Genomic DNA, 56,647 nt, shown 5'->3' on the forward strand with positions numbered 1-56,647 from the left:
GCAGCAGCGCACGCTGGGTGCCATCGGAACGACGGATCGTGAGCATGCCGGACAGGGCCTCGCCCACCGAGTCGGTGAAATGATCCCAGCCCTGGCTGAACTTGGCCTGGAATTCATCCATGGACATGCCCGAGTCTGCTTCGCTGTCTTGGCCGGAGTCCGCTTCGGAAGACGATGATCCGTCGCCGGACTTGAACTCGCCCGGCACATTGGACGCCAGCGGCAGTTGCGGCACCTGCTCGATCATCGCGACAAGCGCCAGCGACATGCCTTCGACATCGGGGTCGGGCAATGCTTCGAGCGCTGCAATCTCGTTGGCAATCTCGCCGCGCAGGTCAAACAGGCGTGGATCATTCTTGCGACGAATCGCATCACTGGCCAGTTCGAGCGCCTTGCGCGCGCCCTGCGGATCGTCATGCAACTGCAGACGCTGATTGGCAGCGCGCAGCAGCGACTCGATCTGATTGAGATCCCAGCGGTTGTTGCTGCCCTGGACCTTGTCGGCCACGTCGGCCATCTGGGTCTGGGTCTGCTGTACCGATTCCTGCAGCGAGGACACGCTTTCGGCCTGCTGCTGGGCGTCGTTGCTGACCGATTCCAGCTGTGACTCGAAACGCTTCAGGCGCGGCATGACCACGTCCTGGACGTTGGACTCCATGCCATTCTCGACCGTGTTCAGGCGCGAATCCAGCGAAGCGAGCCGATCCTGCCCGCGGGAGTAAAGCCAGCCCGAGATGATCAGCGCGATTATCGCGATCACGACCGCGACGATGGCAATGATCTTGCTCGCACCGCCGCCATTGCCGCCGTTGCCCGAAGCGGCCGGCGTGGCGCGATGCGGCGTGCCGGTACTGCCACCAGAAGCGGCGTGCGATGCGCTGCCGGCGGTCGTGGCCGTGGCGCCACTGCTCGCGCCCGGTTTCGATGCGGCACTGGAGGCGGTCGATTTGCCGGCGTTCGTCGCTGCCGGTTTATCGGCGGGCTTGGATGCCGGCTTGGCATCGCCTTTCGACTGGGCCTTGCCTGACGGCTTCGAAGCCGAGCTGCCGCCCGTCTTGTCCTGCCCCGTCTTCGGCTTGCCACCGCCGGAAGCGGCGCTGCTCTTGGCCGCGTTGTCCGTCTTGGACGTATCGGTTGCCGGTGCAGAGGCTGTGCCCGAAGCCGAAGACGCCGGCGTACTGGACGTACCCGTGGTCTTGTTCGGTTTCGAGGCGGATGCCGCGCTCTTGTCCTTGTCGGCGCCCGTGCTGGACGGGGCGTCGTTACGCTTTTCTTCACTCATGTGGTGGCGGATTCCCCCGGTACCGATAGCCGCTATTGTCGGTCGCCCTTCCAGACCCGTGCAAGCGCGGCGACGATGGCGTCGCCCCCGATACGCTCGACGATCACTGGTTCGTGGATCCAGTTCAGGCGCTGATCGGTCTGTTTTACCACACGCGCGCTCGGCGCCACCAACCGACATTCGGCCAATCGCGCCGCCAGCCCTGCTTCATGCGCCTTCGAGACCTGGTCGACGAGATGTGCGACCGCTTCGCCACTGGTCACGATTACCGCGTCCGAAGCGTCGATGAGCCGCGCAAGGCGACGTGTGTCGATAGTGAGCCAGCGGCGGCGGTAGAGCGCGGCTTTGTCCACCTCGGCGCCGCGGGCGCGCAGCGCATCGATCAGCGTGGTGCGGCCGCCCTCCCCAGCCAGGATTGCCACCCGTTTGCTCTGCAGCTGCGACAGCGATTCCAGCGCCAGCAGTCCCTCGCTGGAAAACCCACCGTCTGGCTTCTCGACCGCGCGGCCCGTCGCCAACTCGAGTGCTGCGGCCGTGGCTGCGCCCACCGCATATAGCCGACCGTCCGGGGTGAAATCCGGCTGCAGCTGCCACGCCGAGTGCACGGCATTGGTGCTTGTGGCTATCACCACGTCGGCCTCCGCGGCCGAAGCGAGCGCCGCCCTTGCGGCCGCGTCGTCTGCGGGCGTGTCGATCGCCATCAGCGGCTCGCGCAGCACCTCGGCGCCGGCGGCCTCCAATGCCTGTGCCCAAGGCTCGGCCTGGTGCGCGGCCCGGGTGAGCCAGACACGCCGACCTGCCAACGGCGCAGTCATCCTGCTAACTCAAGTCCGCGAGAATCTTGTCGGCACCGGCTGCCAGCAGCTGGTCGGCCAATCGATGGCCCAGTTCGGCGGCTTCACCCGTCGGCCCGGAAATCTCGTCGCGCACCATGACGCTACCGTCCGGCTTGCCGACACAGGCGCGCAGGCGCAGCGTCTGACCATCGTGGACGGCATGCGCCGCGATCGGCAGATGACAGCTGCCTTCCAGGCGCGCGTTCACGGCCCGCTCGGCATCGATCCGGATATGCGTGTATTCGTCGTCGAGCGCAGCGATATGGGCAGCAGTCTCGCTGTCGTCGGCCCGAATCTCGATACCGAGCACGCCCTGCCCGATCGCCGGCAGGCTCTGTTCGATGGTGAGTTCGCTGGCGATCCGTGAGGCCAGTTCGAGGCGCTCGAGACCCGCGCAGGCCAGAACGATGGCATCGAAATCGCCGCGGTCGAGCTTGGCCAGCCGAGTCTGCACATTGCCGCGCAGGCTGAGGATTTCCAGATCCGGGCGCAGATGCTTGATCATCGCCGCACGACGCAGGCTCGATGTGCCCACGCGGGCGCCATCCGGCAACGACTCGAGCGTGTCGTAATGATTGGATACGAAAGCATCCAGCGGGCTGCCCGGCGCAAGCACCGTCGGCAGCGCAAAACCCGGCGGCAGTTCGGCGGGCACGTCCTTCATCGAATGCACAGCAAGATCGGCCTCCCCGGCTTCGATCGCGGCTTCCAGTTCCTTCAGAAACAGCCCCTTCCCGCCTATTTCGGCCAGCGGGCGGTCGAGCACCCGGTCGCCCTCGGTGCGGATGGGCAGCAGCACGACATCGATTTCCGGCAACGCGGTTTGCAAGCGTACTTGGACATGCTCGGCCTGCCACATGGCGAGCTGGGATTGGCGGGTAGCGATACGCAGGGTCTGGGGCATTTCGGGGATCAGCCTTGTTTCGTGACGACGCACACGCGTCGTGGTGAAAACCATGAAAAACGGGATTCTACCGTTCCAGCAGCGCGCGCACTTCGGACAAACGGCGGCGGCTGACCGGCACGCCCTCGCGAACATGGCGCACGCTCAGCATCGCGCCTTCGGGTCCATCCAGCCGTAGGCCGACGATATGGCGGCGCGCCACCAGCGCCTTGCGGTGGACACGCATGAAGGTGTCGCCCAGCGACTGTTCGAGCGCCAGCAGCGACTGTTCGATCAGCAGCTCGCCCTGCATATGATAGACGGTGGTGTATTTCTGGTCGGCCCAGAAATAGAGAATATCGCGGGCGGCCACGCGCTCGATGCCATCGCGGGTGCGGGCGCTGATATAAGCGCGTCGATCGCCCGGTACGCCGGCCTCCAGCGTGGCCATCTGTGCGCGACTGGGTTGGCTGGCGCGGGTCAGCGCGGCGCCGAGATCCTCCCGGCGTACCGGCTTGAGCAGATAACCCGCCGCGTGGCTGTTGTGCGCCGACAACGCGTGCTCGCTATGGGCGGTGACGAAGATCACGGCCGGTGGCACGTCCGCTGCGGCGAGCTGGCGCGCCACCTGAAGGCCATCCATGCCCGGCATGTGCACGTCGAGCAGTACGGTGTCGGCTGCGGTTTCCTGCACACAGCGCAGCGCGCTTGCGCCATCGCCGGCCTCGCCCACGACCTCGTAGCCGCGGAAAGCTTCGATCATCCGCCGCAGGCGTTCACGCGCCAGCGGCTCGTCGTCGACAATCACGATCCTCATGGCCGTGTCGCCATCGCCTTCAAAACATTCACGAAACGGACTCTGCCGGTTGCGGCACGATCATGTCGACGGTGAATCGGGATTCTTCGGCCGTGACCCGCAGTTCGGCCACGTCGCCGTAGCGCAGCGCGAGACGATGGCGGATATTCACGAGCGCCTGTCGATTACCGGGTACGGGCGGCGCATCGCCGGCGAGCGGATTGACGACTTGCAGCACCAGAGTGTCGCGCTCACGGCTGGCCTGCAATACGACCGTGCCGCCGTCCGGCAGCCGGGCGACCCCATGGCCGATGGCATTCTCCACCAGCGGCTGCAGCGACAGGGCCGGCAACTGGCAGGCGCGCGCGTCCTCGTCGATTCGCACATCGAAAGTCAGGCGTTCGCCCATGCGTAATGACTCGATACGGACATAGGCATCGACCATGGCCATTTCCTCATCAAGGCTCACGTTCGCCGGCGTGTTCGTGGCCAAGCGCGCGCGCAGCAGTACGGCGAGATCCTCGAGCGCGTTTTCGGCTTCGTCAGGACGCACGGCAATCAGGGCAGCCACACTGTTGAGACTGTTGAACAGGAAGTGCGGTTCGATACGCGCCTGCAGCGCTTCCAGACGCGCGCGCATCTCGGCCTCGGCCTGGCTCTGCCAGGCCGAACGCAGCCAAAAGTAGCGCAGCGCCAGTGCGGCCACGACGGCCGATATACCCACGCTGCGGGCGACGAACCCGTCGTGCGAGGCGTCTTCCAGCAGCAGCGCGAAACCCGAATAACGTCCCGCAACATATGTGATCTCGGTGATCGCGAACGTCACCGCGAGTAACGTCAGATAGGCCAGCAAGGCCACGCCGCGAGCCGACAGACGGCTGGCATAGCGCTTTATCAAGCACAGCGCCGCGGCGCTGCAGATGCCGATCCATTGCAGGTAGATCGACAGCAGCAGAAAGCGCTCGGGCAATACCGCTGTCAGCGAGCCGCCCAGGGCCAGCACCACGGCCACCGCCTCGCACACCACCAGCACGCGCAACACGCGGGCGCCGGTACAGAAATCCGGAAGAAATTCGACCGGTTCGCGCTCAGGATTCATCGACGGAGTGTTCGAGCACTGCCCCGCCACGTCAAGCGCACGGCCCTGCATTGCTATACTCGCGCGCCCAGGCGGCAACGGCCGCAGACGTTTCGAGGCAAGGACGAGCGACCATCATGAGCAGCGACGCCAGCAATAATTCCGGCCACCAGACCTGGGGCGGACGATTCTCGGAAGGCCCGGACGCACGCGTGGCGGCCTTCACCGAATCGGTGTCGTTCGACGCCCGTCTGTACGCCCACGATATCCGCGGCTCGATTGCGCATGCCCGCATGCTGGCGAAAGTCGACGTGCTCAGCGACGACGAGTTCGCCCGCATCGAGGCCGGCCTGACCGCGATTGGCGAACGCATTGCCGCCGGCAAATTCGACTGGGACCCGGCCCTCGAAGACGTGCACATGAACATCGAGGCGCGCCTGACCGACGACATCGGCTCGCTCGGCAAGAAGCTGCATACGGGCCGCAGCCGCAACGACCAGATCGCCACCGATATCCGCCTGTGGCTGCGCAACGCGATCGACGCGCTGATCGGCGAACTCGAACGCCTGCGCGGCGCGCTGGTCGACGTGGCCGAGCGCGAGGCCGATACGATCATGCCCGGCTTCACCCATATGCAGGTCGCCCAGCCGGTGACCTTCGGCCACCACATGCTGGCCTGGGAAGCGATGCTGGCGCGCGATACCGAACGCCTGCGCGATATCCGCAAGCGTGTGAATCGCCTGCCGCTGGGCTCGGCCGCGCTGGCCGGCACCACTTTCCCGATCGATCGCGAGATGGTCGCCGCCGAACTCGGCTTCGACAGCGTGATCGACAACTCGCTGGATGCAGTCTCGGATCGCGATTTCGCGATCGAGTTCGTCTCCGCAGCGGCGCTGACCATGACCCATCTGTCGCGCCATTCCGAGGAACTGGTGCTGTGGATGAGCCCGGCCTTCGGCTTTGTCGACCTGCCGGATCGCTACTGCACCGGCAGTTCGATCATGCCGCAGAAGAAGAATCCCGATGTCGCCGAACTGGTACGCGGCAAGACCGCGCGCGTGAACGGGCATCTCGTATCGCTGCTTACGCTCATGAAGGGCCAGCCGCTGGCCTACAACCGCGACAATCAGGAAGACAAGGAACCGATCTTCGACGTGGTCGATACGGTGATGAACAGCGTCGCGCTCTATGCCGACATGATGCCGCACGTGACCGTGCACGCAGAAACCTGCCGCGAAGCCGCGCGCAAGGGCTTTTCCACTGCAACCGATCTGGCCGATTATCTCGTACGTCAGGGCGTGGCTTTTCGCGACGCACACGAGATCGTGGGCAAGAGCGTGCAGCACGCGATCGGCGCCGGCTGTGACTTGGCCGAGCTCGATCTCGACACCCTGCGCGGCTTTTCCGACGCGATCGGTGACGATGTCTACGAGGTGCTCACGCTCGAAGGCTCGGTCGCTGCGCGCGACCATATCGGCGGCACGGCACCCGCACAGGTGCGGGCCGCCGCGGCACGCGCTCGCACGGCACTCGGCTAGGCCGCGCCGCAACGGCACAGCCGAGCTGGGCGCTGGAACATCGACGTTGCGTGAGGGTCACAGGAATAACCTGTAACTAACAGCAAAGGTCATCATGCAACGCCTCTATTTTCTGCTCCAGGATATCGACACGGCCCACCAGGTCGTCGAAAAACTCAAACAGAACAGCGTCTCTGAGGACGACATGTCGGTCGTCGCCCGCGACGAAACACAGACCCGCGATCTGCCCGAGCCCAGTGTCGCCGAGAGCTCCGACCTGATCGGCTCGGCCGGACGCGGTGCGGCCGCGGGTGGCGTGACCGGCGTGGTCGCCGGCCTCGCGGCCATGGCCTTCCCACCGGCCGGGCTCGCGATCGGCGGCGGCCTGGTCGCCGCGACCGGCGTGGCCGGTGCCGGCTTCGGCGCCTGGGCATCGAGCATGATCGGCATCCGCCACGACAACTCCCAGATCGAGGCTTACGAGAACGCGATCCAGAAAGGTCAGGTGTTGATGATGGTCGACGCCGAATCCGGACGGGTCGAGGAAGTCGAGCGCGCGATCCACGAAGCCGCGCCGAACGCCAGGATCGAAGGCACCGACGCCCACAGTTCGAACGCCGGCTGATATGACTTTCCAGCGACAGGCAAAAAAAAGGCCGGCATTTGTGCCGGCCTTTTTTAGTGGACGCTATTGCCGACCGCTAGCGATCGAACAGATCGCGACGCGCGCGATAGAGCGCTGAAATATCCTCGTCGCCATGGCCTTCGGCGATGAGCTTTTCGTACTCCTCGCGCGTCTGCGCCGACAACGGCAACTTGCCGCCGTTGAGTTCGGCCATATGCAGACAGATACCCAGATCCTTGTGGTGATGCTTCATCTTGAAGCCGGGATCGAAGATGTCCTTCACCATGGTCTTGCCGCGGTGATTGACGAACCAGTTGCCGGCCGCGCCGGAACCGACGACGTCGACCACCTTGTCCAGCGGCAGATCGAGCGCCGCGGCAAAGCGCATGCCCTCACAGACCGCCTGGTTGATGCCGGCGCACAGGATCTGGTTGACCGCCTTGGTCGCCTGGCCGGTGCCGACCTCGCCCATGTGGGTGATGCTCTTGCCCATCGCATCGAGCACCGGCTTCGCCCGCTCGAATACGGCTTCATCACCGCCGGCCATGATCGACAGCGTGCCATTCTTGGCGCCTTCCGTGCCGCCGGACACCGGCGCGTCCACGAAACCCGCGCCTTTCTCGCCGACGCGCCTGGCGGCCTCACGCGCGGTGTCGCTGGCAACCGTCGAGCAATCGATCACGATATGACGATCGGTAAGCTCCGGCGTAATCGCATCGACCATCGCCAGCACGTCCTCGTCGGCGCTTACGCAGATGATGATCGCCTCGGCCTCGGCCACCGTGGCGACCGGCGAATCAACCGCCTTGACACCATGTTCACTGGCAAAGGCCTCGGCCTTTTCGGCCGTTCGGTTATAGACCGCAGTGAGCAGACCCGCGGCCTGAAGATTGGCGGCCATGCCATGGCCCATACCGCCGATGCCGATGAATGCTGTTTTCATGTCAGACGCTTGTCGGGAAACGAAGGCTCGATGATAAGGTCTGGAGCCTGTTTTCAAAAATGTGTGTCGCGCGCCGTGCGAATCGGCCTCCGGTACGCCAGAATGAGCGTTTACGCGCGCCCGCCCATGCGAGCCCGCGCACCACAACACGCAGTTTCTGAAAGCAGGCCTGTTGGGGTGGCCGGTCGTATGTCGCAATGAATGTTTCCCGACGCGTGAAACGCGTACTCGTCGTGCTGTGCGTGCTGGCCGCGCTCATCGCGGCGGCGTTGCTGTGGCTGCCTTCCGTGGCCGCGCGCCAGCTGACGCTGCACTATCTGAACGACGCTGGCGTCAGCGCCACAATCGGCGATGTCGATGTCGATCTGTTCAGCGGCACCGTCGACCTGCGGAACGCCAAGGGCCGGGGCCCTGAAGGAGATGGCTTTTCTATCGATCAGCTGACGTTTTCCGTTGACTATGCCCCGCTGCTGTCCAAACGACTGAGCCTGTCGACGCTCGCGGTCGAGAACGCGGCGCTCGATATCCGCCGCGGTACCGACAATAGCCTGCGTATTGGCGGCATACCGATCACATCCGCCGAATCCGGCGACAGCCAGCCTATCGAGTGGGGGCTCGCCCTGCGCGAGGTCGCCGTGCGCGGGCTGCGTATCCATTACATGCAGCCCGCCAACGGCGAGCAGCCGGCAATCGATCACGAAGTGGTTCTCAATGACTCCAGCGCACGCGACGTTGTCACCTGGCAGGCCGATAACGATGTCCCGCTGGACGCCAACCTGCGCGTCGGCGACAGCCGAATCCAACTCAAGGGGCGCATCACGCCGTTCGGCGAGTCGGTATCTGGCCACTTCGAACTGCAGACCGAAGACTTCGCCCTCGATCTGCTCTCGCCGCTCACCCAGGCGCGCGGCCTGCAACGCCTGACCGGAACCGTAGACAGCGAACAGCAGATCGATATCGACTACGCCCCGTCCGCGTCGCTCACGATCGGTATCGACGGCTCGGCCGACTGGCAGGCCTCGGCACTCGCCATGGCCAACGGTCTGGCGCTGTCGGGAGACCGGCTGTCCTGGCGGGGCCAGATACAACTCGACCTGCTGCGCCCGGCGGGGCAACCAGCCACGGTTGAAAGCGAGGGTCGGCTGCAGGTCGCCGGGCTGGCACTGGAGCAACCCGAAGCATTCAGTCTCAAGCAGGCAACCGGCGACTGGCAGGGCCGCACAACCACGACGCTGGCGGCAGATGCGACTCGGATCACCACCGACGGCAAGCTCGACGCCGGCGACGTGGAGATCACCGCGGGCGCGACGAACCGGTTCAGCGCGCCTGCTCTGAGCTGGCAGGGCAGCACCCAGGCCGATATCGCCCCCGACGCCAGCGCACATGTCCAGAGCAAGGGGCGGTTTTCAAGCGAGCGTCTCGACATGGCTCTCGCCGGCGACACCCGGATCGAAACCCGCGGGCTGGGCTGGCAGGGCAACATCGAAACCACGACAGGCAAGACGGTGCAGGTCGACAGCGACGGCACGCTCGACGCGCAACGACTCGATATCAGCCTCGCGGGCAGCAGCACAGTTTCCGGCCGCGGGCTGAACTGGCGGGGCCGTGTCCAGGCCGACGCCGACAAAGACGTTGAGATCGATAGCGACGGCAAACTCAAGGCCGAGCGTCTCGACACGACGCTGGCCGGCGACACGCGTATCAACGGCCGCCAGCTGGACTGGAACGGCACGCTCAAGACCGTTGCCGGTGCCGATATACGAGTCGACAGCGACGGCGCCCTCAAGGCGAGTCAAATGAACCTGCAGGTGCCGGGCAGTGTCGAGCTCGGCATTACGACAATGGACTGGCAGGGCGCTTTCGACGTCGCTGCCGGCAGCAGCACGCGCATCAGCAGCGACGGCCGGCTGGATACGCGCGCTCTACGCTTTGCGGTGCCCGAGACCGCAACATTCCAGGCCAGCGCCGCGCTCTGGAACGGCGCGATGGATTTCGATATCGCAAACCAGGTCTCGCGCCGTACCCGCGGGCGCCTGATCGCCAACACGGCACGACTGGCTCTGCCCGGCCAGCCAATCGCACTGGCCGCCGACCGGCTGGTCTTCAACGGCGACTACAGCGAACAGCCGGTTACCAGCGGCGAGCTCAAGCTGAACATGGCCGGCGATATCACCGCGCAGGCGTTCAAGCTCGACAACACCGCCATCGGTGCCCCTTGGGTGGCGCTGCGCGACGCCGAACTCGACAACCTGGCGATCGACGGCGTCGACGACATCGGCTTCGACACGTTGAATGCCACGGGCGTGCGCGTGCTCGGCGATACCGACACCAGTGCCGCGGTGCTCGACGCAACCACGGCATCGGCACGCGGATTCCAGCTGCGTGCGCTACGTGACTACCGGCTGTCGACACTCGCGATCGACGGCGCCGACATCCATATACGCCACGACGCCGACGGCATGGGCGTGATGGCGCTGTACTTCGGCGGCGATGGCGATACGCCGGCGGACAGCTCGCGCGACGCCTCGAACAGCGCGGCGTCGACCTACGCGCTCGATCACCTGACTCTTTCCGGGCCGTCGATCGCCTTCACCGACGTGGCCGTGAACCCGCCCGTGTCGCTAACCGGCTCGACGCTCGAACTGACCGCCGACGGTCTCGACACCGGCAATCCCGACCGGGACGCCAATTTCCGCCTCGCTCTGGATGTGGGCCAGTATGGCCATCTGGACAGCCGCGGCACGATTGCGCCGCTGGCGACCGGCGGCATGAACATGGATCTGGACGCCTGGCTGCGTTCGCTGGCGCTCGCGCCGATGTCGGGCTATCTCAACGCGGCCATGGGCCGGCGCATCGCCCGCGGCGTAGCGGACGGCACGCTGAACCTCGAAGCCACCGACGGCCAGCTCGACGGCAATCTCGATACCACGCTGTCGAACTTCCGGCTGGTGGAGACACCCAACAGCGAGACCGAGATCGTGTTCGGCATTTCCATGGATACTGCGCTCGGGCTGGTGCGCGGCCAGGACGACACGATTCAGTTCGAGACGGCCATCCTCGGTGACGTCACCAACCCCTACTTCTCGGTACGCAATCTCGTTCGCGAGGCCGTGCTGGCCGGCCTGCGCACCACGATCATGAGCGACTACTCGCCGCTGGGGCTGCTCAACAAGGCGAAGAACGCGCTGCTCAACCTGGGCCGCTCGCTGGTCTCGAAGCCGGTCGTGTTCGTGGCTGGCAAGCACTACATCCGCCCCGAGGATCGCGGCTACCTGGGCAACATCGCGCAGTCCATGCGCGAAAAACCGGGCCTGCGTCTCACCGTTCAGGGCCATGCGACACCGCAGGATGCGGATGCCATGTCGCTGTTCGGCGGTGACACGATCGATAGCGGCAACGAACCCAAGTTACGCAAACTCGCCGGCCAGCGCGCCTCCGCGGTACGCGACTATCTGGCGGCGCGCGACGTGAATCCCGAGCACATCACGCTGGGCGAACCGGTCATCGATCGCGAGACGGACGCGTCGCCGGAGGCCACCTTTTCGCTGACCGGCAAGTAGCCGGCGAGAGAGCCTGTCGCCGCTCCACCCGGGATCGGGTGAAGCGGCGGCCCCCTAGGATTCGAGCAGGTAGGTATAGCCGGAAAGACCGGCTTCGAGCAGGGTTTCGGTTTCGCGCTTCATGCGTGCATCCAGATTCGATGCCGCGAGCTTGCGACGATAGGCCGCGCGCAGATCGTCCGGCTCGAAATGGACATAGCGCAGCAGCTCGTCGGCGCGGTCGCCCTGCTCCGCGTCGGCCAGACGCCAGCCTGTACCGTCACTGTCGATCTCGACATTGACCACGTCGGTATCGCCGAACAGGTTGTGCATGTCGCCCAGATTCTCCTGGTAGGCGCCCACCATGAAGATACCCAGCCGATAGGCCTCGCCGTCGCGCAGCGCGTGCAGCGGCAGCGTGCTGTCGACGCCGTTCTCGTCGACATAGCGATCCATGCGCCCGTCGGAGTCGCAGGTCAGGTCGCACAGGCGGGCGCGCTCCTCGGGCCGTTCGTCGAGACGGGCCAGCGGCATGACCGGAAAGATCTGATCGAGCGCCCAGACGTCGGGCACCGACTGGAAGACCGAGAAATTCACGAAATATTTCGAGGCGAGCTTTTCCTGGGCGGTAACAATCGCCGCGCGTTCGTCGTCGTTGTCGGGCGCGTGGGCAGCCAGTGCGCGATAGATGGCCGCCACCTCGGCCTCGGCCGCGGCGCGTTCCTCGAGACCGATATCGCCGGCCAGAAACCGCGCCTGCACGTCGGCCATATGCCGCTCGGCGCGATCCAGCGTCGCACTCGGCGATACGGCGCCGTCCAGCGTCGCCATGCTCTGATCGCGGGCCGTCTCGCTGTCGATCACCTGGGTCAGCAACACCGCGTGATGCGCGGTCAGCGCGCGCCCGGATTCGCTGATCACGTCGGGCATCGGCAGCTCGAAGCTACGGCAGACCCGCGCCAGCGCGCCGATCACTACATCCGCATAGTCGGGCACGCCATAGTTCATGGAACAGAACGAACGCGCGCCGCGGCCTTCGTAGTCCACGGCGAGCCCGCCACCGACATCGACCACGTTCACCGGCGCGCCGAGCGCGCGCAGGCCACGATAGAGATGGGCGGTCTCGTCCATGGCACGGGCAAGTGCGGCATGGTCCGCGACCTGCGAACCGACGTGCACATGCAGCATCTGCACGCAGTCGGCATAGCCGAGACGCTCCAGGCGGGCCAGCGCATCGACCACCTGCGACGCGGTGAGGCCGAACTTGGATTTCTCGCCGCCGGTATTCTGCCAGTGGCCGGCCGCGACACTCGCCAGCCGAATACGCAGACCGATGCTGGGACGCAGGCCCAGATCGTCGGCGATCTCGGCGATTGGCTCCAGCTCGGAGGGCTTTTCGACCACGATATGCACGCGATGGCCCAGCTGCTGCCCGATCATCGCCAGCCGCAGGAAAGCCCGGTCCTTGTAGCCGTTGCACACGATCACGCTACCCGGCGCGGCCAGTGCGAGCACGGCCATCAGCTCCGGCTTGCTGCCGGCTTCCAGTCCGGCACGCTCGCCACCGGCGGCGACGAGTTGCTCGACCACGGCCCGCTGCTGATTCACCTTGACCGGATAGACGACGGTATAGCGGCCTGAATAATCGTGGCGCTCGCGCGCGGCCTCGAAGGCGTCGCACAGCCGGTTGATACGATCACCGAGGATATCCGTGAAGCGCGCCAGTACCGGCAGACGCAGGCCGGCGCGCTGGATCTCGTCGGTAAGCGCGTCGAGATCGATCGCCGGGCCATTCGCCCTCGGCGTCACCGTCACCGCGCCGCGCTCGTTGATATCGAAATAGCCTTCGCCCCAGGTGGCCACGCGATAGAGCGCGCGGGCATCGTCGATCTGCCAGGTCGGCGCGGTGGCGGTCTGTTCGTTGTGTTGCGACATGGATATTTATACTGCGTGGCTGGGCTATATACTGCGTGGCCGGTTTGGCTCGACGGCTGCGCTCAAGCGCGCACAAGGGAAACGCATGGTACTCGACGGCAATTGGTATACCGAAGCAAGCGACACGCTGGGGCTCGGTTTCTCGCTGCGGATCAAGGACAAGCTGCATGAGGAAACCTCGCCGTACCAGACGATCGCGGTCTACGAGACCGAGACCTTCGGCCGGCTGCTGACCATCGACGGGCTGGTGATGCTCACCGACCGCGACAACTTCGTCTACCACGAGATGATGACCCACCCGGCGCTGTTCGCACACGGCTCGGCCAAGAATGTGGTGATCATCGGCGGCGGCGACTGCGGTACCTTGCGCGAAGTGCTCAAGCACGACAGCGTCGAGCAGGCCACGCAGATCGAGATCGACGAACGCGTGACCCGTCTGGCCGAGGAGTACTTCCCGGCGCTGTGCGATTCGAACGACGACCCGCGCGCGACCCTGGCCTTCGAGGACGGTGTCGCGTGGATGAAGAACGCGCCGGACGGCAGCGTGGACCTGATCATCATCGACAGCACCGATCCGATCGGCCCGGCCGAAGGCCTGTTCAACGAGGCGTTCTATAAACAGTGCCATCGCGTGCTCGGCAACGGCGGCATGCTGGTACAGCAGAGCGAGTCCCCGCTGGTGCACAGCGAGCTGATCGGCGAGATGCACGACGGGCTGCGCAATAGCGGCTTTGCCGACACCCAGCTGTTGAGTTTCCCGCAGCCCAGCTATCCGACCGGCTGGTGGTCGGCCACGCTGGCGGCGCGCGATACGCGCACGCTGTATGCGCCGCAGGGCGAGCTCGGTTTCGAAACCTTCTACTACACCCCGGCCATGCACAACGCGGCGTTCGCCCAGCCGGCATTCATGGCCCGAATTCTCGGCGGCTGAAGCCGGCAAGAAAATAGCGCGGCGCCGGCAGCACGCGCCGCGCGAGGCCGTCTGAAACGGCCAACAGGCTTTAGAGGTCGACCTACTTGGAGGATTCGCCCAGCGCCGTCTCGAACGCCTTGGACGAGTAGAAAGCCCCCAAGCGCCGCCGTACGAGGTCTTCAAGCAGACCGCTTTCCGACAGTCCCTCGATGACGACCGGTGCGAGCGTTTCGGCTTCCTGGTGCAACAGGTCGAGATCCACGCCGACATCACCCAGCACGTCGGTGAGCGAACGCGAACCGTTGCGCTCGAAGTAGGACACCACGGCGGCATCGACCAGATCGCCGATGTACTGGGTCTCGCGCAGCTCCTGCCAGATGCGCAGGCCGTAATCGACCAGTTTCTGGAGCTCGTCGGCATCGACCACATCGTCGATCGAGAGCTTCTTGTCGTGTACCTCCGCCCAGATCTCGGCGGCGATCGCACGAATGCGCTCCTCGTCGAGCGATTCGATCAACATCTCCTGACTGCGCGCGAGTGTCTTCGCCGTGTTGTTCTCGATATAGGCACGCACGCGCTTCTCGACCTGGGCCTCGAGGCCCGGCATGCGCTTACCGATCGCGCTGCTCGAGCCCTTGATCAGCGACGACACGCCCGGAATCGACTTGATCGCGCCGGTATCGGAGAAGATGTAGTCCTTGATGCCCTGGTAGAGCACGTCCGAGGCGAGCGCGGTATAGACCGGGCTGTCCAGCAGCCGCTCGATCAGGCGCGCACGCAGTTCCTCGAGCTCCACGAACAGGCTCACACCCTCCTCGAACAGGCTTTCGTCGATCACGTCCTGCACGCGGGTCTTCTTGTTCAGGTCAAGCCGAATGAGATCGTCGGCGATACCACCGATCACGCCGGCCAGATCGTCGGGCAGACGCATGTCCAGCGCCAGGCGCTCGGCAGCACCGCGCACCGTATCCACCGAGACCAGCGATTCGAGTGTCGTATCGCCCGCCCATTGCCAGATCGCATCGACTTCGGCCTTCAGCCGTTTGGCGGCGCCCTTGCCGCGCCACTGGTCGAGCTCGAACGCGACATGGGCCTCGAAAAGCGCCTGCGCGGACTTATTCATCGTCTTGGACTGTGTCATGCACGAGTGTGAAGGTTGAGCCAAACCGCGAGCTTACGCGTTAAAACCAGCCCCCGCGAGAGAGTGCTTAGGTATTAGCCCGTATTGAGCACAACGCACCTCGTGCTTAAGTTCTCGACTCAGCACAATCATTGATTACACAGGATCAAGCCATGAATGAAGATCAGTTCGAAGGCAAATGGGATCGCATGAAAGGCAAGGTGCGAGAGCACTGGGGCCGGCTGACGGACGACGATGTTGAAGAGGTCCAAGGCAAACGCCAGAACATGCTGGCGAAGATCCAGGAAAAGTACGGCGATACTAAGGAAGCCGCCGAAGACAAACTCAAGGATTTCGAACGCAAGTTCTGAAGCGTGGTCTGCCCGGCGCCCGGTGGGGTGCCGGGTCGACCTGAACTGGAAGAGAAAAGTAGATCGAGGAAATCTTATGCGACACGACGATTATGTGACGCGTACGAGCCAGCCCGCCGAACGCAGCATGCGCCGGGATCCGGTGGTCCATGCCGCGCCGGAGAGCCGCTGGAATGGACCGCTGGGCGAAGTTGCCCTGTCCAACTTCGAGCGTGATGGTTATCTCTCGTTCGAGGGTTTCTTTTCGCAGGAACGCATGGCGCCGTTCTTCGAAGAGCTCGAAGACATGAGCCATGACGAGGAACTGCTCAAGCAGGACGGCGTGATCCGCGATCCGAAATCGGGCGCGATCCGCTCGGTGTTCGACATGCATCGCATCTCGACCCGCTTTGCCGAGCTCACGCGCGACCCGCGTATTCTCGGCATGGTGCGCCAGCTGCTGGGTGGCGACGTGTATATCCACCAGTCGCGCATCAACGACAAGTACGGCTTCCAGGGTGCCGGCTTCGACTGGCATTCGGATTTCGAGACCTGGCACGCCGAGGACGGCATGCCGCGGATGCGGGCGATCAGCGCGTCGATCATGCTCACCGACAACAACGAGTTCAACGGCCCGTTGATGTTGATTCCTGGCTCGCATCACCAGTTCGTGCCCTGCCAAGGCGCCACGCCGGACGATAACTGGAAGAGCTCGCTGAAGGCTCAGGAAGCGGGCGTGCCGAGCCAGAAAAATCTCCAGGAACTCGTGAATCGCGGCGGCATCGCTGCGCCCAAGGGTCCGGCCGGTTCGCTGCTGCTGTTCGAATGCAACACGTTGCACGCATCGAACTCGAACATGTCCCCGTGGCCGCGCTCGAACCTGTTCTTCGTCTACAACAGCGTGGATAACGCGCTTGGACAGCCCTACGCAGCCGACAAGCCGCGGCCGTCGTTCCTGGCCAACCGGGACACGCCGCAAGCGCTGGAAATGCACGACCCGTACAGCGATTTCCGCTACGCCAAGTCGGCGTAAATCGCGTTCAACAGCCCGCGGCCCTTTCGGGCCGCGACGGCTGTCATCCATAGTGATCGGGTCATCCCGAAAGGAAGAATGTCATGAGTAATCAATGGATCGTAGTGAGCGACGCCGCGCGGGCGCGGCTGTTTTTCCGTGACGCCGAGCACAAGCTCACGCTCATCGATACGCTCAAGCACAGCGAAAGCGAAGCCCACGAAGGCGACCTGCGCACCGGTGGCAAGGGCGCTGTCCATGACAGCGGCGGCTCGGGCCAGCACCAGGCGGACCCGCAGACCACGACGAGTGAGAAACACGCGGATATCTTCGCCAAGCAGGTCACCGAACGGCTCAAGAGCGAGCTCAACAACGATGCGTTCACGGAACTCGTCGTCGTTGCCGACCCGTCCTTTCTCGGCCGCCTGCGCGATCACATGGACAACCCGCTGCAGGACACGGTGCGCAAGACCATCGACAAGAACTGGGCGCAGCACGACGAGCGTCAGATCGAGAAGCAGCTCGACAACCAGCTCTGATCGCTAGGCCTATTAGCCGCGCTCGAGTCATGATCATCGGGCAGACTGCAGGCGTGCCGGCTGAGGGTTCCTACGGATAGGCAGCGCGAAGCACCTGCCCTAGCCTCAGAGGATCACGGTCGCGCACCGAAGCAAACCGAAAATCAGGAGTGAGTCATGCTGGGTTGGGCTATTACGTTCTTCATCGTCGCGATTGTCGCGGCGCTTTTCGGCTTTGGTGGCATCGCATCCGGTGCCGCAGGCATCGCGAAGATCCTGTTCTTCATCTTCCTGGTGCTGTTCGTGATCGCGCTGGTCTCGAATGCAGTACGCGGAAGAGGCCCGAAGCTTTAGCACGAGTTGTCTACAACTCAATGCGTGTCTGTGGCGTCGTCGGTTTCCCCCTTTTCCGGCGGCGCCCTTTTTCAATCGGTCTTTAGAACTCCGGCACTTCGATGAGATTTCCGGCCGAAAGCCATATTCTCACAAGATGAGGCAGCGATTCGGCATTGAGTTTCTGCATGAGATGCACCCGGTGAGTCTCGACCGTACGCGCACTTATCCCCAACTGACCGGCGACCTGCTTGTTCGCCAGACCGTCGACGATCATGCTTAGAACCTGCTTTTCGCGGGGGGTGAGCAACTCGATCAGGGCTGCATGTTGTCGAGCCTCGCGCTTGGCCGTGTCATCGTTGTCGCTCGCCTTGGACAGGCGGTCGATCTTTTCGAGCATGCCTTCAGGAGAGAACGGCTTTTCTACAAAATCGACAGCCCCCAACCGCATGGCGGTTACGGCATGTTCGATATCGCCGTAGGCGCTCATCATGATCACGCTCACCGCCGCGTTATTGGCGATCAATTCCTTCTGCAGCGTGATACCGTCAGTACCTTTCAAGCGCAGATCAATCAACGCCAGACCCCGGCGCGGCGCTCGTACCTGAAGAAATGCCTCGGCACTGGAATAGCAGTCGACCTGATAGCCGGCATCGGACAGCAGGCCTTTCAGCGATTCGCGGATCGCCGGATCATCATCAACTACGTGAACAACAAAAGGCACCTGACTCAAATTCCTCTCGACAGGACACAAACAGGGATCAGCGCCCATCTTTTTAGTTTATTCAAGTCTGTTTGACAAGGCGTAGTCGCCGATAATGATCGACAGTTTGGGTAATCAAGCCAACTCAGGACACCGCAGATGATCGATCCAGAATCCGACAATCCCGACAATACGCGGCCTGACACTCTCGAAGCCGCGCAAGCGCGCATCGACAAACTTGAGCAACGCCTTGCGGCAGAAAGCGAACTGCGCGAACGCGCCCAGAACAACGAGCGCTGTTTCCGCGAACTGGCCGAACATATCCGCGAAGTGTTCTGGATGACCAACCCCTTGGGCGACCAGTTGGTCTATATCAGCCCTGCCTATGAGCAGATCTGGGGCCAGACCTGCCAGAGCCTTTACGAGGATCCGGGCAAGCGCCTGGCATGGGTCCACGACGCCGACCGCGAAGAAGTCCTCACGGCCTTCAAGCGCGACGCCGCCGACGGCAATTACGACAAGACATTCCGTATCGACCGGCCGGACGGGGAAACCCGCTGGATCCGCGATCGCGCTTTCCCTGTGTACGACGACGACGGCGAACTCTATCGACTGGCCGGCTTCGCGCTCGACATAACGGACCGAATCAACTTCAACGACCGGATCTCGCAGTTGCATACGAGTATCGACACGCGCGACCGGATCAGCGTGTTCGCCGCTCTGGGCACCGGCCTCGCTCACGATCTAAGCCAGCCTCTGACGGCGGCCCGCAACTTCATTGCTCGCGCGCGGATGGGTTTTACCGCCGAGGGTAGCGAGATTCGGGGCACGCTCGAACGCGCCGACCACGAAATTTCTCGCGCCGTGTCCGTCATTCACCATCTGCGCGACTTTGCCCGCCAGGGCAAACCGACCCGGAACAAACAGGCCGTGCAGCCGATCATCGACGATGTACATCAGCTGCTCGATCCGGCGCTGCGTGCGAACAATGTTCGTTACCACGGCCCGGCGCTCGACTCCATCGAGAGCCTGGAACTGCCAATCGACGAGATATTCGTCCAGCAGATTCTGCGCAACCTCGTCACCAACGCCGTCGACGCCTTCAGTGACGGCGAACAGAACAACGAACTGCGCGAAGTGCATGTGCGCGTGAACAGCGCCAACGACGACTATGTCGATATCGAAGTCGTCGACAACGGCCCGGGCGTGGCTGACGATATCCAGGTCTTCGAGCCGTTCCTGACGACCAAGGACGACGGTGTCGGCCTTGGTCTAGCCGTTTGCCGCACACTGGCTCGCAGCCATGGCGGCGATCTCATCCTTTCTGACCGTGGTCGCGCCGCAAACAGCGGCGATTGCGACGCACGCACGATCTTTTCGCTGCGTCTGCCCCGCAACTGAGGTTGCGGGGCAGACGGGCCGCGCTCGGCGCCCGCTGAGCCGGTCCTAGCGCGGAGGGTGCATGACCCGCATCAGGATCGCGACGCCCACACCCCAGAAGCCGTTGAGCGCCAAGCCTATGCCCACGCGCGGCAGTGTCAGGCCATCGAGAATTTCCGGGAACGGCTGTCCCTTGAGCCATTGCACCAGGAACAGATACACGATGGTGGGGCCGATGGCGCCGAGGATGAACGCCCCCACGTAGTAGCCCGCAGCAAGCGCGCGCCTAATGAGCAGCCAGAGCAGCATGCCCCAGAGCGCGCCCCAGAAAGCCAGGGACACCACCGCCGGTACACCGAACGGCGGAACGGGCGCCATATTCCAAACGCTCGCATCGAGCAGGTCAGCCCTGTCGAGGCCCCAGAGCAGCCCTTGATGGAATACCAGCGTGGAAACGAAACCGGCAATGAATGCCTTGATGTAAGCGAACATGAACAGCCTTGATATAGATGAAGTCGGTGTAGTGGCCGGCTAGCCGCCGCGCGCCGTATCGGCCGTCTGATTGAACAGACGCTGACGCGCCGCTTCGGTCTTGGGCTGGCCGCCACGCCATTCCCTGCCCAGATCGACGCCTTTCTGCACGGCCGGGCGTTCCTTGACCCGTTGCCGCCAGGCGGCGACGTTCGGAAACTCATCCAGCGGCTGGCCCATCGCTTTCGCAATCAGCACCCAGGGCCAATTGACAATATCGGCGATCGTATAGGTCTCGCCGACCAGATAGTCACGACCTTCCAATCGGCGCTCGAGCACGCCCAGGCAGCGGTGATATTCGCCGGTGTAGCGCTTGTACGAGTACGGATGATCGCCCGGTGCGTAATTGACGAAATGACTCATCTGGCCGCCCATGGGCCCGAGATTACCCACCTGCCAGAACAGCCATTCGTCCACCTCCTTACGTAGGCGTAGATCCTCCGGCATGAACCGGCCGGCCTTCTCGGCAAGATAGCGTGCGATCGCACCGGATTCGAAGATGGCCAGCGGCTCCTCGCCATAGCCGGGCGCCGGCTCATGATCGACGATCGCCGGCATGCGGTTATTGGGTGAGATGGCCAGAAAAGCCGGCTCGAATTGATCGCCGGCGTTGATATCCACCGGGATCAGCTTGTATTCGAGATCCAGTTCCTCAAGAAGAATGGAAATCTTCCAGCCGTTGGGCGTGGGCCAGTAATAGAAGTCGATCATCGCGATATCAACCTTTTGCGTCGGTGCTGGCGGCCGCAGCGCCGGCTTCGATCAAAGCCTTGATGGCGTCGGCGTCGTAGCCGTTTTCCTCGAGCACGGCCACGGTATCGCCGCCCAGCGGCGGCGCGCCGCGATAATCCGGCTGCGGCATATTGGAGAAACGGGCGGCCGGGCGCGCCTGACGTAGACGACCGGCCTGCTCGTGGTCGGTCTCCACCAGTATCGCGTTCGCGGCGATCTGTTCGTGCGATAGCAGATCGGTGCGTGTCAGCACCGGCGCACAGGGCACGCCATGCTCCGTCAGCCGCTCCAGCCAGTGCTCGGCGCTGTTGGTGGCCAACTTCTCCTGGGTCATCTCGAGCCGCACATTGATATTGTCCTGGCGCGCGGCCGGCGTGGCGAAGCGCGGATCCTCGCCCCATTCCGGCGTGTCGAGCGCGGCCAGCAAGGCCCGCCACTCCTTGTCGCTCTGGACCGCCACGCTGATATGGCCGGTGGTGGTCTCATAGATCAGATCGATGAAGCTGGCGGCCTTGGCCTGGTCGAATTCGTCGCCGACGAAGGTCTGGCTGTTCATGTCGGAATGCCAGAGGAAATCGATTACCGCATCGAGCATGGAAACATGCACATGTTGTCCCGGCGCGCCGTTGGCCCGCGCGAGCAGCGCGGCCGTAATCGCCTGGGCGGCGACATAGCCGGTGAGCTTGTCCGGCACGATGGTGCGCACCAGCCGCGGGCGGGCCTCGTCGGAGCCGCCCTGGATACTGGCCAGGCTCGACAGCGCCTGTACGAGCGGATCGTAGACGGGATAAGTCGCATACGGCCCGGCGTCGCCAAAACCGCTGATCGAGCAGTAGACGATATGCGGCGCGACTTCGCGAATCGCGGCCTCCCCGATGCCCATGCGCTCGGCGACACCGGGGCGGAAGTTCTGTACGAACACGTCGGCGTTCTCGCACAGGCGCCGCAAGGCGTCGCGGCCTTCCGGCGCCTTGAGATCGAGCGCGACGGAGCGCTTGTTGCGATTGTTGTTGAGATAGCTCGCCGAGAATCCGTGACGCTGATTCGAGGCCAGCCGCGTGTAGTCGCCGACATCGGGACGCTCGATCTTGAGCACTTCGGCGCCCTGGTCGGCGAGCTGCATGGTCGCGAGCGGACCCGAAACCATGGCAGTGAGGTCGATGACGCGATAACCGGAGAGAGGCTGTTTCATGCGCGAGAGTTTAATGGGAGACAGAACACGCGGGAAGGCGACGCGCTTTTCTCGCGCGCGCTGCGCGGCGACAATAGCGGCCCAATCCGCCCTGCCCGCTGCAAAGGATCACCATGACCACTCTCGGCACCCCCGGCTCCGATTCCGCCACCCGCGTGATGCTGCTGGGCAGCGGCGAACTCGGCAAGGAAGTCGCCATCGAGCTCACACGGCTGGGCTGCGAGATCATCGCCGTCGATCGTTACGAGCGCGCCCCGGCGATGCAGGTCGCCCATCGCTTTCACGTCATCGACATGACCGACGGCGCGGCGATGCGCGAAATCGTTGAACAGGAACAGCCCGCGCTGATCGTGCCCGAGATCGAGGCCATCGCCACGGCCACGCTCGTGGAACTGGAATCCGAGGGTTTCAACGTGGTGCCCACCGCGCGCGCCGCACAGCTGACCATGGACCGCGAAGGCATCCGCCGCCTGGCGGCTGACGAACTCGGCCTGCCGACCTCGCCGTTCCGCTTTGCCGAAACCGAGGCCGATTATCGCGCCGCGGTCGAAGCCATCGGCCTGCCCTGCGTGGTCAAGCCGGTGATGTCCTCCTCCGGCAAGGGCCAGAGCACGGTTCGCAGCGACGCCGATATCGAAGCGGCCTGGGCCTATTCGCAATCGGGCGGGCGCGGGCGCAAGGGCGAAAATTCACGCGTGATTATCGAGGGCTTCGTCGAATTCGACTATGAAATCACCCTGCTGACCGTGCGCCACGTGGGCGGCACGAGTTTCTGCGCGCCGATCGGCCATCGCCAGGTCGACGGCGACTATCACGAGTCCTGGCAGCCGCAGGCGATGACCGAGGCCGCGCTGGCCGAGGCCCAGCGCCAGGCCCGGGCGATCACGGATGCGCTTGGCGGGCATGGCCTGTTCGGCGTCGAATTCTTCGTCGCCGGCGACACGGTCTGGTTTTCCGAGGTCTCGCCGCGCCCGCACGACACCGGCCTGGTCACGCTCGTCAGCCAGAACCTGTCCGAGTTCGCCCTGCACGCCCGGGCGATCCTCGGCCTGCCGGTGCCGCTGATCGATCCGCGCGGGCCTTCGGCGTCGGCGGTCATCCTCGGCAACGGCCAGAGCGAATCGATGCGCTACAGCGGCCTCGAAACGGCCTTGGCCGAACGCGATACCGAACTGCGCCTGTTCGGCAAGCCGGTCATCGATGGCGCCCGTCGGCTGGGCGTTGCCCTGGCCCGCGGCGAAACAGTCGAAGAAGCGCGCGAGAAAGCACGCAACAGCGCCGCAGCCGTTCAGATCGACTATTGAAGCGCTTGCCACACAAGGTGAGAAAGGCTGTGTATTCAGATACGGGAAAGGTGCCTTTCCTTTATACTTTCGTCCAAGTTCTGACGGGGGGCGCGATTCTCGCGCACAACTCAGTACTTCATCTACCGAACTCAAGGAGTCGAATATGCAAAAGAAACTGACCACGATCCTGCTGGCCATGCTGCTGGGCCTGGGCACGCTGAGCCTGGCCGCCTGTGAAGAAGACGGCCCGGCCGAGAACGCTGGCGAAAGCATCGACAACGCAACCGACGATGCCTCGAACAGCATGGAAGATGCTGGCGAAGACATGCAGGACAGCATGGAAGACGCCGGCGACGAGATGGAAGACGCGGCCGACGACGCCAGCTAAGCTGCTCGTCCGCGCAATCTCGTATTGCCAAAAGCCCGTCGCGAATCGCGACGGGCTTTTTTTATGCGCACGATATTATTGAACCGACGCTTTCAACCCGGAGCCATCATTCGATGACCACCGCCCACGACCCCGATTCGAACTCTCCGGTCGCCCTCGTAACCGGTGCCGGGCGCGGCATCGGCCGTGCCGTGACCCGACGTCTGCTGAACGACGGCTATCATGTCGGCGCCCTCGACCAAGACGCCGGCGCCCTCGCCGATCTGCAGACCGGTCTTGATGCCGGCGTGCGTCTGCATTGCCAGACCCTGGTCGCCGACGTCGCCGATGAATCCGCCGTGCAGAGCGCAATCGAGCAGCTTGTCGCCACCCGCGGCCATCTCGATGTACTGGTGAACAACGCCGGTATCGCCGATCCCTTCAACGGCCCCATCGAGTCGTTGTCGCTGGCCGACTGGAATCGGGTGATCGGCACCAACCTGACCGGCTTTTTCCTATGCGCGAAGCACGCCGCGCCGCTGCTTCGCCAACGCCATGGTTGCATCGTCAACATGGCTTCCAGCCGCGCCTACCAGTCCGAGGCCGATACCGAAGCCTATGCCGCGAGCAAGGGTGGCATCAGTGCGCTGACCCATGCGCTGTCGATCAGCCTCGGTCCGGATGTTCGTGTGAACGCGGTCGCCCCGGGCTGGATCGACGTCCGGGATGAACAGCCGGGCGCGCAGACGCCGTCATCGCTGCGCGCGGTTGACCACGAACAGCACCCGGGCGGGCGAGTCGGCCGCGGCGACGATATCGCGGGCGTGGTCGCCTTTCTATGCGGCCGTGATGCGGCTTTCATCACCGGTCAAACGCTGGTGGCCGATGGCGGCATGACCCGCAAGATGATCTACCAGCACTAGAAATCGGCGATGCTCTGTTGCGGCATCCCGGCGGGTCGAGCCGTCTGTCGATTGCGGCACCACCGGCCCGTTCGAGCATGTCGCGAGCCATTTAGATTGCGCACAATACTTGTCTTTGCCATCCAACGGCCTTACCGTCGAGGCTGTCATCGATAAACAAGGAGTGACGTATGCCCATTCGCAAGGCAAATGCGCAATGGCAAGGTGATCTGAAGTCCGGCAAGGGCAACATGGCCCTGGAAAGTGGCGCCTACGAAGGCCAGTTCTCGTTCAAGACCCGTTTCGAGGACGGCAACGGCACCAATCCGGAAGAACTCGTGGGCGCGGCGCATGCCGGCTGCTTCTCGATGCAGTTCTCGGCCATGCTCGCCGCCGAAGGCCATACGCCGGATTCGGTGCAGACCGAGGCCAAGGTGCACTTCTCGGTCGAGGACACGCCGACGATCGAACGTATCGATCTGATCACGCGTGGCAAGGTCCCCGGCATGGACGATTCCCAGTTCAAGGACATCGCTTCCAAGGCCAAGGACGCCTGCCCCGTATCGCGTCTTTACACCGGCGCCGAGATCACGCTCGACGCCGCTCTGGAGAGCTGATCGCCTTCAACAGCGGTAAAGCGTGCGAACGAAAAGCCGGGCCTTAGTCCGGCTTTTTTATGTCTGCTACGCACGTTTTCGCGCGACACAACCAGCGCTCACAGCGGCCCTTTCCTGCGCGAAACGCCCGCGAAACACATGATTTTGCCCCGACGGCCATTGTTTTTTGCCTGATCGTCGCAAGGTCTTGTCTTTCACACGCGCCAATCAGAGCGAGAAAAGAATGGAAGTCAAGCAGGACAGCGTCGTAAGCATCCACTACGTGCTGCGCGACACCGAGGGCGAAATCATCGATCAGTCGGGCGAAGAACAGCCGCTGGCGTATCTTCACGGCCACGGCAACATCGTGCCGGGTCTGGAGAAAGCGATCGAAGGTCATGCCGAGGGCGAAGAGGTCAAGACGACCATCGATCCCGAAGAAGGCTATGGCCCCTATCGCGAAGAGCTCGTGCAGAAGGTCAGCCGTGATGCCTTCCAGGGTGTCGACGAACTCGCGCCGGGCATGAGCTTCCGCGCCGAATCCGACGCCGGTCCCATGATCGTGACCGTCAAGGAAGTCGAAGGCGAAGAAGTCACGGTCGATGGCAACCACGTGTTGGCCGGCCAGACGCTCGACTTCACCGTGAACATCGCGGAAGTCCGTGAAGCCAGCAGCGAAGAGATCGAGCACGGCCACGTGCACGACGGCTCGACGCACGGCTAGCACGCAGTAACAGGCGCGACGTGGCGGGCGGGCTCCTCGTTTGGGGAGCCCGCGCCGCAGCGTATTTGCGCCAGTGACTGACGATGCATTTCGATACAACCGAGGACAGGAGACCAGATCATGAGTGAACCGGTTCTTCTGATCACCGGCGCTTCGAGCGGTATCGGCGCGGCCACCGCCCGCCATGCCGTCGAACAGGGCTATCGCGTGGCACTCGCCGCGCGCTCGGCCGCCAAGCTCGACGCCCTGGTCGACGAACTCGGTGGCGCCGACAAGGCTTTCGCCGTCAGCTGCGATGTGACCGACAAGGACTCACAGCAGCAGATGGTGCAATCCACGTTGGCGCATTTCGGCCAGATCGACGCCGTATTCGCCAATGCCGGCATCGGCGGCAAACCCGGCGGATTCTGCGGTGCCGACAGCGACGTCTGGAAGGACATGATCCTTACCAACGTCTACGGCGTGGGCCTGACGATTCAATGCTGTGCCGAAGCGCTCAAGCAGAGTCGTGGCCATCTGCTTATCACCGGCTCGGCCGCGGGTCGCACCACCATCCCAGGTTCCATGTACAGCGCCACCAAGTGGGCGGTCTCCGCGATCGGCTACGGGGTGCGCGAGGAACTGCGAGGTACCGGCGTGCGCGTGACGCTTATCGAGCCCGGCATGGTCGATACGCCGTTTTTCGACGACCAGCCGGAACATGCACTGACCGATGGTGATATTGCCGAGGCCGTGCTGTTCTCGCTGTCACGTCCGGCCAGTGTCGACGTCAACGAAATCCTCGTCCGGCCGACGCCGAAGATCGAGGACTGACTGACCCAGCGTCCGGATACAAGCCGCAGGCACAAAAAACCCGGCGTTTGAAAGCGCCGGGTTTTTTATTATCCGCGGGTCGTACCGCTGGCGTCCCTACTCGACCAGCAGGAACCCGGCGATCCAGCCCGTGCGACCGTCGTCGAAACGAATCCGGCGCCAGTCCTTCTCTCGGCCGGTGATCATCACACGCTCGTTGCGCTTGGCCTGGAACTTCACACCGTTGCCGGTAGACGGCCCCGACCGCACGTTGACTACATCGCCGCCGATATAACGGATCGGCCCGGTCTCGGATACGGCTTGCGGCAAGGCATCGTTGCCCCCGCGATCGCCGCCCTGCTGGCCCGAACTCGCCTGCTGCCCGCCGTCATCGCCGTTGCGTAGTGGCGCGCTGCTGCCCGCGAGTAGAAAGTCGGCCACCCAGCCCACCGTGTAATCGTCACGGAAAATGACCTGCGCCCAATCGTTGCGGGTATCCAAGACCGATACGCGTGTGTTGCGATCCGCCTGGCGCAATACCCGGCCGCGGGTACTCGGCTGGCTGCGGATATTCACGTTGTCGCCATCGATACGCGACTGCGGCAGATTCTGGCTGATCTGCGGCAGATTGTTCTTGGCCGAACTATTGCCGGCAGCAGCCGCCTTGGCCGCCCACTTAGCCGCTTCGGCGAGATCCTGCTTTACGCCCTCGCCACGCACATAGAGCACGGCCAGATTGTTCTGGGCAGCCGACTCGCCGTGCTCGGCGGCGCGCGTGAACCACTCCGCGGCCAGGGCGCTATCCTTTTCTACGCCGTGCCCGGACTGATACATGATGCCGAGATTGTGTTCTGCCTTGGCGTAATTCTGCGCCGCCGCCTTCTCGTACCAGCGGCGCGCCTTGGCATAGTCCTGCTCGACGCCATAACCCTCGTCGTAGAGCACGCCCATGTTGTACTGGGCGTTGGCATTGCCGTTGTCGGCCAACGGTTTGGCTGTCTTGAGTACTTCGGCAGCTTCGGCATCGCTGGGCGCCTGCGCGAAAGCGTTGTTGACGCTCGCGAACGCGGTGGAGGCCGTAATAGCTATAACCGCGAGCCGTGCGATCGCTGTTTTATTCATGCTCAATCCTTGCATTGCGGCCTTGTGACGGCCGCGAACCCCTCATTGAAAGTGCTTTTAACCAAACCCCGAGCGCACGGTCAAATACCGTGCAAAACCAGGCCTGTTCCCCAGTAACTACGGCCCCGCTGCCCGATCCGGCTTGTGCACGCCGTAGCGTACACGAGCCCAGGCATACATCGCCGCGCCGCCAACCATCCAGACACCGAAGATGGCCCATTCCACAGGCAACAGCGCGGACGGACTACCCGGCAGATAGAGCGCGATCAGTGCCAGCGACAACCCGATGGCAACTATACCGACGACCTTGCCGCCAGGCACGAGAAACGGGCGCTCCATGTGCGGCTCGCGATAGCGCAGAACCACGAACGATGCTGCCACGAACAGATACGCCAGCACGATGCCCAGACCGCCAGCGTCGACCAGCCAAACCATCGCGCTCCGGCCGAGCAGCGGCGCAATCGAACTCACCGCGCCGATCAGCAGGATCGCATTGGTCGGCGTGTTGTAGCGCGGATGCAGCTCGGCAAACAGGCGCGGCAGCATATCTGCCTTGGCCAGCGCATAGATCGCGCGCGAGCCGCCGATATAGAACGCGTTCCAGCTGGTGAGAATACCGGCCATGCCAGCCAGCACCATGAGCTTGCCGGCCCAGTTGCTGGAAAAGGCCGCGGCCATCGCGTCCGGCACCGCCAGCGAGTCCGGATCGATCCCGTCGGGGCCGAGCGAGAGCGCGGTCGCGAAAATGATCGCGGCATACCAGAACACCGCCAGCAGCACCGAGAACATGAGCAGGCGGCCGATATCACGCTGCGGCAGGTCTATCTCCTCGGCGGCCTGGGGAATCACGTCAAAGCCGACGAACATGAAAGGCACCATCACGAGCACGCTCATGATCCCGCCGGGCACGGAGTTGTCGCCGGTGAACAGCGGCGTGAGATTGCCGCCGTCACCGGTAAATAGCGCACCGGTGAGAAACATCAGCCCGACCACGACGATCATCACGGTCACGAGCTTCTGCACCAGGGCCGCCGTACGGATACCGATGTAGTTGATCCACATCATCATCAACGACCCGATTACGCCGACGGCCACCCACGTGGCCTCGACATCCCAGCCGGCCACGGTCCAGAGATGACCCACGCTGTAGCCGGGGAACAGGTTCTCGACCACGGTGGGCAGCGCCACGGCCTCGAACGAGACCACGGTCATATAGCCGAGCACGATCGCCCAGGTACAGACGAACGACGCTAGGTGGCCAAGCCCACGATAGCTGTAGACGTGCTCGCCGCCAGCCTGCGGCATGGCCGCAGCCAGTTCTGCGTAGGTCAACCCCACCAACACGATGGCAACCCCGCCGATCAGAAAGGCGCTGACCGCCCCCATGCTGCCGGCCGAAAGAATCCAGGTGCCGGTCATCACGATCCAGCCCCAGCCGATCATCGCCCCGAAGGCGAGCGCCAGCACATCCTTGCGCGCCAGAACACGCACGAACCGCGGCGTATCACCGCTGATGGTCATCGTTTCCCCCCGACCCGGCAGGTCGTTTGCTGCGTTCTGAATTCCCCTTTATCGCAGCCTATCACCGACCGTCACGGGCCGGTGTAACGATCGCGTAACGGGCGACGAACATCGCCACCGCCGCGTCGACAATCTGTTCTGCGTCATCGACATCCGGCGTCAAGCCGAGCAGCGCCCTGATCTGCGAGTCGCCGCGCAACGCACCCAGAAACTGACCTGCGGCAAGCCGGCAATCCGGCAGATCGACCAGGCCATGTGAACGTGCCTGTTCCAGATAGCCGCTGACGCTTGCCAGCGTCAGGCCCGGCGCACTGTCGTAGAAGATCGGCCCGAGTTCGGGGAAACGCGGCAGCTCGGCGGCCACCATGCGCAACAGCGTGAGGTTCTGCTGGGACAGGATCGCCTGCAGGAAGGAATGGCCGATATCGGTCAACGCACGGGACAACGACAGGTCGCCGACGTCGTCGGGCAGGGCCATGCGCTCGTGCACGCGCCGGCACTCGCGCCGGGTCGTCGCGGCAAACAGGGCCTGCTTGCTCGCGTAATGGGCATATACCGTCGCCTTGGACACGCCCGCTCGGGCTGCGATCGCATCCATGCTGCTTGCGCCGAAGCCATGCTCGACAAACAGCGCGCGCGCGGCATCGAGCACCTGGGCCGGCTTGCCATGCGTGGCAACGGCCTGTTCTCGATCGATTTCATTCATCGCGCACGCTCCAGAAGCCTTGCATGGGCATTCGTGTGTATTTGACAGTTAGTGTTATACGCAACTAAATTATCGCAACTGAACTGAACCGTACAGTTCAGATTCCTATACTGCCGGCCGCTTGCCATGCCTTTCAACAGCACCCTCCCGGACGACTCAGGTCACGCATGGCGGCGTGTGCTTTTGCGCCGCGTCGTCACCGTGTTGAGCCTGACGCTGCTCGCAGGCTGCACCGTGGGCCCCGACTATCAGCGCCCCGCTGCTGCCGACGGGCAGGCATACACGATCCCGCAGACAACCGTCGACGATGCGACATTGAATCGCCAGATGTTCGAACGTGCCGGCGCGGTGCAGGCCGACTGGTACCGGGTATTCGGCTCCGACAAGCTCGACAGCCTGATCGCACGGGCGCTGTCGCACAGCCCCACGCTCGCAGCCGGTCGCGCCCGTCTGAAGGCCGCGCGCGAGGCGGTGAACGCAAGCCAGGGGGCGCTGTTTCCGCAGGTCGGCGCGTCGGCCGGCGTGTCGCGGCAACGCGCCAGCGGCATCGAACTGGGCATCGACGATCCGATGTTCATCAACGTTTTCAATCTCTACAGCGGCCGCATCAGCGCCAGCTACGATCTCGATGTATTCGGCAAGACCCGCCGCCAGATCGAGCGCAGCGAGGCACAGCTGGATTTCGCGCGTTATCAGGTACTCGATACCTACGTGACGCTGGTCAACAACCTCGTCGCCACGGCCGTGGCCGAAGCCGGGCTGAACGCGGCGATTGATACCACCCAGCAGATCATCGCCAGCCAGCAACGCACGCTCGATATCGTCGACAAGCAGGTGGAGTACGGCGCGGCTATCGACGCCGACGCCTCGCAGATCCGCACACGGCTCGCACGCACGCGCGCCTCGCTGGAGCCGCTACGCAAGCAGCGGGCGATCGCGGTCAACCGCATGGCAACCCTCGTGGGCGCGGCGCCCGGTGAATTCGACGACCCGCGATTCGCGATCGAAGAACTCACCCTGCCCGAAACGCTGCCCGTGAGCGTGCCCAGCGCACTGGTGCGCCAACGACCGGACATCCTAGCCGCCGAGGCGCTGGTGCACGCCGCCAGTGCACAGATCGGCATCGCCAGCGCGAACCTGCTGCCGGATTTCTCGATCACCGGCTACTACAGTCGCGAAGGCCTCGGCCTGGGCGATCTGACCGATCCGATGAACGCGCTGTGGCAGCTGGGAGCCTCGGTGAGCGCGCCGCTGTTCGCCGGCGGGCGCCTGCGCGCCCAGAAACGCGCCGCGCGCGATCAATACGTGGCCGCCCTGGCCGACTACCGTGCCACCGCACTCGCCGCCTTCGGCGAAGTCTCCAACAGCCTGCGCTCGATCGAATCCGACGCGCGCGCACTGCGCGACCAGCGGGTCGCCGCCGAACAGGCACGCCGCAACCTGGAAAGCGTGCGAGCGCGGGTGAACAACGGCGCCGCGACCTATATCGCGCTCTATACCGCCGAAGCGCAATACCAGGAGGCACTGCTCGACGTCGCCAGTGCACGCGTGACTCGCTACAGCGACAGCGCCGGCCTGTTTCGCGCGCTCGGCGGCGGCTGGTGGAACGCTGACGTCTCGCCGCTCGCTACGCCGGACGACGCCGAGACGGCGTCTGTTGATTGAAAGGAAAGTCCATGGCCGATGATTCCAGCACGCCCGATACGACCCGCAGCGAACCCATCGCCCGCAAGGGCAATCCGCGCCGCAAGTGGTACCTGCTCGGCCTGGCCGCCGTGTTCGTTCTCATCGGCGTGGCCTATGGCGCCTACTATCTGCTCGTTGCCCAGTTCTATGCCGCGACCAACGACGCCTACGTGCACGGCAACCGCATCATGCTCACGCCACAGCGGCCCGGCACCGTCACCGCCATCCATGCGGACGACACCGACCGCGTGAACGCCGGCGATACCCTGATCGAGCTCGACGACAGCGATGTCGGCAACGCACTGGAGAACGCCAGCGCCGGACTTGCCGACGCAGTACGTCATGTCCATCAGCTGTTCGCCCAGGCCGACGCCCAGCGCGCGACGGTGGACATGTATGCCACCGAACTCGAACAGGCACGGCGCGACTACAACCGCGATCAGCGCCTGATCAAGGTCCGCGGCGTAACCCAGAAAGCCTTCGAGCACAGCCGCGCCGCCTATCATCAGGCCCGGTCGCAGCTCGCAGCAGCCAAACACCGCCTCACCGAGCTTGAGGCCCAGACCGAGGGCACTACCCTGCGCGGTCACCCCCAGGTGCGCCAGGCGGCGGCGCAGCTGCGGGCAGCATGGCTCGACGTGCGCCGCAGCCGCGTGCCCGCGCCGGTTTCGGGTTATGTCGCCCAGCGCGATGTGCAGCTCGGCCAGCGCGTCGATCCGAGCAAGCCGATGCTGTCGATCGTGCCCATCAATCAGGTCTGGGTGAACGCCAATTTCAAGGAAACCCAGCTCGCCGCAATGCGGATCGGCCAGCCGGCCGACGTCTATTCAGACTTCTACGGCGACGAGACGCTCTACCACGGTCACGTCGCCGGCATCAGCCCGGGCACGGGCGCGGCCTTCGAACTGCTGCCACCACAGAATGCGTCCGGCAACTGGATCAAGATCGTGCGTCGGGTGCCGGTGCGTATCGTCATCGACCCGAAAGATCTCGAAAACCACCCGCTGCGCCTGGGCCTGTCGATGCAGGTGAGCGTCGACCTGCACGACACCAGCGGCAAACCGCTGGCCGAGCATGCGCCGACCGAAACACGCATGCGTACCGACGTCTATGGTCAGCGCGAGGACGGCGCGGAACGGCTGATCGATCGCATTATCGCGGTCAATGACGGCGATCCCGCAACCACGGCACAGGCGCCCGCGAACAGCATCGGCCGGCTTTCGCCGCAGTCATGAGCGCAAGCGCCGACGACAGCGTCCCGGCGCCATTGCCGCCCGGGGCACTCGTGCTGGTGACGCTGAGCCTGGCGCTCGCCGTGTTCATGAACGTGCTGGATGTGTCGATCGCCAACGTGTCGATCCCCACCATCGCGGGCGACCTCGGCGTGTCCACCAGCAACGGCACCTGGGTGATCACCTCGTTCGCGGTGGCCAACGCGATCGCGGTGCCGGTCTCCGGCTGGATGGCCAAGCGCGTGGGCGAGGTAAAGCTGTTCGTATGGTGCACGGTGCTGTTCACCCTGTTCTCGTTTTTGTGCGGCATTTCGGGATCGTTCGTGATGCTGCTGGTGATGCGCGCCGCGCAGGGCGTAGTCGCCGGACCGATGATTCCTTTGTCCCAAAGCCTACTGCTGGCCAATTATCCGCCGGAAAAGCGCGGCTTCGCCAACGGCATATGGGGCATGACGGCCGTCGTCGGGCCGGTCGCCGGACCGATCCTCGGCGGCTGGATCACCGACAACGTCAGCTGGTCGTGGATCTTCTACATCAACGTACCGGTGGGCATCTTCGCTGCCACCGGCACCTGGTTTGTCCTGCGCAATCGCGAAACCGAGACGCAGAGACTACCGCTCGACCTGGTCGGCCTCGCCCTGCTGATCGTCGGCGTGGGCGCACTGCAGATCATGCTCGACAAGGGCAACGACGAGGCCTGGTTCCAGTCTTCGTTCATCGTCGTTCTGGCGATCACGGCCACGGTTTTTCTCGCCTTGTTCGTGGTCTGGGAGCTGACCGACGACAACCCGGTAGTGGATCTCAAGCTGTTCGGCCGGCGTAATTTCACCGTCGCCACGCTATGCGTGACGCTTGGTTTCATGACCTATTTCGCCGGCGTCGTGCTGCTGCCGCTGTGGCTGCAGAACGAGCAGGGCTACACGCCGACCTGGGCCGGCATCACGACCGCCTCGCTGGGGCTGATGGGTGCGATCTTTTCCCCGATCGTCGGCCGGCTGACCGACAAGATTGATATCCGCGTTATCGTGACCTTCGGCATGCTGCTGTTCGCCGGCCTGTCATTCCTCAAGGCCGACGCCAACACCGAGATCAGCTTCCAGCAGCTTTTTCTCACCCGCCTGCCGTGGGGCATCGGGCTGGCCTGTTTCTTCATCCCGTTGATAACGCTGTCGCTGACCGGCCTACCGTCGAGCAAGGTGGCCAGCGCGTCGGGGCTGTTTAATTTCATGCGCCTGATCGCGCTGAGCTTCGGCACATCACTGTCCGTGACGATGTGGGACCGGCGCCAGGCCTATCACGACCATGTGCTGAGCGCGCATACCTCGGCCTCCGACCCACTGACCCAGCAGTGGCTTGCCCAGGCACAGGCGAGCGGCCTCAGCGAGCCGCAATCCTACGGCGCTCTCGCGCAGACGATCTCGGAGCAATCCTTCATGCTCGGGCTCAACGAGATGTATACGCTCGCCGGCTGCGTGTTTCTGGGACTTACCGTGGTGGTGTGGATGTCGCGACCCAACGAGTGATCGCAGCTTTCGCGCTCGCGGGGAGACGCGCGAAGCGCATCCGCTAGGCCGGACGGCTGCGGCGTATGGCGACGCCGGGCGTCCGGCAGCGTAAGCGCCGATTTAGCGCAACTCTGTCGCACTTTCTGCCTCGAGCGGGTTGCCGCAAAACTCGGGCCGCGGCTTTTCGAGGCTTGAGGCACTACTCGACGAATGCAGCGCCACCTGTTGTCAGTACAAGAAAAGATGTGCGGGTCGATCTTTAGTGTGTCTCTCCCGGCCCTGTTCCCTACCCGGTGCTAAAGCGCAGCCCGTTGCGGCCGATGTTACTGTGTAACCCGCAGCTCGCCGCGAGGCAGGCTCGATGCCCCGGTGGGGACCGGGCGAACGATCATGTGACTGTTACGAAACTTTTACCCCGGGGAACAGGTCGAAGGCGACTGTTGGGCGAAAGCTTTCGCTGCAAGAGCGCGAGGAACCGAGGGCTATAGATGCGTTGGTTGGATTTTTTGCGTGCCGGCTCGCACGGCGCGCTAGGTATAGGTTTGTTCGTTTGTCTGGGCGGTGCCCATGCAAACCCGTTCTCGTACGGATCGAGTGCAGGCCTGCACGCCGCTGCTTTCAATAGCTCGGGCGTTCTGGGTGCCCACCAGTCGCGTCCACTGCTGACCGATCAACTCGAACACGACGAACGACAGGCACTGCTCGCGAAAAGCGCGCCCGAGATCACGCCCTGGCAGGAGATCACCGTCGCGCCGGGCGATTCATTGTCCAAACTGTTCTCTCGAGCCGGATTGCCGGCCCGTGAATGGGTCGCCCTGCTCAATCTCGGCGAAAAGGTTAAGCCCCTCGAAAAACTTCGACCCGGCGATACCCTCGAACTGCGCAAGACCACCAGCGGCCATCTGGCCGAACTGCGCTTCAAACTCAACTCCGTGGACACGCTGTCCGTCAGCCGCAGCAACCTCGGCGGCGGGGGCAACAACCCGGGCGAGCTCGAAGCCGAGATTGTGCATCTCGACACCCATACGCGTCGTCTGAGCGTGCGCGGCACGGTCGACGGCTCGCTCTCCCAGTCGCTTTCCAGTGCTGGCGTGCCCCCGAACGTGGCAACCCAGCTGGCGCATATCTACCGCTATCGCGCCAATCTATCCCGTCATATGCATCCGGGCGATGCCTTCAGCGTGGTCTACGACGCGGAGTATGCCGACGGCAAGCGCGTCGCGGCGGGCCCGGTCATCGCCGCCAGCATCACGACTGGCGGACAGAACCTCAAGGCGTTCCGCGCGGTGAACGACGACGGCGAAGTGCGTTATTACGACGCGACCGGCAAGCCCTATGAGCCGTCCCTGTCGCGTCACCCACTTAAGTATTCGCGCGTCAGTTCGCCGTTCAATCCCAGCCGCCTGCATCCGATCCTGCGGGTACGTCGCCCGCACTGGGGCGTGGATTTCGCCGCGGCCCGCGGCACACCGATCCATGCGGCCGGAGACGGGGTGGTCACATTCGTCGGCCGCAAGCATGGCTATGGCCGCATCGTGCAGCTGCGTCATTTCGATGGTTACACGACCCGCTACGGCCACATGTACGAGTTCGTCGACGGTATCGAGAAAGGAGACCGCGTGCGTAAGGGCCAGGTCATCGGCTATGTCGGCGCGACCGGCGAAGCGACCGGCCCCCATCTGCATTACGAAGTGCGGCGCGACGGGCGCGCGCACAATCCTCTGACGATGAAACTGCCCGACGGCGAATCCTTGCCGCAGGCACGCCTGGCCGCCTTCACGAATCGTATCCAGCCGCTGATCGCGCGACTCGACGACGTACCGGACATGCCGAATACGCTCATCGCCTCAAGCGCGAGCGTGGATGCGCGTCACGGTTGCATCCGCGCCAGCGGCGTCAACGCCGCATTCGCGCTTGCCCCGAAAAACACTCGCAAGCGCCATTCGCTGGCGGAACTGTTTTGCGTGGCCTCGTCCGACACCAACGCCTGACGAGATAACGGCCGGGTAAGCAACCAAAAGAAAAGCCGGTTGGCGAGCCACCCGGCTTTTTTTCTGCGCGTTCTTTGGAATTAGAGGTCCGTCAATGACGGCCTCATACCGCGTGTTCTAGTGATGACGGCGGTGCTTGCGATGTTTGCGGTACTTGCGATGATGCTTGCCGTGGCCGCGGTGCCGGTCGTGATGGCGGTCATGTCCGCGGTCGTTGTATTCGTTGGCCAGCACGGCACCACCGGCACCGCCCAGACCACCGCCGACCACAGCGCCGGTTGAGCCATAGAGCGCCTGCCCCACCGCCGCACCTGCGGCCCCGCCGAGTCCTCCACCGATCGCCGAATTGAGCGTGTCCCCGGCCATACCGGCCGTGCTCGCAAACGACAGCGCGGTACCCGTTGCCAGTATGGCGATAGTCTTCTTCATGTTCTGCTCCCGACAGGATTGGTTGTCTGCGCCCAATCTAGCCAGAAGGCGTGAACTACCGCTGAACCAAACAGAAAGGCCGCGCCGGAAGCCGGCACGGCCCGCAATCGAAGAAGCCCTGTTCGACCGATCAGCTATCGGTTTGCGAGCGCTTGCCTTCGTCGTCGGCGTCCTCGTAATCGTCATCGTCCCAGACATCGTTGAGGATGTCGCGGGCTTCAAACGCGTCGGCGCCGACCGGCATGGACTCATGTTTTTCGTACAGATCCATGAGCATGCGCCGCCTGTCGTCCCGCAGCTCGCGGGTGAGCACGAAGACCATGAAGTACAGGATCACCAGAAACGGTAGCGCGGCCAGCAACGAGCCTGTCTGCAGACCCTTGAGCCCACCGGCCACGATAAGCGTCAGGCAGATCGCCGAAATCATCAGGCCCCAGGACAGGCGCTTGTAGAGCGGCGGCTCCAGCGAGCCTTCGTCGGTCATCTGGGCAACGATATAGGACGCTGAGTCCGCCGAGGTCACCAGGAACACGAAGATCAGGCACATGGCCAGAACCGACAGCACGTTGGTAAACGGCATCATCTCGAAGAATGTGAACAACGCCGACGTGATGTTTTCGTCGACCGCACTGGTGAGCGTGCCGGCGGCATCGCCGAACAGCTCCATATGCAGGGCCGCGCCACCGAATACGCCGATGAAACCACAGGCGAGCAGCGGCGGAACGATCAGCACGCCCATCACGTATTCACGGATGGTGCGCCCTTTCGAGATACGCGCCACGAAGGTGCCCACGAAGGGCGACCACGCAATTACCCAGGCCCAGTAGAAAACCGTCCAGCTCGAGATCCAGTCCTCGCCCGTGTCCTCGAACGGGTTCATGCGCAAGCTCATGGCGATGAAGTTTTCCATGTAGTCGCCAATGCCGACCACGATGGTGTTGAGGATGAATATGGTCGGGCCGGTGCACAGCACCCAGCCCATCAAGCCCAGACACAGCGCCAGGTTGATGTTCGACAGCCACTGAATACCCTTGTCGAGGCCCGAGTAGCTGGACATGGTGTAACAGGCGCACATCACGCCAAGGATGATGAACTTCCAGAGCGTGGTGTCCGGCACGCCGAACATCTGGTTCAGGCCACCGTTGATCTGCAGCACGCCCAGACCCAGCGAAGTGGCCACGCCCATCACGGTTGCCACTACGGCAAAGATGTTGAGCGCGTCGCTCGTGGGCTGGCGTGCGCCCTCGGGCAACTTGTCGGTCATCGGCTCCATCACCGTCGACACCAGGCCCGATTTCTTCTTGCGGAACTGGAAGTAGGCAATGATCAGACCGACGATCGAGAAACCGGCCCACTGGCTGATGCCCCAGTGGAAAAAGCTGTACTGGATCGCGTAACGCGCCGACTCGGGGGTCGAGCCCGGCATGTCGTTATAGGGCGGATTGAGGTAATGGAGGATCGGCTCGGCCAGCCCGTAGAACACGAGCCCCACGCCGAAACCTGCCGCCAGCAGCATGCTCACCCAGGAGAAGAAGCTGTATTCGGGCTGGCTGTAGGGTTCGCCCAGTCGAATCTTGCCGTAGCGGCTGAATGCCAGCCCGACCAGAAAGATCACGAAGCCGAAAACCGAGATCAGATAGAGCCAACCGAACACATGCGACACAGAGCCGAGTGCCGAATTGGCAAAGTTGCCGAAGCCATCGGGAAAGACAGCGCCAACGATCACTAACGCAATGATCACGAGTGCCGAACCGGTATAAACGCGCTGGCTACGCGTTAGCAGATTACTCAAGAAACCCCCGAATATTTCAATTGAATGCACCCACCGAGAGATCTCGGTCTGCAAAGATGAGGCGAGAGGAGCCGACGCAATACGCGTGGCGTATGCAACATTACTAGCACTTAGCCTCGACGCCCGCAAACGCCCGCCAGGTATTGATGCGTCTTGCCACGAGTGATCGAGCAGCCCTGGTCGGGAAGACGGTTCCGCGACCGATGCGGGCCTGCACGACGTGCCCCACGCCTTTATATCGACGCGAGATGACTCGTCGTTTCGCGCCAACCGATGCGTAGTCCGGCTCGCCCGAAATCAGGCCCGCAGCCTACCACCTGCCCACGCCGGATATTAGAAAACCAGCGACTTACGACATTCGCAATTATCCGATTTCTCCGGCGTAAGAGGATGGCTTGGCTCGACTCTTGCGGCAGCTCTGTCGGTATTCATTCATCGACAGACGAGCCTCTATGAAACGCCATCTCGCCGGCGCCCTTGCGCTATGTTGCAGCACCCTGCCAGCCCAGGCCGCCGCTGACAGTTTCGAAGTACTCCAGCCCATGGCGGACAAGCCGCAGAAAATGACCACGGGCGACTACGCCGGCAACTTCTATGTGCCCTCCACGACCGACACCGTGCGCTGGGGCTATCTGCCCAACAACAGTGCAACGCCGGTACTGACCGTGCCCTCCGGTAGCACAATCACCTTCGACACGATCTCGCACGAAGGCATCCTCGAGGATCAGGGCCGCGATCCGGTGGCCTATTTCGCCACGCACGACATTGCAGAGAAGGCCGTGCTCAAAGACGCGATCGCGATCACCGGCTCCGACATGAAACACGATTTCTTCGGCGACGGTCCGCACATCGTGACCGGCCCCGTCGCTATCAAAGGCGCCGAACCGGGCGACGTGCTCAAGGTGGAAGTCGTCAAACTCGAACCACGCGTCCCTTACGGCGTGATCTCGAACCGCCACGGCAAGGGCGCGCTACCGGGCGAATACCCCAGGACCGAGCCCCAAGAGAACCCGAGCAGCGAATATCCCGACCGCTATGCCAACGTATCTACCTTCACCCCGATCGAGAAGGACGGCGACCAATGGTTCGGCGTGCTGGACGCGGGTGAGAAACGCCAGATACGTTTCCCGCTACGTCCGTTCATGGGCATCATGGGGGTCGCCCCGGACACCGCCGATCCCGTGAATTCCGTGCCGCCGTCCCGTATCGGCGGCAACGCCGACATCAACGATCTGGGCGCCGGCAGCACCGTCTATTATCCGATCGCGGTCGAAGGCGGGCTGTTCTATACCGGCGACAGTCATTTCACCCAGGGTGATGGGGAAGTGGCACTGACGGCCCTCGAAGGCTCGCTGCGGGCAACGCTCAAGCTCACCCTGCTCAAGAGCGGCAAGGCGGAATTGCCGGGCAAGAAGGTCGACAAGCTGCTCGGCGAGACAAACGACTACTGGATCACGGTCGGCCTCGACGAGGATCTGGACCTCGCGATGAAGGACGCAGTACGCGAATCCATTCGCTTCCTGCATGCCCACTACGGGATCGACGAAGCTCTGGCGCTCGCTTACCTGAGTGCGGCGACTGACTTCGAAGTCTCTCAGGTGGTCGACAAGACCAAGGGCATCCACGCGTTGATCCGGAAATCCGACTTCGACGATTTCGACGCGTCCGAATAACTTTCTTCGCCCGGTCGCGGCCGATGCCGCGGCCGGGTTCAATCGACTCGTTCAGGTCTGATTCGACAAATGCCCTAGGATGGAGGTCTGACACTCCATTACCGAATCATCATGGACCTGATCCGCATTCTCCTTTCCATCCTGCTGCCGCCAGTCGGTGTATTCCTGCAAGTCGGCATCGGCCTGCATTTCTGGATCAACATCCTGCTGACGCTGCTGGGCTATGTGCCGGGCGTGATCCACGCGATCTACATCATTCTTAAACGGTGATGAGTTCAAGGCTGTAAAAACCGGCGATCGTGCCCACTATCGATACAGCTTTGAATCCACGGCACGCGGCTGACGCATCATGAAGGCAGACCTCTCCGTTCTCGATCTTGTACCGGTGCCCAGTGGCATGGACGCGTCGGACGCCGTGCGCTCGAGCATTGATCTCGCGCGCACGGCCGAGCGTTGCGGCTACAAGCGCTACTGGATCTCCGAGCATCACAGCATGCCGAGCATTGCCAGCTCGGCGCCGGAGGTGCTGCTTTCGCGCGCCGCGGCCATGACCGACCACATCCGCGTGGGGTCGGGCGGCATCATGCTGCCCAACCACGTGCCGCTACGAGTGGCCGAGATTTTCCACACGCTGGAAGCGCTGTATCCCGGCCGCATCGATCTGGGCCTGGGTCGAGCACCCGGCTCGGATGCCCGCGCCAGTCGCGCCCTTCGTGCCTCGTCGGGCGAGCAGTTCGCTGACCTGCTCAACGAAATGCTGGCGCTGTCTCGGGGCACGCTGCGGCGCGGCCATCCCTATCACGGCGTGACCGTGAGCCCGAGCGACGTATCGCTGCCGCCAATCTGGATTCTCGGTTCGAGTGGCGCAAGCGCGCACGTCGCGGGCAAGGCCGGCATGGGTTACAGCTTCGCGAGCCACTTCAGCCCGGTCCCGGCCGAGCCGGCGCTACGCCGCTATCGCGGGGCATTTTCGCCGTCGCCGGGGTTCCCCGAACCGCACGCCATTCTCGGAGTATCGGTGATCTGTGCGCCGACCGACGAAGAGGCCGAGCGTCTCGCCTCGACGGTAGACCTGATGTGGCTGCGTCTTCGCAAAGGGGAGTTTTCGCCTCTGCCTTCGCCCGAGGAAGCCTTGGCCTACGAGTACACGGACATGGAGCGTAATGCGATTTTGGAAAATCGTGACCGCCACGTCATCGGCAGCCCGGAATCGGTTCGCAATCAACTCAACGAACTGTTCGCAGACGGCGAGCCGGACGAAATAATGATCGTGTCTAATATCCACGATCCACAGAAACGTCTGCAGAGCTATGAATTGGTCGCCCAAGCCATGCAATAATGCGGGTGCGCGTTGATTAGACAGTTGAAAATTTCATAACCGCGCCGATGAATTCGGGATATTTATCCCAAATTGCATTTTAGTTCGCGCTCGCGGAACAAAACCGTCACAATGACATCAGCACATTTGACCGGATCCGACCGTATGGGCGTCTCTCCCGAACGCGACAACGACAGCCTGCCCGTACTCAACGAGCAACTGTGCTTTTCCCTGTACACCGCTACCCACCGCATCATCCGCGCCTACCGCCCCCTGCTCGAACCGCTGGGGCTGACCTATGTCCAGTATCTGGTGATGCTCGTGCTCTGGGAACAGGCACCACGTTCGGTCGGTGAACTCGGCCAGCAGCTGCATCTGGATAGCGGCACGCTGACCCCGCTGCTCAAGCGGATGGAGAAATCCGGCCTGGTTCTGCGCGAACGCGATAGCGAAGACGAACGCCGGGTTCTGATCTCGCTGACCGAGGAAGGACGCGACCTGCAGCGCAAGGCCAACGAAGTGTCCGATTCCATGTTGTGCCAGATCGAACTGTCGCGTCCCGATGCCATGGAGCTGCGTGCCCGCATCATGGAGCTCGCCGACACCCTCGGCTAAAACGCACGCCAGCATCTGCCGCGCCAGGCACTCTGAGTGTATCTACGCATGGCGCGCCACCATTGATTGCTACAGAATTGCGCGCCTTTTAGACGCAGCAGAAAAATAACCATGTGGCAATGGATCAATCAGAACGCGCAGGCGTTGTCGTTCTTCGCCAGTCTCGGCACGCTCGCCGTGTGGCTTTTCTACGCCCACCTGCTCTTCTCCGGATTCAAGCGGCAGCGCAAGGCCCGCATCCTGATCACTCAGGGCTGGGGGCAACAGGTCGACTCGGTATGCCTGATCAGCAACATGAGTCAGGAGCCGATTTACGTCCACAGTCTGCTCATGACCATCCGCACGCAGGACGGCGAGTACACCGAATCGATTACCGATTTCGATACCGCCCAGCCGAATGACAGTGAGGATCGCCCCCAAGAGGTCACGCGTCAGGGACCGCTGCGCGCCGGCGAGCAGATCAATCTGGGCACCTTCCGCTCGCTTATCCGGCAAACCGGCAAGCGGCACAAGAATCTCGAACACGACGACAAGAAGCCGATCCGCTCGCTTGAGGTCGAGAACTTCAAGATCACCGTAATCGCGAGCTACGGCCCGGAGGGCGGCGTGGTCGGCGCGCAGCGCAAGTTCATCGTGCGCGGTGACAACAACGAACTGATGCGCCCGGTCGCGACCACCACCAAGCGCATGGCCAAGCGCAGCGCGCGCCAACACCTGCAGCGCTGGCTGGAAGAACAGCTCTAGGCCATCCTAGACCACTACCGGCTCTAGCAGCGGCCCTTCTTGGCCTGCCCGGGCGGGCAATGGCCGCCACCGTGGTAGTCGTGGCCACCGCGGTGATGATCGTCGTCGTCGGTGGTGATGGCAGCGCCACCAGCGGCGCCGGCTGCACCGCCGAGAATGGCGCCCGTGCGGCCACCGACTTCGTTGCCGATCGCCGCGCCCGCAGCACCGCCTAGGCCGCCGCCTACGGCAGCGTCGACGGTTTCGTCATCCAGCGCCATGGCAGGCGCGCTCACGCTCAGGGCCATCAGACCCGCGATCAGACTGTTACGAATCGTGTGCGTTGTCATTCTTTTATCTCCCGTATCAAAGCGCCGCGCTCTCACGACGCGCCTAGATCTGGCGCAGAGTAGACAACGCGCGGACTGAATCGCGCATGAATCATTGCGCGCTCAGCATCGCGAGCCGCAAACATTAAAAAGGCCCGCCCGGCAGATCGCCGAACAGGCCTCAACGCGCGTCGCGACGGCGCGCTATCCGGCTAGCCGAACGCCTGGATCCCGGTCTGGGCACGGCCGAGAATCAGCGCGTGCACGTCATGAGTGCCTTCATAAGTATTCACGGCTTCCAGGTTCATCACGTGACGAATCACGTGATATTCGTCGGAAATACCGTTACCACCGTGCATGTCGCGCGCCTGGCGGGCGATATCCAGCGCCTTGCCACAGTTGTTGCGCTTCATCAGCGAGACCATTTCCGGCGACCAGTTGCCTTCGTCCATCAACCGTCCGAGACGCAGCGCGCCCTGCAAACCGAGCGTGATGTCGGTCTGCATGTCGGCCAGCTTCTTCTGAATCAGCTGAGTGGCGGCCAGCGGGCGACCGAACTGCTTGCGATCGAGCGTATAGCTGCGTGCTGCGTGCCAGCAGAACTCGGCCGCGCCCATCGCACCCCAGGAGATGCCGTAGCGAGCCTTGTTGAGACAGGAGAACGGCCCCTTCAGGCCTTCCACGTCGAGGCGGTTCTCGTCCGGCACAAAGCAGTCGTCGAGCATGATCTGGCCGGTGGTCGAGGCGCGCAGCGAGAACTTGCCTTCCAGCTTCGGCGTGGTCATGCCGCCGAAGTCGCGCTCGACCACGAAGCCGTTGATCTTGCCGTCCAGGTTGGCCCAGACGACCGCCACATCGGCAATCGGCGAATTGGTGATCCAGGTCTTGGCGCCGTTGAGCACATAGCCACCGTCGACCTTCTTGGCCTTAGTGCTCATCGAGCCCGGATCGGAACCATGATCGGGCTCGGTCAGGCCGAAGCAGCCGACCCATTCGCCGGTGGCGAGCTTGGGCAGGTACTTCTTGCGTACGGCTTCGCTGCCGAAGGTGTAGATCGGAAACATCACCAGCGACGACTGCACGCTCATCGCCGAGCGATAGCCCGAGTCCACGTTCTCGACTTCACGCGCGAGCAGGCCGTAGCAGACGTGGTTGAGACCGGCGCCACCGTATTCCTCGGGAATGGTAGCGCCGAGCAAGCCCAGCTCGCCCATCTCGGTCATGATCTCGCGATGGAAGATCTCGTGGCGGTTAGCCTCGAGCACACGCGGCATGAGGCTGTTCTGGCAGTAGTCATGGCCCGCGTCGCGGATCATGCGTTCGTCTTCGGACAGCTGTGAGTCCAGGCTCAGCGCGTCCGACCATTGGAAATCCTTCATGCCTTGATCCTCTCGATGAGCATGGCCACACCCTGGCCGATGCCGATGCATAAACTGATGAGCGCGTAACGACCGTCCACGCGCTCGAGTTGGCGCAGGCCGGTCAACGCCAGCCGCGCGCCGGACGCGCCGAGCGGATGCCCGACCGCGATCGCGCCGCCGTTCGGGTTCAGGCGCTCGTCGTCGCCCTTGAGACCGAGTTCGTGGCAGCAGCCCAGTACCTGGGCCGCGAACGCCTCGTTGATCTCGATCACGTCCATATCCTTGAGCGTCAGCCCGGCACGGTCGAGCACCTTCTGGCAGGCACCGACCGGGCCGAGACCCATCACCCGCGGCGGCACACCCATGACGCCACCGGCAAGGATACGCGCTCGGGGCGCGATACCGGCCGCTTCGCCGGCTTTTTTCGAACCGATGATGAGCGCGCCGGCGCCGTCGTTGACGCCCGAAGCATTGCCAGCAGTGATGATGCCGTTACGCACGATCGGCGGCAGCTTGGCGAGCTTGTCTGCCGTGCTGGTCGGGCGTGGATGTTCGTCGGCGGCAACCGAGACCGGCGGTTGCTTGCGCCCCTGCGGCACATCCAGCGGCATGATCTCGTCGTTGAAGAAGCCCTCGGCCCGCGCGGCCTCGTAGCGGGCCTGCGACCGGGCCGCGTAAGCATCAGCGGCTTCGCGGCTGATGCCGAAATCCTCGGCCACGTTCTGGGCGGTCTCGGGCATGGCATCGGCACCATATTGCTCGAGCACCTTCGGATTGGGAAAACGCGCGCCGATGGTTGAATCGAACACCGACATATTGCGCGAGTAGGCCTTGTCGGCCTTTGCCATCACGAACGGCGCGCGGCTCATGGATTCGACACCGCCGGCGATCACCAACGCGCCCTCGTCCACGGTCACCGCGCGTGCGGCATCGACGGTGGCAGCCAGGCCGCTGCCACAGAGGCGATTGACCGTCTGGCCCGCCACCGACACCGGCAGACCCGCCAGCAGACCGGCATGGCGCGCAACGTTGCGCGCGTCTTCGCCCGCCTGGTTGGTGCAGCCGGCGATCACGTCCTCGTAATCGACAGTGTCGAAGGGATTACGCTCGACCAGCGTGCGGATCACGGCCGCCAGCATGTCGTCGGGACGCACCGGCGCGAGCGCGCCGCCATGACGGCCGAACGCGGTACGCAGGCCATCGTAGATATAAGCGTCTAGCATTGGATCTCCATCAAGGATCGCAACAGCCCGGGGCGGCCACCCGGGTCAAACGGCGGTGAAGCTGCGGTATTTTCGACCGCGCGATACCGTCTGCCGTTCCGATCCGAATCGCACCTGAAATTCCGCCTACGCCGTGCGTTGTCTCCGCACTTCCGTCATAAACGAAACGCTGTTTTAAAAAAGTCGCCGGCAAGAATAGGCGGTGGCTGTACTCAACGCAACCTCGGTCTGGTCGCCTTTGATTGCCCTTATGCTGCGCTCTGTCGTATGGCGCGCTGCAGCAATCTATAGATCGGCACGGTGACCTTCACCATGGCCTCTATAACCGGCCTGCCGAAGCCGTCACCGAGCGCCTGAAGGACATGCGCGCCAACCACGATGAAGATCCGCTGCCGCGATTGACCCGCGGCGAGGCAAGGTCTAATTTGCTTGCATAGCGAAATCGAATTCCATAATCGAACTGTCCGCTTGAAGGAGGAGTCACCATGGCGAATGCCGCAACCGATCGTTCCCACACCATGTCCGAAGCCGAATGGGAGGTCCGCAAGGATCTGGCCGCAGCCTATCGGCTTGTCTCGCTCTACGGCTGGGACGATCTGGTGTTCACCCACCTGTCCGCACGCGTACCTGGGCCGGAACACCATTTTCTGATCAATCCCTACGGTTTCCTGTTCGACGAAATCACGGCATCGTCGCTGGTCAAGGTCAACGAAGACGGTGAGATCGTCGATCCGGGCGCGACCAATCGCGTGAATCCGGCCGGTTTCACTATTCATAGCGCTGTGCATATGGCGCGCGAGGAAGCCGGCGCGGTACTGCATCTTCACGCTGCCGATGGCGTCGCAGTGAGCGCGCATCCGGACGGCCTCCTGCCGCTCAGTCAGACCGCCATGCTGTGCATTCCGCATATCAGCTTCCACGAGTACGAAGGCGTGGCACTGAACCTCGACGAGCGCGAGCGTCTGGTTGCCGACCTGGGCGATCACGACATCATGATGCTGCGTAATCACGGCACACTGACGGTCGGCAAGAACGTCGGCGAAGCCTTCACCTATATGTACTTCCTGATGAAGGCCTGCCAGATCCAAGTGCGTACTCTGGCGATGGGCCCGGGCCACGTGCCGTCTCAGCAGGCGCTGGATACTACCGCCGATCAGGCCCAGAGCCTGGGCGCGGCACACAAGCTGGCCTGGCCGGCGCTGATCCGCAAGCTCGAGCGTATGGGTAGCGACTACGCCACCTGATTGCTCGCTCTAGCACGCGAAAACGTAAGCCCTGGTTCGGCAACGAACCGGGGCTTTTTTTTGTGCTGTATTTACCCCTCTCGCGTAGCGTCGAGGTCGAATGCGACGAATCGTGCAAGACAGGGTGGCCTTTGTTTTCGCGACTTGTATTTAGGCGAAGAATAAAAGCAGCTCTCGCGGTTGCAGGAAATCCCGAGTCGCGTGAACTCCAGATGTGGACTCGAAATGCCGCGGGCTGAGGCCACCAGTCTTTCGGCACTCACGAGTTTGACGGAGCTTTTATTTCGCACTGCTTTGCGACTGTCTTTCGTTTGCTTGTCCAAACGAAAGGAAGCAAAGGAAAGGACACCCGGGCACAGCGTCGGCGCTTCGCGCCGATGCTCGCAGCGAAGGGATGCTGCCAGAACTCGCGTCGCTTTAGCGACGCTCAAACAGGCTGGCCGCACCGGCGTGGTGCGCCGGACACACTTCGCCGCTGCGCGTCTCCGTCGCCGTGCAACGCGCCCAATACAGGCGTCTGGCCGACGACCAGAGCAGACTCAACTGCCGAACTGCAGTTCAGCGCGCGACTCCGTTCTTGTCGGACTAGGCGAGCTCTGAATCCGACAACAAAGGGCACGACCTTGAGCGAGCGACAGCGAGCTTGTCTGTATTGGGTCCCTTGGGCGTAGCGCCGAGCAGCGGAGTCAGGACGAGAAGAAGCGGCCGGATGTCTGAGCGAAGCGAGTTCCGGCTGCGCTCGTCCTGGCGAGCAGCGCAGGGCACCGATGCGTAGCATCGGCGCAAGACAGGGTGCCTTTTGTTTTGGTTACTTTTATTTTGGGCAAGCAAATAAAAGTGACTCGCACAGCAGTGCGAAACCCCAAGCCAAAATCCGCCTAAAAAGTTAATTCAGAAACCATGACTTTCATGGCATAAGCTTTTCGCAAGCAGTGCGCTAGCGCTCGGCCCTAGTCAGCAAACACCCGCTTCAGTCGTACACCACATTCCTCAAGACACTCACGCGCCACATCAAGCACGCCCGGCATGTTGATGAACCCGTGAATCATCCCCGGGTAATGCAGATGCTCCGACACCGTCCCGTGAGCAAGCAGCTTCTCGTGATAGGCAATGTCCTCGTCACGCAGCGGATCGTAGCCGGCAGAAATCACCAGTGCCGTCGGCAGGCCCGACAGATCCGTGGCGTGTAGCGGCGAGGCATGGGGATCATCGGGATCGACTGGTTCACCGCTGAAATAATGATCCATGAACCAGTCCAGCAACGGGCGCGTGAGCCGATAGCCCTCGGCCAGTTCGGCATGGGAAGCATGACTGCGACTCTTGTCAGTGCCCGGATAGATGAGCAGCTGATACACGAATGACGGTCCGCCGCCATCGCGTGCTTTCAGGCACATCACGGTGGCGAGATTGCCACCGGCACTGTCGCCACCGATGGCGATCCGATCGGCCCGGGCACCGAGCGACGCCGCGTTTTCGGCGATCCAGTTCACCGCGGCCCAGCAGTCGTCGACCGGTTCGGGATAGGGATGCTCCGGCGCCATACGGTAGTCGACCGATACCACGATGCAATCACCACCGAGCGCCAGGTGACGACAGGGTATGTCGTGGCTGTCGCGGCTACCGATGACATAGCCGCCACCGTGGATATAGATGAGCATGGGCAGCGCGTCGCTGCCCGCGTCCCGCGGCGCATAGACACGAAGCGGAATCGGACCGAGCGGCCCGGGCGCCTCGGTATCGCGTACCGAGAAGACCGCAGGCGGCTGGCCGCCGACGATCACAGCGCCTTTTTCATACTGACGGCGCGCCTCGACCGGCGACAACGTTTCCAACGGCGGCAGGCCGCTCTGCTCGGCCGCTTCGAGCACGCTCGCGGCCTGGGGATCGAGTGTCATGGGTGGTCCTTATGCGACAGTCCAGCGCAACGCGCGCTCGCCGACCGTGAATGATGCGACGCTCAACCGAGCCGTTCGAGAAACGATTCGATCGCGGCGTTGACCGGTTCCGGATGGGTGAGATTGGCGGCATGCCCACCACCGGGCACAACCACCAACTCGGCGTTCGGCAGGTTGTCCGCCAGCTGTTCTGCGCGCTCCATCGGAATCGCCATATCGGCATCGCCGTGTACAACCAGCGATGGCTGGTAGATTCGCGATAGCTGATCGGTGATGTCGTCGCGCGAGGCCAGCGTCTGAAACGCTGCGATGAGATTGTGCGCCTGCCAGCCACGCCACTTGTCCTGCCACTCGGCCGTACCCGACCAACCATCGCCGAGAATGATGCCGGCAATCGTGTTCGCAATCTCGTCCGGCAGCCCCTGGGTGGCCCAAGTCTCGATCATCTGTTCGTAGCCCGGCATATTGTCCGGGTTCTCGAGCCCGGCCTGGGTGTCGAGCAGGATCAACGCACGCACACGTTGCGGATGTGTCAATGCGCAGCGCAGCGACAGAAACCCGCCCTGGCTCATGCCGGCGAGGATCGCCGTTTCGATACCCAGGTGATCCAGCAGCGCCGCCAGGTCGTTGGCCGAGTCGTAGTAGCTGAATGCCGCGGGCGGTTCATCACCGGCGGTCTGGCCATGGGCGCGTTCGTCCCAGGCGATGCAGCGATAGCGGTCGCTCAGCGCTTCGACCTGTGGCGCGAACATCTCGCGGTCCATGAGCAGGCCGTGCGAGAACACGATCGCCGGGCCATGCCCGCCGCTGTCCTCGTAATACAGGTTCTGACCGTTCACCGAAGCGACAGGCATCGCAATCTCCTCTTTTCTATTGGTATTTATTCTCGTGACTCGAGATTAGCACCCGTGGCGACCCGGCGCTCGATCGCCTCGGCAAGTCATCTCATTCGTCGCGCATATCCCTATCGACGCTCGAAGAAGAAGAAATCGGCGAAGGAACCGGTCTCGGTTGCGGGATCAAACGGATATCGGTTGGGCACTTGGCGAGTGAGCACCCACTGCGGCCGATGCGCGGCGACCCAATCGGTGAAGACACGATGACGCACATGAGGGGCCTGATCCGGTAATTGTTTCTCACTGTTCGACGCATAGATGATGACGTGATCGTCTGCCGAGTCGAACAGCCGCGCCATGTATGCCTCGAAAACCGGGTCCTCGACGAGGTGATAGACCACATCAAGCGACAGCGTCAGATCGGCACGTTCCCCATCGTAGGCATCCATGCGCTTGAAAGTCTTACTCGTATCACCTGCGAAGCGCGCCTCGCACAGCTCCAGCGCACGATCGCTGACGTCAAAGCCAGTATAGATCGGGTATTCGGCCAGCGAGAGCTGATTGCCGTCGCCACATCCGTACTCGATAACCCGGTCGACACCCTGCTCTTTCACAAACGCATTGAGCACCTCCGCCTTGAACACGGCCAGCTCGTTATACGAACCATCCCCCGAGTTTCTCCCTTTCTCGTAGCGCCGCTCCCAATACCGGCGCGAACCGACAAAGCCGTCGTTCGATTTCACAGCAGTGGTGTTGAGGCGTTTATAAAAAGATCGAATCAAGGGCATCAAAGCTTTCCGTGGTAGGCAACGTTAATGGGAGTCTAGTCGAGCACGAATGTTTCCGGCAGCTTTCAAAGAGGCCAGTCACCACGTTTGTATGCGCGCTTGCAGGCCGTGCTGCAGAAACGCACCTGCGGCCAGTCGCGTGCCCATTTTCGCCGCCACTGGAAGGGCTGCGCGCAGTGCAGGCAGGTCTTGGAAGGCAGGTCGGCCTTCTTGCGCATGCGGGCCATTACTCGAGCGCCTTGTTCGTATGGTGGAGCGGCTTACGCGCTTCGCCGCGATCGCGGATTCCCGCGTTGCGCTTCAGGGGTAGCGCAGCACATCCTCACCATGGAACCGCTGGCCGGTATCCTCGAAACCGTGGCGCTCGTAGAGTCGGCGCGCGGCTTCGTTCTCGGGCGTAAGGCTGATGAGAATCGGCGCATCTTCATGCTCACTTTTCAGCGCATCGATAATGGCGCGCAAGGCCTCGCCGCCATAGCCGCCACCCTGCCAGTCTATATCGATCATGAAACGGGGGATGTTGTATGCGCCGGTGGCAGCAATGAATTCCGTCATCGCGAAACCGATCATGGTGTCGCCAGCATAGATCGCGCGCGGCGTGCATTGGGGCTGCACGTAGGCCTCGGCGAGCGAGTACAGATTGGACGCCACGCGGCTGGCCTGCTCCGGCGACAGCCGCAGGTGGATACAGCGCTGCCAGTTGTGGGTCGTGACCGGATGCAGGCTGATGGGCAGGCGTTCGTCTTGCGTCATCGCAGCATCATTCCATGTCGGCGAAGGCCGATCGATGGAACTCTGCCATCTCGGCGACTTCGGCCACACCGGGCTCGCGCACGGTGGCCGGCTCGCCACCGGCCATCACTTCCAGCACGCGGTGCGTACAGCGCGCCAGCGTATCGGGGTTGTAGCCGCCTTCCAGAGCCATGACCAGCCGGCCGTCACAGTACTTGTCGGCCAGCCGCTGGACGATTCCGGTCAAGGCGCTGTAGCCGTCATAACTCATGTTCAGGCACAGCTCGGTGCGATGCGCATCCATGCCGGCCGAGACCAGAATAAGTTCCGGGTCGAACCATTCGACTGCAGGCACGAGAATATTCTCGAACGCGTTGACGATGGCGAGGTCACCGGCGTCCTCCGGCAGCGGTACGTTCACGGTCGTACCCTCGCCCAAGCCCTCGCCGATTTCTTCCAGGTCGCCGGTGCCGGGATAGAACGGCGCCGCGCGGTGGGTGTCGAAGAACATCACGCTGGGATCAGCCGCGAAGATATCCTGCGTACCGTTGCCGTGGTGGGCATCCCAGTCGATGATCAGCACGCGCTCGATATCCCAGTGGAACTGGGCATGAGCGGCGGCGACGGCGATGTTGTTGAATAGACAGAAACCACGTGCGCGCACGGCATTCGCGTGATGACCGGGCGGTCGGCTGATCACGAACGCGGACTTCGCTTTCTTCTCGAATACCGCATCGACAGCGGCGATCGCCGAACCGGCCGCCACTTCGGCCGCGTCTAGGCTGCCGGCCGAGATCGCCGTGGTATCGACATCGAGCCACGCCTGCTTGCCTTCCAGATCGTAGAGGCTCTCCAGATACGATGAGGTATGAACGCGATTGAGTTGTTCGCGCGTCGCCGCCTGGCCCTTGGCCATCTTCACGCCGGCGATCGGCTCGGCCTGAAGCAGTTCGTTCACTGCGAGCACCCGCCCCGGGTGCTCCGGGTAGCTCCACTTGGCTTCCAGGCCAAGGCCGTCGAGGATGCCGCGGATACGCTTGTTCATGCGTCCGGGCAGGAATTCCTCTGCAGCTTCCGGCCGGTGCGACAGCACCCGCTCATCGTAGATCACCAGCACATCACGATCGCCGATCACGGCATGCACTCCTTGGCAAACATCGGGCAAGCGTAGCAGTCAGCGCGTATGCGGGGACTGCCAAACGTTTCGATGAAAGAATCTCCTCGTCATCCATCTGTCCGATCGACCCGCTTAATTGTCCTTGGCGGCCTGTACGTCGCGCATCGCAAGCGCTGCGCGCATGGTTTCGAGCCGTGGCACGGCCACGCCGTGTTGCTGGGCTATGGCCACCACGTTGCCGAGAATGGCGTCGATCTCCATCGGCCGGCCATTGAGATAATCCAGCGCCATGCTATTGCGATAAGCGGGCATCTTGCGCGTACCGGCAATGTTCTTGTCGATGGCGTCCTCGGGCATCGGGTGCCCGTCCGCAGCCGCGACCGCCACCACTTCGGCCATCATCTCGCGCACCAGCGCCTCGCCGCCCTCGGTGTCGAGCATGGTCACCGTATCCGCACCGCCGGCGAGCACGGACAACGGGTTGAACGGCGTATTCCAGAGGCTCTTGCGCCAGCGCTCGGCAACAACCGATTCCGACAGCTTGATGTTGATGCCGCCAGCTTCGAACAATGCCGCGATCGCACGGCAGTCGTCCGAGATGCCGTCGGGCCAGGTGCCCATGGTCAGCTGGCCGAACGCCTTGTGCTCGATACGGCCCGGCTCGGTGCGGCTGACCGCAATAAAGGCCAGGCAGCTGATCAACGGATTGGCAGGAAACACGTCCGCGACCGCACGCTCGATATCGATACCGTTTTCGATCAACACGATCCGTGTGTGCTCGCCCACCCAGGGCTTGAGCAACGCACCGCGATCGACACCCGGTAGTACCTTCACGCAGCATATGACGTAATCGGGCGCCTGCTCAAGCGTCTCACCGTCGCGATAGACCGCGTCCGGCTGGTAGGACAGGTCGCCAAGCGGGCTGTCGATAGAAAACCCCTTTTCGCGCACCACGTCGTATTCCGAACGCAGCACGACGCTGACATGACAGCCGGCGCGCTTGAGAATTGCGCCGTAGAAACTGCCGATTGCACCCGCACCGACCATGACCACTCGAGTGGCTTCACTCATCGCTATTTCCTTGCATTCTGTTATCCCTGCCCTGCGACTGCCCCGCTAGTTCGAGCAGCCCGCGCCAAGGCCAGGCCGACCAACTGCAGATTACAGCAATCGCCCCCGAAACCGGCGTAAAACCTACCCCCAGCCGGATCGAACCCATAAAAAACGGGTTGCCGGCAGAGGCCGACAACCCGTTGTTCACACCATTCCAATCATTCGATCAGGCGGCTGCGCTTTCCTCGCCCAGCTGATCGATCAGACGATCGAGGTGATAGTTGCGATCCCCCAGATAGTGGTCGATCAGCACGATCCGCTTGGCGTAATGGGAAACCGATGATTCGTCCATCATGCCCATGCCACCGAACAGCTGGATCGCTTCCTCGGCGACGTGGCGACCGGCCTTGCCGACCATGTACTTCGCCGCGGCCAGGCGCTGACGACGCTCGGCTTCCGGCGCCTCCAGCGAACAGGCCGCCCACAGCGTCATGGAGCGCACCTTTTCCAGCGAGATGCGCATGTCGACCATGCGATGCTGCAAGGCCTGGAAGCTGCCGATCGGCACGCCGAACTGCTTGCGCTCCTTGATGTAGTCGAGCGTCAGGTCACAAGCGACTTCCATCGCGCCCGTGGCCTCGGAACACAGCGCAACCACGCCACGATCCAGCGCGTGCTGCAACGGCGCAGCGGCCCCGCCTTCGCTGCCGACCAGTGCATCCGCGCCCACACGCACGTTAGCGAGCGTGATCTCGGCGGCACGGTGGCCGTCGAACGTCGTGTAACCCTCGCGGGAGACGCCTTCGGCATCGCCTGCAACCAGGAAAGCGCTCAGACCATTGGCCGACGGGTTGTCGCCACTGCTGCGCGCGATCACGAGCAGCTGATCGGCGCTATCGCCGCCGAGTACGACCGCTTTCTTGCCGTCGAGCACATAGCCCTCGCCGTCTTTCTTCGCGGTGGTTTCGATCCAGTGCGGATCGTAACGGCCGTCCGGCTCGTAGCAGGCCAAGGCGTAGCGCTGCTCACCGCCGATAATTGCTTCGAGGGCGCCGGCCTTGGTGTCGTCGGGCAGCGCGGCGTCCAGGAAGGTGCCGGCCAGCACGACGCTGGACAGATAGGGCTCGACCACGAGACCGCGACCGAAACCTTCGGCCACGACCATCAGTTCGGCACCGCCGCCGTCGAAACCGCCCGCAGCCTCGGAGAACGGCACGGCCAGCAGACCGAGTTCGGCGAACTGGGCCCAGACGTCCGGCGAATAGCCGGCATCCGACTTGATGATCTTCTCGCGCTGCTCGAAGCCATACTGGTCGGCCACGACGCGGTCGACCATGTCCTTGAGCATCCGCTGCTCGTCGCTATAGGAAAAATCCATCTTGTATTCCTCTTTCCGGCAACCGGCCTACAGGCCCAGGATTGCCTTGGAAATGATGTTCTTCTGAATCTCGTTCGAGCCGCCGAAGATCGACAGCTTGCGCAGATTGAAGTACGTCGACGCCGCGGAGCCGCTGAAGTCCGGACCGATCGCGTCCTCGATGATCTCTTCATCCGGGAACGGCAGCGCATAGGGCCCGGCCAGTTCGCGATACAGGTCCGAGATCTTCTGGCGCACTTCCGTACCCATGATCTTGAGGAACGAGCTTTCCGCGCCCGGCACGCCGCCGGCTTCCGCGGCCGAAACCACGCGCAGGTTGGTCATCTCGACCGCCATCAGCTCGAGTTCCAGCTCGACCAGCTTCTCCGCGACCCGCGGATGCTCGATCAGCGGCTTGCCTTCGGCCTTTTCATTGCGCGCGATCTCCGTGAGATGCGCGAGCGCGGCCTTGGAGATGCCCACGCCGGCGATGCCGGTACGCTCGAAGGTGAGCAGATACTTGGCACAGGTCCAGCCCTTGTTCTCTTCGCCGACCAGGTTCTCGACCGGCACCTTCACGTTGTCGAAGAACACCTCGTTGACTTCATGTGCGCCGTCGAGCGTGATCAGGGGGCGAACGGTCACGCCGGGCGTGTTTTCCATGTCGACCAGCAGGAAGGAAATACCTTCCTGCTTCTTGACCGTGGTGTCCGTGCGCACCAACACGAAGATCATGTTCGCGTGCTGGCCCAGCGTGGTCCACGTCTTCTGGCCGTTGACGATGTAATGATCGCCGTCGCGTTCGGCACGGCACTTCAGGCTGGCCAGGTCCGAACCGGCGCCCGGCTCGGAATAGCCCTGGGCCCACCAGTCTTCGCTCTTGAGAATGCGCGGCAGATAGTAGTCCTTCTGGGCCTGGGTGCCGAACTTGATGATCACCGGGGCGACCATGTTCAGACCGAAGGGCAGAATGCGCGGTGCGCCGGCCTCGGCCGTCTCTTCCTCGAAGATATGCTTCTGGATCGGGCTCCAACCCGGGCCGCCGTGCTCTTCCGGCCAGTTGATCGCCAGCCAGCCTTTTTCGTAGAGCGCGCGCTGCCAGGTGATCATGTCGTCGGGCGAGACGTGTTCGGAAGACTTGACCTTGTCCGAGATGCTCTTGGGCAGCTTCTCGGCGACGAAGGCGCGAACCTCGTCGCGGAAGGCGAGTTCGGCTTCGTTGTATTGAATATCCATCGTGTACTCCGTAATTCAGTCGTTACAGGTCGCCGAACTTGCGACCTTCGCTCGCGAGCTTCTCGAGCAGCGGCGACGGCGCCCATGCCGCATCGCCCGATTCGTCGTGGAACTGCTTGACCTTGGCGTGAATGGCGTCGAGACCGACCTGGTCGGCCCAGAACATCAGGCCGCCGCGATAGACCGGGAAGCCGTAGCCGTAGATCCATACGATATCGACATCCAGCGGACGCATGGCGATGCCTTCCTCGAGGATCTTGGCGCCTTCGTTGACCATC

The 56,647-nt window shown here is 63.2% G+C and carries 55 protein-coding genes (2 of these 55 running past the window's edge); 25 read left to right on the forward strand and 30 right to left on the reverse strand.

Annotated elements, in window-relative coordinates; all coding sequences use genetic code 11:
- The 5 genes from SADO_RS11665 to SADO_RS11685 form a co-directional block, all read right to left on the reverse strand.
- Positions 1 to 1,282, reverse strand: the 5' portion of a protein-coding gene (locus SADO_RS11665; RefSeq protein WP_353111533.1) for a uroporphyrinogen-III C-methyltransferase. 356 nt of this gene lie to the left of the window's left edge; the window shows 1,282 of its 1,638 coding nt (coding positions 1–1,282); the start codon lies at positions 1,280 to 1,282; the stop codon falls past the left edge of the window.
- A gap of 32 nt (positions 1,283 to 1,314) precedes the next feature.
- On the reverse strand, positions 1,315 to 2,097 hold the full coding sequence (locus SADO_RS11670) for a uroporphyrinogen-III synthase (protein ID WP_353111535.1): 783 nt from the start codon (positions 2,095 to 2,097) through the stop codon (positions 1,315 to 1,317).
- A gap of 4 nt (positions 2,098 to 2,101) precedes the next feature.
- Entirely contained in the window at positions 2,102 to 3,022 is a 921-nt protein-coding gene (gene hemC, locus SADO_RS11675; protein ID WP_353111537.1) for a hydroxymethylbilane synthase, read from the reverse strand.
- Positions 3,023 to 3,089: 67 nt separating this feature from the next.
- Positions 3,090 to 3,818 carry a LytR/AlgR family response regulator transcription factor gene (locus tag SADO_RS11680; RefSeq protein ID WP_353111539.1) on the reverse strand — a complete coding sequence of 243 codons (729 nt, stop codon included), beginning with the start codon at positions 3,816 to 3,818 and terminating at the stop codon, positions 3,090 to 3,092.
- A gap of 28 nt (positions 3,819 to 3,846) precedes the next feature.
- Entirely contained in the window at positions 3,847 to 4,896 is a 1,050-nt protein-coding gene (locus tag SADO_RS11685) for a sensor histidine kinase (protein ID WP_353111541.1), read from the reverse strand.
- A 116-nt stretch (positions 4,897 to 5,012) separates the two neighbouring features.
- Here SADO_RS11685 and argH point away from each other — a divergent pair, with 116 nt between their 5' ends.
- Both argH and SADO_RS11695 read left to right on the forward strand, forming a co-directional pair.
- Positions 5,013 to 6,413: an argininosuccinate lyase gene (gene argH, locus SADO_RS11690; RefSeq protein ID WP_353111543.1), complete on the forward strand. Its 1,401-nt coding sequence runs from the start codon at positions 5,013 to 5,015 to the stop codon at positions 6,411 to 6,413.
- A 94-nt stretch (positions 6,414 to 6,507) separates the two neighbouring features.
- Positions 6,508 to 7,017 (forward strand): DUF1269 domain-containing protein, encoded by a 510-nt coding sequence (locus tag SADO_RS11695; RefSeq protein WP_353111545.1) that lies wholly within the window; start codon positions 6,508 to 6,510, stop codon positions 7,015 to 7,017.
- Between the two features lie 76 nt (positions 7,018 to 7,093).
- Here SADO_RS11695 and SADO_RS11700 read toward each other — a convergent pair whose 3' ends face one another.
- Positions 7,094 to 8,017 (reverse strand): NAD(P)-dependent oxidoreductase, encoded by a 924-nt coding sequence (locus SADO_RS11700; RefSeq protein WP_353111547.1) that lies wholly within the window; start codon positions 8,015 to 8,017, stop codon positions 7,094 to 7,096.
- Between the two features lie 140 nt (positions 8,018 to 8,157).
- On the opposite strand from SADO_RS11700, the gene SADO_RS11705 reads away from it, so the two are divergent.
- Complete coding sequence (locus SADO_RS11705; RefSeq protein WP_353111549.1) at positions 8,158 to 11,520, forward strand: DUF748 domain-containing protein; 3,363 nt, start codon at positions 8,158 to 8,160, stop codon at positions 11,518 to 11,520.
- A gap of 54 nt (positions 11,521 to 11,574) precedes the next feature.
- Here the strand turns inward: SADO_RS11705 and speA are convergent, their stop codons facing one another.
- Positions 11,575 to 13,434: a biosynthetic arginine decarboxylase gene (gene speA, locus SADO_RS11710; RefSeq protein ID WP_353111551.1), complete on the reverse strand. Its 1,860-nt coding sequence runs from the start codon at positions 13,432 to 13,434 to the stop codon at positions 11,575 to 11,577.
- An 85-nt stretch (positions 13,435 to 13,519) separates the two neighbouring features.
- Between speA and speE the strand changes: the two genes are divergently transcribed.
- Positions 13,520 to 14,365, forward strand: a complete 846-nt coding sequence (gene speE, locus SADO_RS11715; RefSeq protein WP_353111827.1) for a polyamine aminopropyltransferase — start codon at positions 13,520 to 13,522, stop codon at positions 14,363 to 14,365.
- Positions 14,366 to 14,447: 82 nt separating this feature from the next.
- On the opposite strand, the gene SADO_RS11720 is transcribed toward speE, so the two are convergent.
- Entirely contained in the window at positions 14,448 to 15,470 is a 1,023-nt protein-coding gene (locus SADO_RS11720; protein ID WP_353111553.1) for a hypothetical protein, read from the reverse strand.
- A gap of 170 nt (positions 15,471 to 15,640) precedes the next feature.
- Between SADO_RS11720 and SADO_RS11725 the strand changes: the two genes are divergently transcribed.
- The 4 genes from SADO_RS11725 (at position 15,641) to SADO_RS11740 (ending at position 17,701) form a co-directional block, all read left to right on the forward strand.
- Positions 15,641 to 15,838, forward strand: a complete 198-nt coding sequence (locus tag SADO_RS11725; RefSeq protein ID WP_353111555.1) for a CsbD family protein — start codon at positions 15,641 to 15,643, stop codon at positions 15,836 to 15,838.
- A 76-nt stretch (positions 15,839 to 15,914) separates the two neighbouring features.
- The gene (gene thpD / locus SADO_RS11730) at positions 15,915 to 16,850 is read left to right on the forward strand and encodes an ectoine hydroxylase (RefSeq protein ID WP_353111557.1); all 936 of its coding nucleotides are present in this window, start codon (positions 15,915 to 15,917) and stop codon (positions 16,848 to 16,850) included.
- 83 nt (positions 16,851 to 16,933) lie between these two features.
- Positions 16,934 to 17,368 (forward strand): host attachment protein, encoded by a 435-nt coding sequence (locus SADO_RS11735; RefSeq protein WP_353111559.1) that lies wholly within the window; start codon positions 16,934 to 16,936, stop codon positions 17,366 to 17,368.
- A 156-nt stretch (positions 17,369 to 17,524) separates the two neighbouring features.
- Positions 17,525 to 17,701 carry a DUF1328 domain-containing protein gene (locus tag SADO_RS11740; RefSeq protein ID WP_006913961.1) on the forward strand — a complete coding sequence of 59 codons (177 nt, stop codon included), beginning with the start codon at positions 17,525 to 17,527 and terminating at the stop codon, positions 17,699 to 17,701.
- A gap of 82 nt (positions 17,702 to 17,783) precedes the next feature.
- On the opposite strand, the gene SADO_RS11745 is transcribed toward SADO_RS11740, so the two are convergent.
- On the reverse strand, positions 17,784 to 18,452 hold the full coding sequence (locus SADO_RS11745) for a response regulator transcription factor (protein ID WP_353111561.1): 669 nt from the start codon (positions 18,450 to 18,452) through the stop codon (positions 17,784 to 17,786).
- A 90-nt stretch (positions 18,453 to 18,542) separates the two neighbouring features.
- On the opposite strand from SADO_RS11745, the gene SADO_RS11750 reads away from it, so the two are divergent.
- A complete protein-coding gene (locus SADO_RS11750) occupies positions 18,543 to 19,784 on the forward strand; it encodes an ATP-binding protein (RefSeq protein WP_353111563.1) in 1,242 nt (413 codons plus the stop codon).
- Positions 19,785 to 19,829: 45 nt separating this feature from the next.
- Here SADO_RS11750 and SADO_RS11755 read toward each other — a convergent pair whose 3' ends face one another.
- The 3 genes from SADO_RS11755 to SADO_RS11765 are packed head-to-tail and all read right to left on the reverse strand — an operon-like array spanning position 19,830 to position 22,218.
- Positions 19,830 to 20,255: a hypothetical protein gene (locus SADO_RS11755; RefSeq protein ID WP_353111565.1), complete on the reverse strand. Its 426-nt coding sequence runs from the start codon at positions 20,253 to 20,255 to the stop codon at positions 19,830 to 19,832.
- A 39-nt stretch (positions 20,256 to 20,294) separates the two neighbouring features.
- Complete coding sequence (locus tag SADO_RS11760) at positions 20,295 to 21,005, reverse strand: glutathione S-transferase family protein (protein ID WP_353111567.1); 711 nt, start codon at positions 21,003 to 21,005, stop codon at positions 20,295 to 20,297.
- A gap of 7 nt (positions 21,006 to 21,012) precedes the next feature.
- Entirely contained in the window at positions 21,013 to 22,218 is a 1,206-nt protein-coding gene (locus SADO_RS11765; RefSeq protein ID WP_353111569.1) for a CaiB/BaiF CoA transferase family protein, read from the reverse strand.
- Between the two features lie 113 nt (positions 22,219 to 22,331).
- Here SADO_RS11765 and purT point away from each other — a divergent pair, with 113 nt between their 5' ends.
- The 6 genes from purT (at position 22,332) to SADO_RS11795 (ending at position 26,906) form a co-directional block, all read left to right on the forward strand.
- On the forward strand, positions 22,332 to 23,522 hold the full coding sequence (gene purT / locus SADO_RS11770; protein WP_353111571.1) for a formate-dependent phosphoribosylglycinamide formyltransferase: 1,191 nt from the start codon (positions 22,332 to 22,334) through the stop codon (positions 23,520 to 23,522).
- 145 nt (positions 23,523 to 23,667) lie between these two features.
- Positions 23,668 to 23,892 carry a hypothetical protein gene (locus SADO_RS11775; protein WP_353111573.1) on the forward strand — a complete coding sequence of 75 codons (225 nt, stop codon included), beginning with the start codon at positions 23,668 to 23,670 and terminating at the stop codon, positions 23,890 to 23,892.
- 113 nt (positions 23,893 to 24,005) lie between these two features.
- Positions 24,006 to 24,794, forward strand: coding sequence for an SDR family oxidoreductase (locus SADO_RS11780; protein WP_353111575.1), 789 nt, complete (start codon positions 24,006 to 24,008; stop codon positions 24,792 to 24,794).
- Positions 24,795 to 24,964: 170 nt separating this feature from the next.
- Entirely contained in the window at positions 24,965 to 25,390 is a 426-nt protein-coding gene (locus tag SADO_RS11785; protein WP_353111577.1) for an OsmC family protein, read from the forward strand.
- Between the two features lie 223 nt (positions 25,391 to 25,613).
- Positions 25,614 to 26,093 (forward strand): FKBP-type peptidyl-prolyl cis-trans isomerase, encoded by a 480-nt coding sequence (locus SADO_RS11790; RefSeq protein WP_353111579.1) that lies wholly within the window; start codon positions 25,614 to 25,616, stop codon positions 26,091 to 26,093.
- Between the two features lie 120 nt (positions 26,094 to 26,213).
- Entirely contained in the window at positions 26,214 to 26,906 is a 693-nt protein-coding gene (locus SADO_RS11795; RefSeq protein ID WP_353111581.1) for an SDR family oxidoreductase, read from the forward strand.
- Between the two features lie 96 nt (positions 26,907 to 27,002).
- Here the strand turns inward: SADO_RS11795 and SADO_RS11800 are convergent, their stop codons facing one another.
- The 3 genes from SADO_RS11800 to SADO_RS11810 all read right to left on the reverse strand — a co-directional run bounded on the left by SADO_RS11800 (position 27,003) and on the right by SADO_RS11810 (position 30,234).
- Positions 27,003 to 28,007 (reverse strand): SH3 domain-containing protein, encoded by a 1,005-nt coding sequence (locus SADO_RS11800; RefSeq protein ID WP_353111582.1) that lies wholly within the window; start codon positions 28,005 to 28,007, stop codon positions 27,003 to 27,005.
- A gap of 117 nt (positions 28,008 to 28,124) precedes the next feature.
- Positions 28,125 to 29,528: an APC family permease gene (locus SADO_RS11805; protein ID WP_353111583.1), complete on the reverse strand. Its 1,404-nt coding sequence runs from the start codon at positions 29,526 to 29,528 to the stop codon at positions 28,125 to 28,127.
- A gap of 61 nt (positions 29,529 to 29,589) precedes the next feature.
- A complete protein-coding gene (locus SADO_RS11810) occupies positions 29,590 to 30,234 on the reverse strand; it encodes a TetR/AcrR family transcriptional regulator (RefSeq protein ID WP_353111585.1) in 645 nt (214 codons plus the stop codon).
- A gap of 126 nt (positions 30,235 to 30,360) precedes the next feature.
- Here SADO_RS11810 and SADO_RS11815 point away from each other — a divergent pair, with 126 nt between their 5' ends.
- The 4 genes from SADO_RS11815 (at position 30,361) to SADO_RS11830 (ending at position 36,648) form a co-directional block, all read left to right on the forward strand.
- Positions 30,361 to 31,899, forward strand: a complete 1,539-nt coding sequence (locus SADO_RS11815; RefSeq protein ID WP_353111587.1) for an efflux transporter outer membrane subunit — start codon at positions 30,361 to 30,363, stop codon at positions 31,897 to 31,899.
- An 11-nt stretch (positions 31,900 to 31,910) separates the two neighbouring features.
- On the forward strand, positions 31,911 to 33,155 hold the full coding sequence (locus SADO_RS11820) for an HlyD family secretion protein (RefSeq protein ID WP_353111589.1): 1,245 nt from the start codon (positions 31,911 to 31,913) through the stop codon (positions 33,153 to 33,155).
- Entirely contained in the window at positions 33,152 to 34,675 is a 1,524-nt protein-coding gene (locus tag SADO_RS11825; protein WP_353111591.1) for a DHA2 family efflux MFS transporter permease subunit, read from the forward strand. The genes SADO_RS11820 and SADO_RS11825 overlap by 4 nt, the downstream gene beginning before the upstream one ends.
- Before the next feature lie 470 nt (positions 34,676 to 35,145).
- Positions 35,146 to 36,648: a M23 family metallopeptidase gene (locus SADO_RS11830; RefSeq protein ID WP_353111593.1), complete on the forward strand. Its 1,503-nt coding sequence runs from the start codon at positions 35,146 to 35,148 to the stop codon at positions 36,646 to 36,648.
- Between the two features lie 117 nt (positions 36,649 to 36,765).
- Here SADO_RS11830 and SADO_RS11835 read toward each other — a convergent pair whose 3' ends face one another.
- The gene (locus SADO_RS11835; RefSeq protein ID WP_353111595.1) at positions 36,766 to 37,077 is read right to left on the reverse strand and encodes a YMGG-like glycine zipper-containing protein; all 312 of its coding nucleotides are present in this window, start codon (positions 37,075 to 37,077) and stop codon (positions 36,766 to 36,768) included.
- Between the two features lie 130 nt (positions 37,078 to 37,207).
- Positions 37,208 to 38,869 (reverse strand): BCCT family transporter, encoded by a 1,662-nt coding sequence (locus SADO_RS11840; RefSeq protein WP_353111597.1) that lies wholly within the window; start codon positions 38,867 to 38,869, stop codon positions 37,208 to 37,210.
- A 452-nt stretch (positions 38,870 to 39,321) separates the two neighbouring features.
- Here SADO_RS11840 and SADO_RS11845 point away from each other — a divergent pair, with 452 nt between their 5' ends.
- The 5 genes from SADO_RS11845 (at position 39,322) to SADO_RS11865 (ending at position 43,219) form a co-directional block, all read left to right on the forward strand.
- Positions 39,322 to 40,542, forward strand: coding sequence for an acetamidase/formamidase family protein (locus tag SADO_RS11845; protein ID WP_353111599.1), 1,221 nt, complete (start codon positions 39,322 to 39,324; stop codon positions 40,540 to 40,542).
- Between the two features lie 111 nt (positions 40,543 to 40,653).
- Positions 40,654 to 40,812, forward strand: coding sequence for a YqaE/Pmp3 family membrane protein (locus tag SADO_RS11850; protein ID WP_353111601.1), 159 nt, complete (start codon positions 40,654 to 40,656; stop codon positions 40,810 to 40,812).
- Between the two features lie 79 nt (positions 40,813 to 40,891).
- Positions 40,892 to 41,881 (forward strand): LLM class flavin-dependent oxidoreductase, encoded by a 990-nt coding sequence (locus SADO_RS11855; RefSeq protein ID WP_353111603.1) that lies wholly within the window; start codon positions 40,892 to 40,894, stop codon positions 41,879 to 41,881.
- 144 nt (positions 41,882 to 42,025) lie between these two features.
- Positions 42,026 to 42,475 carry a MarR family winged helix-turn-helix transcriptional regulator gene (locus tag SADO_RS11860; protein ID WP_353111605.1) on the forward strand — a complete coding sequence of 150 codons (450 nt, stop codon included), beginning with the start codon at positions 42,026 to 42,028 and terminating at the stop codon, positions 42,473 to 42,475.
- Between the two features lie 111 nt (positions 42,476 to 42,586).
- On the forward strand, positions 42,587 to 43,219 hold the full coding sequence (locus SADO_RS11865) for a hypothetical protein (protein ID WP_353111607.1): 633 nt from the start codon (positions 42,587 to 42,589) through the stop codon (positions 43,217 to 43,219).
- Positions 43,220 to 43,242: 23 nt separating this feature from the next.
- On the opposite strand, the gene SADO_RS11870 is transcribed toward SADO_RS11865, so the two are convergent.
- The 3 genes from SADO_RS11870 to SADO_RS11880 all read right to left on the reverse strand — a co-directional run bounded on the left by SADO_RS11870 (position 43,243) and on the right by SADO_RS11880 (position 46,111).
- Positions 43,243 to 43,548, reverse strand: a complete 306-nt coding sequence (locus SADO_RS11870) for a YMGG-like glycine zipper-containing protein (protein WP_353111609.1) — start codon at positions 43,546 to 43,548, stop codon at positions 43,243 to 43,245.
- Between the two features lie 191 nt (positions 43,549 to 43,739).
- Entirely contained in the window at positions 43,740 to 44,906 is a 1,167-nt protein-coding gene (locus SADO_RS11875; protein WP_353111611.1) for an acyl-CoA dehydrogenase, read from the reverse strand.
- On the reverse strand, positions 44,903 to 46,111 hold the full coding sequence (locus tag SADO_RS11880) for a 3-oxoadipyl-CoA thiolase (protein ID WP_353111613.1): 1,209 nt from the start codon (positions 46,109 to 46,111) through the stop codon (positions 44,903 to 44,905). Before SADO_RS11880 ends, SADO_RS11875 begins: the two co-directional genes overlap by 4 nt.
- Positions 46,112 to 46,596: 485 nt before the next feature.
- Between SADO_RS11880 and SADO_RS11885 the strand changes: the two genes are divergently transcribed.
- Complete coding sequence (locus tag SADO_RS11885) at positions 46,597 to 47,355, forward strand: class II aldolase/adducin family protein (protein ID WP_353111615.1); 759 nt, start codon at positions 46,597 to 46,599, stop codon at positions 47,353 to 47,355.
- A 950-nt stretch (positions 47,356 to 48,305) separates the two neighbouring features.
- Here the strand turns inward: SADO_RS11885 and lipP1 are convergent.
- The 10 genes from lipP1 to SADO_RS11935 form a co-directional block, all read right to left on the reverse strand.
- Positions 48,306 to 49,250, reverse strand: a complete 945-nt coding sequence (gene lipP1 / locus SADO_RS11890) for a LipP1 family hormone-sensitive lipase (RefSeq protein ID WP_353111617.1) — start codon at positions 49,248 to 49,250, stop codon at positions 48,306 to 48,308.
- Between the two features lie 62 nt (positions 49,251 to 49,312).
- Positions 49,313 to 50,104 (reverse strand): alpha/beta fold hydrolase, encoded by a 792-nt coding sequence (locus SADO_RS11895; RefSeq protein WP_353111619.1) that lies wholly within the window; start codon positions 50,102 to 50,104, stop codon positions 49,313 to 49,315.
- A 110-nt stretch (positions 50,105 to 50,214) separates the two neighbouring features.
- Positions 50,215 to 50,874, reverse strand: a complete 660-nt coding sequence (locus SADO_RS11900) for a class I SAM-dependent methyltransferase (protein WP_353111621.1) — start codon at positions 50,872 to 50,874, stop codon at positions 50,215 to 50,217.
- A gap of 65 nt (positions 50,875 to 50,939) precedes the next feature.
- Complete coding sequence (locus tag SADO_RS11905; protein WP_353111623.1) at positions 50,940 to 51,101, reverse strand: DUF2256 domain-containing protein; 162 nt, start codon at positions 51,099 to 51,101, stop codon at positions 50,940 to 50,942.
- Positions 51,102 to 51,174: 73 nt separating this feature from the next.
- Positions 51,175 to 51,627, reverse strand: a complete 453-nt coding sequence (locus SADO_RS11910; protein ID WP_353111625.1) for a GNAT family N-acetyltransferase — start codon at positions 51,625 to 51,627, stop codon at positions 51,175 to 51,177.
- Between the two features lie 7 nt (positions 51,628 to 51,634).
- Positions 51,635 to 52,741 (reverse strand): histone deacetylase family protein, encoded by a 1,107-nt coding sequence (locus SADO_RS11915; RefSeq protein WP_353111627.1) that lies wholly within the window; start codon positions 52,739 to 52,741, stop codon positions 51,635 to 51,637.
- A gap of 114 nt (positions 52,742 to 52,855) precedes the next feature.
- Positions 52,856 to 53,794, reverse strand: a complete 939-nt coding sequence (locus SADO_RS11920) for a ketopantoate reductase family protein (RefSeq protein ID WP_353111629.1) — start codon at positions 53,792 to 53,794, stop codon at positions 52,856 to 52,858.
- A gap of 208 nt (positions 53,795 to 54,002) precedes the next feature.
- Positions 54,003 to 55,154, reverse strand: a complete 1,152-nt coding sequence (locus SADO_RS11925) for an acyl-CoA dehydrogenase family protein (RefSeq protein ID WP_353111631.1) — start codon at positions 55,152 to 55,154, stop codon at positions 54,003 to 54,005.
- A 27-nt stretch (positions 55,155 to 55,181) separates the two neighbouring features.
- Positions 55,182 to 56,369, reverse strand: a complete 1,188-nt coding sequence (locus SADO_RS11930) for an acyl-CoA dehydrogenase family protein (protein ID WP_353111633.1) — start codon at positions 56,367 to 56,369, stop codon at positions 55,182 to 55,184.
- Positions 56,370 to 56,391: 22 nt separating this feature from the next.
- Positions 56,392 to 56,647: the end of a 3-hydroxyacyl-CoA dehydrogenase NAD-binding domain-containing protein gene (locus tag SADO_RS11935; RefSeq protein ID WP_353111635.1), read on the reverse strand. Its footprint extends 1,835 nt past the window's final position; only the last 256 of its 2,091 coding nucleotides appear in the window; its start codon lies off the right edge, out of view; its stop codon occupies positions 56,392 to 56,394.

This window comes from Salinisphaera dokdonensis CL-ES53 (genome assembly GCF_040361215.1).
Lineage (GTDB): Bacteria > Pseudomonadota > Gammaproteobacteria > Nevskiales > Salinisphaeraceae > Salinisphaera > Salinisphaera dokdonensis.

Bases quoted from the DNA above. Each gene is read 5' to 3' on its own strand.
- SADO_RS11670 (WP_353111535.1), bottom strand. From the start codon at position 2,097: ATGACTGCGCCGTTGGCAGGTCGGCGTGTCTGGCTCACCCGGGCCGCG.
- hemC (WP_353111537.1), bottom strand. From the start codon at position 3,022: ATGCCCCAGACCCTGCGTATCGCTACCCGCCAATCCCAGCTCGCCATG.
- SADO_RS11680 (WP_353111539.1), bottom strand. From the start codon at position 3,818: ATGAGGATCGTGATTGTCGACGACGAGCCGCTGGCGCGTGAACGCCTG.
- SADO_RS11685 (WP_353111541.1), bottom strand. From the start codon at position 4,896: ATGAATCCTGAGCGCGAACCGGTCGAATTTCTTCCGGATTTCTGTACC.
- argH (WP_353111543.1), top strand. From the start codon at position 5,013: ATGAGCAGCGACGCCAGCAATAATTCCGGCCACCAGACCTGGGGCGGA.
- SADO_RS11695 (WP_353111545.1), top strand. From the start codon at position 6,508: ATGCAACGCCTCTATTTTCTGCTCCAGGATATCGACACGGCCCACCAG.
- SADO_RS11705 (WP_353111549.1), top strand. From the start codon at position 8,158: ATGAATGTTTCCCGACGCGTGAAACGCGTACTCGTCGTGCTGTGCGTG.
- speA (WP_353111551.1), bottom strand. From the start codon at position 13,434: ATGTCGCAACACAACGAACAGACCGCCACCGCGCCGACCTGGCAGATC.
- speE (WP_353111827.1), top strand. From the start codon at position 13,520: ATGGTACTCGACGGCAATTGGTATACCGAAGCAAGCGACACGCTGGGG.
- SADO_RS11720 (WP_353111553.1), bottom strand. From the start codon at position 15,470: ATGAATAAGTCCGCGCAGGCGCTTTTCGAGGCCCATGTCGCGTTCGAG.
- SADO_RS11725 (WP_353111555.1), top strand. From the start codon at position 15,641: ATGAATGAAGATCAGTTCGAAGGCAAATGGGATCGCATGAAAGGCAAG.
- thpD (WP_353111557.1), top strand. From the start codon at position 15,915: ATGCGACACGACGATTATGTGACGCGTACGAGCCAGCCCGCCGAACGC.
- SADO_RS11735 (WP_353111559.1), top strand. From the start codon at position 16,934: ATGAGTAATCAATGGATCGTAGTGAGCGACGCCGCGCGGGCGCGGCTG.
- SADO_RS11740 (WP_006913961.1), top strand. From the start codon at position 17,525: ATGCTGGGTTGGGCTATTACGTTCTTCATCGTCGCGATTGTCGCGGCG.
- SADO_RS11745 (WP_353111561.1), bottom strand. From the start codon at position 18,452: ATGGGCGCTGATCCCTGTTTGTGTCCTGTCGAGAGGAATTTGAGTCAG.
- SADO_RS11750 (WP_353111563.1), top strand. From the start codon at position 18,543: ATGATCGATCCAGAATCCGACAATCCCGACAATACGCGGCCTGACACT.
- SADO_RS11755 (WP_353111565.1), bottom strand. From the start codon at position 20,255: ATGTTCGCTTACATCAAGGCATTCATTGCCGGTTTCGTTTCCACGCTG.
- SADO_RS11760 (WP_353111567.1), bottom strand. From the start codon at position 21,005: ATGATCGACTTCTATTACTGGCCCACGCCCAACGGCTGGAAGATTTCC.
- SADO_RS11765 (WP_353111569.1), bottom strand. From the start codon at position 22,218: ATGAAACAGCCTCTCTCCGGTTATCGCGTCATCGACCTCACTGCCATG.
- purT (WP_353111571.1), top strand. From the start codon at position 22,332: ATGACCACTCTCGGCACCCCCGGCTCCGATTCCGCCACCCGCGTGATG.
- SADO_RS11775 (WP_353111573.1), top strand. From the start codon at position 23,668: ATGCAAAAGAAACTGACCACGATCCTGCTGGCCATGCTGCTGGGCCTG.
- SADO_RS11780 (WP_353111575.1), top strand. From the start codon at position 24,006: ATGACCACCGCCCACGACCCCGATTCGAACTCTCCGGTCGCCCTCGTA.
- SADO_RS11785 (WP_353111577.1), top strand. From the start codon at position 24,965: ATGCCCATTCGCAAGGCAAATGCGCAATGGCAAGGTGATCTGAAGTCC.
- SADO_RS11790 (WP_353111579.1), top strand. From the start codon at position 25,614: ATGGAAGTCAAGCAGGACAGCGTCGTAAGCATCCACTACGTGCTGCGC.
- SADO_RS11795 (WP_353111581.1), top strand. From the start codon at position 26,214: ATGAGTGAACCGGTTCTTCTGATCACCGGCGCTTCGAGCGGTATCGGC.
- SADO_RS11800 (WP_353111582.1), bottom strand. From the start codon at position 28,007: ATGAATAAAACAGCGATCGCACGGCTCGCGGTTATAGCTATTACGGCC.
- SADO_RS11805 (WP_353111583.1), bottom strand. From the start codon at position 29,528: ATGACCATCAGCGGTGATACGCCGCGGTTCGTGCGTGTTCTGGCGCGC.
- SADO_RS11810 (WP_353111585.1), bottom strand. From the start codon at position 30,234: ATGAATGAAATCGATCGAGAACAGGCCGTTGCCACGCATGGCAAGCCG.
- SADO_RS11815 (WP_353111587.1), top strand. From the start codon at position 30,361: ATGCCTTTCAACAGCACCCTCCCGGACGACTCAGGTCACGCATGGCGG.
- SADO_RS11820 (WP_353111589.1), top strand. From the start codon at position 31,911: ATGGCCGATGATTCCAGCACGCCCGATACGACCCGCAGCGAACCCATC.
- SADO_RS11825 (WP_353111591.1), top strand. From the start codon at position 33,152: ATGAGCGCAAGCGCCGACGACAGCGTCCCGGCGCCATTGCCGCCCGGG.
- SADO_RS11830 (WP_353111593.1), top strand. From the start codon at position 35,146: ATGCGTTGGTTGGATTTTTTGCGTGCCGGCTCGCACGGCGCGCTAGGT.
- SADO_RS11835 (WP_353111595.1), bottom strand. From the start codon at position 37,077: ATGAAGAAGACTATCGCCATACTGGCAACGGGTACCGCGCTGTCGTTT.
- SADO_RS11845 (WP_353111599.1), top strand. From the start codon at position 39,322: ATGAAACGCCATCTCGCCGGCGCCCTTGCGCTATGTTGCAGCACCCTG.
- SADO_RS11850 (WP_353111601.1), top strand. From the start codon at position 40,654: ATGGACCTGATCCGCATTCTCCTTTCCATCCTGCTGCCGCCAGTCGGT.
- SADO_RS11855 (WP_353111603.1), top strand. From the start codon at position 40,892: ATGAAGGCAGACCTCTCCGTTCTCGATCTTGTACCGGTGCCCAGTGGC.
- SADO_RS11860 (WP_353111605.1), top strand. From the start codon at position 42,026: ATGGGCGTCTCTCCCGAACGCGACAACGACAGCCTGCCCGTACTCAAC.
- SADO_RS11865 (WP_353111607.1), top strand. From the start codon at position 42,587: ATGTGGCAATGGATCAATCAGAACGCGCAGGCGTTGTCGTTCTTCGCC.
- SADO_RS11870 (WP_353111609.1), bottom strand. From the start codon at position 43,548: ATGACAACGCACACGATTCGTAACAGTCTGATCGCGGGTCTGATGGCC.
- SADO_RS11875 (WP_353111611.1), bottom strand. From the start codon at position 44,906: ATGAAGGATTTCCAATGGTCGGACGCGCTGAGCCTGGACTCACAGCTG.
- SADO_RS11880 (WP_353111613.1), bottom strand. From the start codon at position 46,111: ATGCTAGACGCTTATATCTACGATGGCCTGCGTACCGCGTTCGGCCGT.
- SADO_RS11885 (WP_353111615.1), top strand. From the start codon at position 46,597: ATGGCGAATGCCGCAACCGATCGTTCCCACACCATGTCCGAAGCCGAA.
- lipP1 (WP_353111617.1), bottom strand. From the start codon at position 49,250: ATGACACTCGATCCCCAGGCCGCGAGCGTGCTCGAAGCGGCCGAGCAG.
- SADO_RS11895 (WP_353111619.1), bottom strand. From the start codon at position 50,104: ATGCCTGTCGCTTCGGTGAACGGTCAGAACCTGTATTACGAGGACAGC.
- SADO_RS11900 (WP_353111621.1), bottom strand. From the start codon at position 50,874: ATGCCCTTGATTCGATCTTTTTATAAACGCCTCAACACCACTGCTGTG.
- SADO_RS11905 (WP_353111623.1), bottom strand. From the start codon at position 51,101: ATGGCCCGCATGCGCAAGAAGGCCGACCTGCCTTCCAAGACCTGCCTG.
- SADO_RS11910 (WP_353111625.1), bottom strand. From the start codon at position 51,627: ATGACGCAAGACGAACGCCTGCCCATCAGCCTGCATCCGGTCACGACC.
- SADO_RS11920 (WP_353111629.1), bottom strand. From the start codon at position 53,794: ATGAGTGAAGCCACTCGAGTGGTCATGGTCGGTGCGGGTGCAATCGGC.
- SADO_RS11925 (WP_353111631.1), bottom strand. From the start codon at position 55,154: ATGGATTTTTCCTATAGCGACGAGCAGCGGATGCTCAAGGACATGGTC.
- SADO_RS11930 (WP_353111633.1), bottom strand. From the start codon at position 56,369: ATGGATATTCAATACAACGAAGCCGAACTCGCCTTCCGCGACGAGGTT.